Genomic DNA, 57,671 nt, shown 5'->3' with positions numbered 1-57,671 from the left:
CACCATACCTGTAACGAAACCGCTGCCGCCGCCGGTAGGGAAAAATATCCTCCACCCGGCCTTGCTCAATGTGGTGCTGCAGCTGCCGCCAGTAATCCGCGGTAAACAGCTCCAGGTGCCGCTCGTCAAAGGCGTTGCGAATACGGGGTTTGTACAGCAGAAAGGTCTTGAACTCCTCCGGAAACACATCATTTGGGCCTACCGAATACCAGGGCTCGGGGCAGAGCTGATCCTGCAGATTGTCGGTTTTGGGTATGTCGCGAAAGTGGCACTCGGTCATGTAGGCGATTTCGTCATAGTCGTAAAAGATCACCCGGCCGTGGCGGGTCACGCCGAAATTCTTGAACAGCATGTCGCCGGGAAAGATATTGGCGGCGGCCAGTTGTTTCAGGGCGCTGGCGTATTCGTCCAGGGCATTCCTGAGCTGTTCGTCATCGGCCTGCTCCAGGTACATGTTGAGTGGCGTCATGCGCCGCTCGGTATAGAGGTGGTGAATGATCAGCCGGTCTTCCTTGAGGGTGAGCAGAGAGGGCACTTCCCGCTGCAATTCTGCCAGCAATTCGGGGCTGATACGGTGCAGCGGCAGTTCGAAGTTGGTGAACTCCATGGTGTCGGCCATGCGGCCCACCCGGTCGTGCTGCTTCACCAGCCGGTACTTGGCCTTGACGGTGGCCCGGTCTACGGTTTTGGGCGGAGTAAAGTGATCCTTGATCACCTTGAACACCACATCGAACGACGGCAGGGTAAACACGCACATCACCATGCCCTTGATACCTTTCGCCGGCACGAACTGGTCCCGTGAGTGCTGTAAGTGCTGCAAAAAGTCCCGGTAGAAGATGGTCTTGCCGTGCTTTTGCCAGCCGATGGCGTTGTAAATTTCGTAATCCGACTTGTTGGGCAGCAGCGGTCGCAGAAACTGCACCAGCAGCGAGGGTTGCGGGCACCACACCATAAAATAGGCCCGGGCAAAGCCAAACAGAATGGAGGCGTCATCCTGGCTCAGCAGCAGGGTATCCAGCACCAGGCCGTCACTTTCGTGCAGGATGGGCACAATAAAGGGCAGCGGGCCGTCGGCTCGCTCCAGCCGGCCAATCAGGTAGGCGCCCTTGTTGCGGTAGAACAGCGGTCTGAGCAGGGTGAGAGTGAGCGGCGTATCGCCCAGCCCCTGTTCGGCCAGGGTACGCTGTACATGCTTCAAATCCTGCTCCAGCCGCACAAAGGACAGCTCCAGCCCCAGGCGCTCCAGCATTCGTTGCAGGGTGCCGGTCAGCTCACCGGGAGCAATGGCGTATTGCCGGGTGACGGCCGTCAGATCCTGCTCGCCGGGATAAGGTACAAAGGGGTGCACATAAAGGTTTTCGGCGCGAATGCTGCGGTGGCGGGTGGAGCGGCGGTATACCGAGTTGTAGAAAGACTCGGCCATGTCGGCATTGGGATGGGCGATCAGCAGATCGTTAAAGGCCTGTTTGAGCGCCTTCAGCTCCTGGTGGCGCAGCGGTCCCCGGTTGTAGTCGAGCACGGCGCGCACCGTGTTGTTGACGTGATCGTCATAAAGCCAGATGCGCCGGCGCGAGGCCAGTTGCACGCCGTTCCAGTCCCGGGCTTCAAAGCGGCTTTTGGCCCCCTGGGTGATCACCAGAAAATAGCGGTGAAAGGCGTCGAAACCGCGCATCACAATGTGCGCCATTTCCCGTGTGCGGCTGTTCATTTTCATGCTGCTCCCAATCATGACTGGAAAGCATGTTAGTGAAACCAAAGGAAAAAAAGCGAAGGGGAAGAGCGGTTTTTGTGGGCTGTCGCAAGCTGCGGCGGTGTGGAAAGGTAAATGTGTGAAGCAGGGCGAAGCGTGGTCGTTTTTTTGGAGCGCAGGCTGCCAGCCTGCATTAGCGCCCGCAGGGCGCTCAAAGCAGATCGGCGCTTCGCACCAAATTGCGGGCGGGCAGCCCGCGCTCAAGAGAATGTATCTAGGTGGGGCGCAGGCTGTTCAACGCGGATTGGCGCTTCGCACCAAATTGCGGGCTGGCAGCCCGCGCTCCAGGATTACTTCAGCTCGTCGGTGAGCTGTACCGCGCGGCCGATGTAGTTGGCCGGGGTCAGTTGCTTGAGCTCATCCTTGACGGAATCGGGCAGTTCCAGACCGTCGATAAAGGCGCGCATGCCTTCGCCGTCCACCCGCTTGCCCCGGGTCAGCTCTTTCAGCTTCTCGTAGGGCTTTTCAATGCCGTAGCGGCGCATCACGGTTTGTACCGGCTCGGCCAGCACTTCCCAGTTCAGATCCAGATCGGCGGCCAGCGCCTGCGGGTTGGCTTCCAGCTTGCTGATGCCTTTCAGAGTGGCCTGATAGGCGATCAGTGAGTAGCCCACGGCCACACCCAGGTTGCGCAGCACGGTACTGTCGGTCAGATCACGCTGCCAGCGGGATACCGGCAGTTTGGCGGCCAGGTGATTGAAAATGGCGTTGGCCAGGCCCAGGTTGCCCTCGGAATTTTCAAAGTCGATGGGGTTGACCTTGTGGGGCATGGTGCTGGAGCCGATTTCACCGGCCACGGTCTTCTGCTTGAAGTAACCCACTGAGATGTAGCCCCACACGTCCCGGTCGAAGTCGAGCAGAATGGTGTTGAAGCGGGCCAGGGCGTCGAACAGCTCGGCGATGTAGTCGTGGGGTTCAATCTGGGTGGTGTAGGGGTTCCAGGTCAGGCCCAGGCCGGTGACGTACTGCTCGGAGAAGGCGTGCCAGTCCACTTCCGGGTAGGCAGAGATATGGGCGTTGTAGTTGCCCACGGCGCCGTTGATCTTGGCCAGCAGCTCCACGCTCTGAATCTGCTTGAGCTGACGCTCCAGGCGGTAGGCCACGTTGGCCATTTCCTTGCCCAGGGTGGTGGGCGAGGCGGGCTGACCGTGAGTGCGGCTCAGCATGGGCAGATCGCGATACTGGGCGGCCAGACGCTTGACTTCGTCCACCAGCTGCTGGCAATAGGGCACCACCACTTGGTCGCGACCGGCTTTCAGCATCAGGGCGTGGGCGTTGTTGTTGATGTCTTCACTGGTACAGGCAAAGTGAATGAATTCGCTCACCGCAGCCAGCTCGGGCAGGGCCTCGACCTTTTCCTTCAGGAAGTATTCCACGGCCTTGACGTCGTGGTTGGTGGTGCGCTCGATTTCCTTGATGCGCTGGCCGTCGGCCTCGTTGAAGTTGGCCACAATGCTGTCGAGCAGGGCATTGGCTTCATCGGAGAAGGCCGGTACTTCAGCAATGGCGTCCTGGGCGGCCAGAGCCTGCAGCCAGCGAACTTCCACTTCTACGCGAAAACGCAGCAGGCCGAACTCGGAGAAAATGGCGCGCAGCGCCTCGGTTTTGTTGCCGTAACGGCCATCGACCGGGGAAATGGCCGTTAATGCTGACAATTCCATGAACTGAAACTCCTGAAGGTTGGGGGGTAATAATACTCGTTAATTCAAATCAGTTGCGCAACGCAGCCTGGGCCTGAGCCACCAGTCGCTTGCGGGAAAACAAAATATGCCGGCGCTTGCCGCCGAGCTGGCGCCACAGCACGGCGCTGCGAATACCCGCCAGCAGCAGGGCGCGGATCTGATGCTGCACCATGGGTTGTTGCAGGTAACTGGGATTACCGGCGACCTGAATGCGCGGCCCAAGAGGGCTGACAATGTCGCTGTAAATGTCGGCCAGATTGGCCAACACCTGCTCGTCGAGCAGGTCAAAGTGATGCAGCTGGCGTTTGACCTGACTGATGCGCTCACCCAGCATCGACATCAGATCCCGGCGTCTGGAGAGCTTGCGCTCCAGCGCCACCAGACCCACCAGATAGCGGGTCAGTTCGGCGTTTTTCTTGCTGCTGTCGGGATTGAGCTGTTCGATCAGGGTCTGATAGCCCAGCCGCAGGTTGTCGTGGCCGCCGTAAATGTCCGCCGACTGCTCGGCGTCGGTGACCATGATGCTGTTCAGGGTCGAGGACAGCACCGCCTTGTCTTCAATCATGCCCTGGCGGGCCACCTGTTGTACCAGGCTCACCGCCTGGCAGATGCCGGCAAAGGCCAGGGTTTGGTTTTCCAGACTGTGACTCACGCTTGATCCTTGTTGAACCGGGTTTCAATAATGCCGCCGCCGAGGCATACCTCGCCGCTGTAGAACACCGCCGACTGACCCGGAGTCACCGCCGCCTGAGGCTCATCGAACAGCACGCGAATGGTGTCGGCATCCACCGGCTCAATGGTGCAGGGAATGTCGGTCTGGCGATAACGGGTTTTGACGGTGCAGCGCAGGGGCTCGATGATAGGCTGACGATCCACCCAGTGCAGCTGGCGGGCAATCAGGCCGTCGGAATACAGCCGGGGGTGATCCCCCTGGGCTACCACCAGGACATTGCGATCCACTTCCTTGTCGACCACGTACCAGGGCTCGTCGCCGGCGTTTTTCAGGCCGCCAATCCCCAGGCCCTTGCGCTGCCCCAGGGTGTGGTACATCAGCCCCTGATGCTGGCCGATCACTTCACCGTTTACGGTTTCAATATTACCGGGCTGGGCGGGCAGGTAGCGGGCCAGAAAATCGGTAAACTTGCGCTCGCCGATAAAGCAGATGCCGGTGGAGTCCTTCTTCTTGGCGGTGACCAGCTCCAGCTGTTCGGCAATGCGGCGCACCTCGGGCTTTTCCAGCTCACCCACCGGGAACAGGCTTTTGGCCACCTGTTGCGAGCTCAGGGTGTAAAGGAAGTAGCTCTGATCCTTGTTGCCGTCGAGACCGCGCAGCAGCTTGGGCTCGTCGTCAAAGCTGCGGCGTACATAGTGACCGGTGGCAATATAGTCGGCGCCCAGATCTTCGGCGGCGAACTCCAGGAAGGCCTTGAACTTGATTTCCTTGTTACACAGGATATCGGGGTTGGGGGTGCGGCCGGCCTTGTATTCCGCCAGAAAATGCTCGAACACATTGTCCCAGTATTCGGCGGCAAAGTTGATGGTGTGCAGTTCAATGCCGAGCTTGTCGCACACGGCCTGGGCGTCGCGCAGATCTTCCGCGGCGGAGCAGTACTCGTCGGTGTCGTCTTCTTCCCAGTTCTTCATGAACAGGCCTTCCACCTGATAGCCCTGCTGTTGCAGCAGATAGGCCGAGACCGAGGAATCCACACCGCCGGACATGCCGACAATCACTTTAACCTGACTGTTATCGCTCATAACGCCCATTAACTCGATTGCAAAACGGGCGCTATTTTACCAGACAAATGTCGCGAGGGGTAATGGGGAAGGGATGTGGTAAAGCGCACATTCCATGGAGCGCAGGCTGCCAGCCTGCTAATTGGCGCAAAGCGCCAGGATCTTGAGCGCCTGCGGCGCTAATGCGGGCAGGCTGCCCGCGCTCCAGGCCCCATTTATCTCACCAGCCCTTTAGCGCCGACAACGGAAACCGCTCACCGGCGAGATAATCCCGAATGGAGGCCAAAATCAGCGGGCTGCGCAGCTGCTCACCCAGGGCTTCAATTTCAGCCAGCGTCAGCCAGTGGCAGCGAATAATATCACCGTCCGGATCCTGCGGGTTGGTGGGCAACGGCTCGGCCACCTCGGTGCAAAAGGTAAAGCGCACAAAGTGTTTGCCGTTGTCTGGTGCCGTGTACTGATATACGGCCACGGCGTCTTCAAGGGGCAGGGCCAGGCCGGTTTCTTCCAGCAGCTCGCGCCGGGCACCGTCCAGCAGGTTTTCACCTGGTTCCAGGTGGCCGGCAGGCTGGTTGAACATCACTCTGCCCTGCTGCCATTCTTCCACCATTAAAAAACGCTCACCGGCGCGCACGATCACTGCCAGGGTTACCGCATGACTCATACTTTTCTCCATTGTCCGGGTTGCAGGCTGTCTAGGGTCCAGTTACCGATGGCGTAACGGATCAGCCGCAGGGTAGGAAAGCCGATATGGGCAGTCATGCGCCGCACCTGGCGGTTGCGACCTTCGGTAATTTTAATCTCCAGCCAGGTGGTGGGAATATGCTGGCGCTCGCGAATGGGCGGGTTGCGTGGCCAGATATCCGGCTCATCCATGCGTCGCACTCGGGCCGGTAGGGTAGGGCCGTCTTTCAGTTCAACGCCCCGCCGCAGCTGGTCGAGGTCGGCCTCGCTGGGGTCACCTTCCACCTGCACCCAGTAGGTTTTGGCGGTCTTGCGCCCGGGCTGGGTCAGGCGGGCATTAAGAGCGCCGTCGTTGGTCAGCACCAGCAGGCCTTCACTGTCCCGGTCCAGCCGCCCGGCGGCATAGACGCCGGGCACCTTCACATAATCGGCCAGGGTCTCGCGGCCGTCGCCGTCGGTAAACTGGCACAGCACCATATAGGGCTTGTTCAGCAGCAGGGTCACCGGCGGGCCGGCGGGCTTTTTCGGTGCGGGCTTGCGAGGGCGACGGGTCAGGTTGGGTTTCATGGGGTAGCTGCTTTGTTATACAGAATAGGCGGATGACAAAGGTTTGCTGTCTGGCCGTGCACTTCGTCGGACACAGGGAACTGTTTCGCCGGCACGCCGTGAATACGTCCATGTAGGCTCCACTGCGCCATCCATGGCGCAGAGGGCACGGCGAAACAGTGCCCTCAACCCTCCTGGGTTTGACCTCGGAGCCGCCGGTTGTCAAACAGGCACCTCCGAGGCTTCACGAAGCAGCAGCGGGGATTGCCGTAGCCGACCGTCAAATGCCAGGGCCGAAAAGCTGCTCCTGCATTTTCGGCATTCCCGCCATCCCTGGCGGTCAGATGCATTTGCCGAGCGCCCATGGGGCGAGCTTGCTCGCCGTGACGAACCAGTAAAGCCTGACCGAACATCCAGTGAATGTTCGCAGCTGGCTTTACTGGTAAGTGGCATCTACCGAAGCGTGTCGGCGGAGCGCAACCGCGCTGCTGCTTCGCATTACAGTCAGGCGGTGATAATACGCGGCAGGTTGTCGTCCTGGCGCAGGGTCAGCACTTCACAGCCGGTTTCGGTGACCAGAATGGTGTGTTCATACTGGGCCGAGAGGCTGCGGTCCTTGGTGACCACGGTCCAGCCGTCGGCCAGCATCTTGCTGTGGCGCTTGCCCACGTTGATCATGGGTTCAATGGTCAGGCACATGCCCGCCTTCAGCACCTCACCGGTGCCGGCCTTGCCGTAGTGCAGCACCTGGGGCTCCTCGTGGAACTCGGCACCAATACCATGGCCGCAGTATTCCCGCACCACCGAATAGTTGTGAGCCTCGGCGTGCTTCTGAATGGCGGCGCCGATGTCACCCAGGTGCACACCGTCCTTCACCATTTTTATGCCCAGCTCCATGCACTCCTGAGTGATCCGGCACAGGCGCTCGGCCATGATGCTGGGCTTGCCCACGGTAAACATTCTGGAGGTGTCACCGTGGTAGCCATCCTTGATCACGGTAATGTCGATATTGACGATGTCGCCTTCCTTGAGCTTCTTGTCCGACGGAATGCCATGGCAGATCACGTGGTTAACCGAGGTACAGATCGACTTGGGAAAGCCGTGATAGTTCAGCGGTGCCGGAATGGCCTGCTGCTCGTTCACGATATAGTCATGACAGATTCGGTTGAGTTCGTCCGTGGTCACGCCGGCCTTGACGTGAGGCTCGATCATCTCCAGCACCTCGGCGGCCAGGCGACCGGCCACGCGCATTTTTTCGATTTCTTCCGGGGTTTTTATGACTATGCTCATACTCGTCTCTGTGAAATGGCTGGGCGATTAGCGGGCGTACCCGTGAAAGGGCCAAAAGTGTACCCTTGCCGGGCGGCAACTTCCAGCACCGAAATCGGTCCCGGCGCTGGTGCGGCCGGGGCAATTGTGGTATAAAACGCGCCGTGATGGCGGGTTTCAAAAATCCGTGGTCACACCAACATTCACTTTTTTAACACACACACACATCGGCACATGCTCCAGGGTGCCTTCGGGTCGGAGTCATGGGATGTGTGGAGGCCTAACCCAATACATTTTTGAGGAAATCATGGCACAAGTATCTATGCGCGACATGCTGAAAGCCGGCGTTCACTTCGGTCACCAGACCCGTTTCTGGAACCCCAAGATGAAGCCTTACATTTTCGGCGCCAGCAACCGGGTTCACATCATCAACCTGGAAAAGACCGTTCCCCTGTTCAACGATGCGCTGAACTATCTGGGCAACGTGGCTTCCAAGAAGGGTAAAATCCTGTTTGTTGGTACCAAGCGCGCAGCCTCTGAAGCCGTAAAAGAAGCCGCCACCAAGTGCGACCAGTTCTACGTCAACCACCGCTGGCTGGGCGGTATGCTGACCAACTGGAAAACCGTGCGTCAGTCCATCAACCGCCTGAAGGATCTGGAAGCTCAGTCTCAGGACGGTACCTTCGAAAAGCTGACCAAGAAAGAGGCGCTGATGCGTACTCGCGAAATGGAAAAGCTGGAGAAGTCCCTGGGTGGTATCAAGGACATGGGCGGTCTGCCCGACGTACTGTTCGTCATCGACGCCGATCACGAGCACATCGCCATCAAGGAAGCCAACAACCTGGGCATCCCCGTGGTATCTGTAGTTGACACCAACTCCAACCCGGACAGCGTTGACTACATCATCCCCGGCAACGATGACGCCATCCGTGCCGTTCAGCTGTACCTGAACGCCGCTGCCGATGCCGTGAACACTGCCCGTGCCCAAGACCTGGCCGTGCAAGCGGAAGACAACTACGTCGTAGAAGAATAATAAAGACTGAGCTTAGCGCTCACGCCTTTATTAACCGTACGCAAGTTATAGGTTAACAGGGGCCATGTGCCCCTGTTTTCTTTGAAACAAGACCGAGGACATTACGAATGGCTAACATTACCGCCGCCCTGGTAAAAGAACTGCGCGAGCGCACTGGCGCCGGCATGATGGATTGTAAAAAAGCCCTGATCGAAGCCAATGGCGACATCGAGCAGGCCATTGAAGACATGCGCAAGTCCGGCCAGGCCAAAGCTGCCAAGAAAGCCGGCCGCATCGCTGCCGAAGGTATCATCCTGGCTCGCCAGGCCGGCAACACCGCCGTGCTGGTAGAAATGAACAGCGAAACCGACTTCGTTGCCAAGGACGCCGGTTTCCGCGCCCTGGGCGAGCAGATCGCCGATCTGGCCCTGGCCAACAAGATCAACGACGTTGAAGCCCTGAAGGCCGCCGAACTGGCCAACGGTGAAACCGTTGAAACCGCCCTGACCAACCTGATCGCCAAGATCGGTGAAAACATGAGCCTGCGTCGCGTAGTGCTGGTGGAAGGCGACAACCTGACCACCTACCTGCACGGCACCCGCATTGGCGTTATCGCCAACCTGCAGGGTGGCGACGAAGAGCTGGCCAAAGACGTGGCCATGCACGTGGCCGCTTCCACTCCGCAGTTCGTCAAGCCCGAAGACGTGTCTGCCGACGTGGTTGCCAAAGAGCGTGAAATCCAGGTGGACATCGCCGTTAACTCCGGCAAGCCCAAGGAAATCGCCGAGAAGATGGTTGAAGGCCGCATGAAGAAGTTCACCGGCGAAATCTCTCTGACCGGTCAGCCCTTCGTCAAGGATCCGTCCATCTCCGTAGGCGAGCTGCTCAAGCAGAAAGGCGCCGACGCTCTGGGCTTTGTCCGCTTTGAAGTGGGTGAAGGTATCGAGCGTAAGGAAGAAGACTTCGCTGCCGAAGTTCAGGCTCAGATCGCCGCTTCCAAGGGTTAATTCCCGCCTTTTTTAATGCTATTCGGACCGCGACATCTCGTCGCGGTCTTTCTATGACCAGGAATAGAAAGCATGAGTACCAATCCGAAACCCGCATACAGACGCATTCTTCTCAAGCTCAGCGGCGAAGCGCTGCAGGGAGAGGAAGGCTTTGGAATTGACCCCGCCGTACTGGAGCGTATGGCTCAGGAAATCAAGGAACTGGTGGAACTGGGCGTCCAGGTTGGCCTGGTGATTGGCGGCGGCAACCTTTTCCGTGGTGCGGGCCTGGCCAAAGCGGGCATGAACCGCGTGGTGGGCGACCACATGGGTATGTTGGCCACCGTGATGAACGGTCTGGCCATGCGCGATGCTCTGCACCGTGCTTATGTGAATGCCCGTCTGATGTCAGCCATTACCCTTGAAGGCGTGTGCGACAGCTACAACTGGGCCGATGCCATCAGTCTGCTGCGCAAGGGCCGGGTGGTGATCTTCTCCGCCGGTACCGGCAACCCCTTCTTTACCACCGACTCGGCGGCCTGCCTGCGCGGCATCGAAATCGAGGCCGACGTGGTGCTCAAGGCCACCAAGGTGGACGGTGTGTTCAGCGACGATCCGGTCAAGAACCCCGATGCCGAGCTGTATCACCACCTGGGCTACGACGACGTGCTCGACCAGGAGCTCAAGGTGATGGATCTGGCGGCCTTTACCCTGGCGCGGGATCACAACCTGCCCATTCGCGTGTTCAATATGAACAAGCCGGGCGCCCTGCGTCGTGCCGTTATGGGTGAAACCGAAGGCACTCTGATCAGCAACAAGCTCTGATACACTGTGAGAGGTGAGGGGAAAGGCGTGAGGGGAGTCTCCTCATCCCTCACTCCTCACCGAGACAAAACAAGGATAACGACCGTGATAAACGACATCAAAACCGACGCCAAGACCCGCATGGAAAAAAGCGTGGAAGCGCTGAAAACCCAGATGAACAAGGTGCGCACCGGTCGTGCTCACCCCAGCCTGCTCGACACCATTCACGTGGACTACTACGGTGCCTCCACGCCGCTGAACCAGCTGGCCAACATCACTACCGAAGACTCCCGCACCCTGGCCGTCACCGTGTTCGATCGCTCCATGATCCAGGCCGTTGAGAAGGCCATCATGACTTCCGATCTGGGCCTGAACCCGTCCAGCGCCGGTGCCATGATCCGCATTCCGCTGCCGCCGCTCACCGAAGAGCGTCGCAAGGATCTGATCAAGGTGGTACGCAACGAAGCCGAGCAGGGCCGGGTGGCCATTCGCAACATTCGTCGCGACGCCAACAGCAGCCTGAAGGCACTGCTGAAGGAAAAAGAGATCTCCGAAGACGACGATCGTCGCGGCCAGGACGACATTCAGAAACTGACCGATCTCTTTATCAAGCAGGTGGACGACGCCCTCGCCGCCAAAGAAAAAGAGTTAATGGAAATCTGATAGTTACATCAGGTATAGTAGCCAACGCCGTGTAGCTGCCTGCACGGCGTTTGTTTTTGTGCAGGAGTGACTATGCCAGCAACGGCAGCATTTGAAGGTCAGCCGCTGCCCCGTCACGTCGCCATCATCATGGATGGCAACGGGCGCTGGGCCGAGCAACGGGGAAAATTCAGAGTGTCCGGTCACAAGGCCGGGGTGAAATCGGTGCGCGCGGCGGTCAGTTTTGGCTACCGGCTCGGCCTCGATGCCCTGACCCTGTTTGCCTTCTCCAGCGAAAACTGGCGCCGTCCTGAAGACGAAGTCAGTGCCCTGATGAGCCTGTTTATTGCCGTGCTGGGCTCCGAGGTGCGCAAGCTGCACCGCAACAACATTCGGCTGCGCATCATCGGAGATCGCAGCGCCTTCGCCCCGCACCTGCAGCGCAAGATTGACGATGCAGAGCGCCTCACCGCCAGCAATACCGGTTTTACCCTCAATATTGCCGCCAATTATGGTGGCCGCTGGGACATTACCCAGGCGGCGCGGGGACTGGCCGAGCAAGTGGCAAGGGGGGAGCTGGCGCCGGCGGAGATCACCGAGTCGCTGCTCAATGAGCACATTCAGCTTGCCGATTCGACGCCGGTGGATCTGCTGATCCGCACCGGTGGCGAGCAACGCATCAGCAACTTTTTGCTATGGCAGCTGGCCTACGCCGAGTTCTATTTTACCCCCGTGCTCTGGCCCGATTTTGGCGAGGATGCCTTCAGTGATGCCATTGCTGCCTTTGTGGGACGGGAGCGGCGCTTTGGCTGTACCGGCGCCCAGATAAGAGAGCAGCTGGCACAAAAAACCGACGCCTGAGCCGACAATAAATAAAAACGATCAGGGTGAGCACACAGCGCACCCCGAGAAAGAGGACATTTCTTGCTGAAGCTTCGTATTATTACGGCCCTGTGCCTGATCCCTGTGGTGCTGGGGGCCATTTTTTTGCTGCCCCTGCCGTTTTTTGCCCTCTTTGCCACCGCCGTTTACCTGCTGGCCGGCCGGGAGTGGGGGCGTTTTATCGATACCCAAAAATCCAACGTGGTCATGGTCTTTCTGGCCATGGTGCTGGTAGCCCTGATGGCCAGCGTGCCCATTGAGCAAATCTGGGCCGATGGCCTGCACGGTCTTATCGGTGTTGTGCTGGGCGCCGGCGCCCTGTGGTGGCTGTGTGCGCTGCCCCTGGTGCTGCGCTACCCGGCCAGCCGTGCCTTGTGGCAGCACCGGCCCTGGCTCAAGGCGGCCTTTGCCCTGCTCAGCCTGGTGCCGTTCTTCTGGTCGATGCTGGTGCTGCGCAGCTATCAGTACGAGCAGGATGCCCACTACGGTGCTTGGCTGCTGTTGTTCGTCATGGCCCTGGTGTGGGCCGCCGACACCGGCGCCTACTTCGCCGGCAAGACCTTTGGCAAGCACAAGCTGTGCCCCAGCGTCAGCCCGGGCAAGACCCTGGAAGGCATGATCGGCGGTGTGATTGCTGCCTGCGTACTGGCCCTGGTGGTGACTCAGGCGGTGGAGCTGCCTGGAGCACAACGCAATGCGGTGTTGCTGGCCTCGGCCGTCGCGGTGTTGGCCTCGGTGCTGGGCGATCTGGTGGAAAGCATGTTTAAGCGTGAAGCCGGACTCAAGGACTCGGGCAACATACTGCCCGGTCACGGCGGCATCATGGACAGGGTCGACAGTCTGACCGCGGCCCTGCCCATTTTTATTGTGGTATACCAACTGGCGGGGCAGGGCTGAGATGCAACAGCTGACCATACTGGGTGCAACCGGCTCCATCGGCCAAAGTACGCTGGGGGTGGTACGCCGCCACCCTGAGCGCTTCTCGGTATTTGCCCTGACCGCCAGTCGCCAGGTGGCGCGCATGCTCGATGACTGCCTGGAATTTACACCGCGCTATGCGGTCATGGCCGACGCCACGGCGGCGGCCGAGTTGCGCCGCCTGCTGCGTGACGCCGGCAGCTCAACCGAGGTGCTGCAAGGCAGCGAGGCCCTGTGCACGGTGGCCGCCGAACCCGAGGTGGATGCCGTAATGGCCGCCATCGTCGGCGCCGCCGGCCTGCTGCCCACCCTGGCGGCGGTGAAGGCCGGCAAGCGGGTATTGCTGGCCAACAAGGAAGCCCTGGTAATGAGCGGCGAGCTGTTTATTGACGCCGTGCATCACAGCAATGCCCTGTTGCTGCCCGTGGACAGCGAGCACAATGCCATTTTTCAGTGCCTGCCCGAGCCGTTGCAGCGTTCACCCGGTCGCGCCGATCTCGCCGCCGCCGGCATCGGTAAAATTCTGCTCACCGGCTCCGGTGGCCCCTTTCGTTATACCCCGGTCGGCGAGCTGGCCGCGGTCACCCCGGCTCAGGCGGTGAATCATCCCAACTGGTCCATGGGCCCCAAAATCTCCGTCGATTCCGCCACCATGATGAACAAGGGGCTGGAATACATAGAAGCGCGCTGGTTGTTCAACGCCGCCCCGGCACAAATTGAGGTGCTGGTGCACCCTCAGTCGGTGATCCATTCTATGGTGCAGTACTCGGACGGTTCCGTCTTGGCCCAGCTTGGCCAGCCGGATATGATGACTCCTATCGCCCATACTCTGGCCTGGCCCGAGCGTATCGAGTCCGGCGTGGCACCGCTGGACTTCACTCGCCTGGGTGAGCTGAGCTTTATGGCACCCGACATGGCCCGCTATCCGTGCCTGCAGCTGGCCATGGACGCCTGCGCCGCCGGCCAGGGCGCCACCACGGCGCTGAACGCGGCCAACGAGGTGGCGGTGGCGGCCTTTCTGGAAGGCCGGCTCGGCTTTATGGCCATTGCCGACATTAACCGAAAGGTCATGGACCGCCTGGGAGTGAACCGGGCGCAGGCGCTGGAAGACATACTGGCCCTCGACGCCGAAGCGCGCCGGCTGGCCGGGCAACTGATCGGGACACGCGCATGACCGAAATACTGTGGAATCTGGGCGCTTTTATCATCGCCCTTGGCATACTGGTGGCGGTACACGAATACGGCCACTTCTGGGTGGCCCGCCGTAACGGCGTGCGGGTCGAACGCTTTTCCATCGGCTTTGGCAAGCCCATCTGGCGCAAAACCGGCCGCGACGGCACCGAATACGTGGTGGCCATGATCCCCCTGGGGGGCTACGTCAAAATGCTGGATGGCCGGGTCGACGAGGTGCCGCCGGAGCTGGCGGAACAGGCCTTTGACAACAAATCGGTATGGGCGCGCATGGCCATTGTGGTGGCCGGGCCCATGGCCAACTTTTTGTTTGCGGTGTTTGCCTTCTGGCTGATGTTTCTGATTGGCGTGCCGTCGGTCAAGCCGGTGGTCCGCGACGTGGCCGCCGAGTCTCCCGCCGCCGTTGCCGGTGTGCAGCCGGGCATGCAGATCACCGCCATCGACGGCAACGACATTCTGACCTGGGAAGACGTGAACTTTTCCCTTATTGGCAACATCGGTGCCGAGCAAACCACCCTGGTGGTACAAACCGAGCGTGGCCAGCAACAGCAACTGACGGTGCCCCTGGCGCGTTGGCAGTTTGATCCCGACAGCGAGTCGCCCATCACGGCGCTGGGGCTGGTGCCTGAAGGCCCCATCCCCACCCTGACCCTGGAAGAGGTGATTCGGGGCGGTGCCGGCGCCGAGGCCGGCCTGCGGCCTGAAGACACCCTGGTGAGCGCCAATGGTCAAATCCTGAACGACTGGGCGCAGTTTGTGACCCTGGTGCAGTCGTCTCCCGAGCAGCCGATGGAACTTGTGGTGCGTCGTGAGGGTCAGAGCCTCGACCTGATGCTCACACCGGCGCTGCTTGAGACCGATGACAGGGCCATTGGCTATGTGGGGCTGGCACCATCGGTGACCCCGGTGGACGACCGTTATCGCTTTGAGCTGACTTACGGCCCGCTGCGGGCGTTGTGGGAAGGGGCAGAGCGCACCTGGGAGCTTACGGTGCTGACCTTTCAGATGATCGGCAAGTTACTGACCGGAATCGTCTCCCTCGACAACCTGAGCGGTCCCATTTCCATCGCCAAGGGCGCCGGGGCCAGTGCCGGGTTCGGGCTGGTGTATTTTCTGAGTTTTATGGCACTGGTCAGCGTCAACCTGGGCATCATCAACCTGTTGCCGTTGCCGGTGCTCGATGGCGGGCACCTGCTGTTTTACACGGTGGAAGCCATTACCGGCCGGCCGGTGCCGGAGCGCATTCAGGAGCTGGGATACAGAATAGGGGCGGCCCTGCTGATATTGCTGATGGGGCTGGCGCTGTTTAACGACATTGGTCGCCTTTGAGCGACAAGACACAAGGATCAAGTCAGGCTATGGCAAAAACAAGGGCACTCAAGAACACGCTCGCCGCTTCCTGCCTGCTGGGGGCCAGCATGCTGGCCCAGGCACAGAGCGGCATGACCCCCTTTGTGGTAGAAGACATACAGGTGAACGGCCTGCAACGGGTAACCCTGGGCGCGGCACTGCTGAGCCTGCCGGTGCGGGTGGGGGAAGAAGTGGATCAGTCCCGCCTGGCCGAGGCCATTCGCAGCCTGTATGCCTCGGGCAACTTTGAGCAGGTACAATTGCTGCGCGACGGCGACACCCTGGTGGTGCAGGTCACCGAGCGGCCCACCATTGCCGGCATCAGCTTCAGCGGCAACAAGGAAATCAAGGAAGAGCAGCTGCGCGAAAGTCTCGAAGGAGCCGGCGTGCGGGTGGGCGAGCCCCTGGACCGCACCACCCTGAGCGAGCTGGAGCAGGGCCTGGAAGACTTCTACTATGGCGTGGGCAAGTATTCCGCCGACGTCAAGGCGGTGTTGACACCGCTGCCCCGCAACCGGGTCGATCTCAAGTTTGAATTCGTGGAAGGCGAAGCCGCCGAGATCAAGCAGATCAACATTGTCGGCAACCAGGCCTTCAGCGAAGAACAACTGCTGGATCAGCTGGAGCTGTCCGATGACGTGCCCTGGTGGAATATCATGGGCGACCAGCGCTACCAGAAGCAGAAACTGGCCGGCGACATTGAAACCCTGCGCTCCTTCTATCGCGACCGGGGCTACCTGAAAGCCGACGTCACCTCCACTCAGGTGTCCATGTCCCCCGACAAGGAAGGGGTCTACATCACTCTGAACGTGACGGAAGGCGAGCAATACACCGTCTCCGGCGTCAGCCTGCGCGGCAACCTGATCGACAGACAACGCGAGCTGAACGAGCTGGTGCCCGTTCAGCGCGGCGATCTCTACTCCGCCGCCGACGTGGCCCACATGGAAGAGCTGCTGTCGCGCTTCCTCGGCCGCTTCGGCTATGCCTATCCGCGTATCAACACCTTTCCGCAGATCGACGAAGCCACCAACAAGGTGGAGCTGGTGGTCAACATCGAGCCGGGCAACCGGGTCTATGTGCGCCGCATCAACTTCAGCGGCAACGAGATCACCAAGGACGAAGTGCTGCGCCGGGAAATGCGCCAGATGGAAGGCACCTGGCTGTCGAGCGAAAGCGTGGAGCAGTCCCGTACCCGTCTGAACCGTCTGGGCTACTTTGAAAACGTCGAAGTCAACACTCAGCGCCTGCCGGGGCAGGATGACCTGGTGGATCTGGATGTCAAGGTCAAGGAGCAGCCCGCCGGCTCCATCAACTTCGGCGTGGGCTTTGGTACCGATTCGGGCTTCAGCATTCAGGCAGGTGTGGAGCAGGACAACTTCCTCGGCACCGGTAACCGGGTGGGCATCAACTCCCAGATGAACGACTACTCGAAGAACGTGTCGCTCGATTTTACCGATCCCTACTTCACCGTGGACGGGGTCAGCCTGGGCGGACGTGTTTACTACAGGTCATTCGAGTCTGATGACGATCTGGGCTCTGTTGACTATGAAAGCACCACCTATGGTGTGCGTGCCCTGACCGGCTTCCCCATTGATGAAAACAACCGGCTGAACTTCAGCCTGGGCTATGAACACAACACCCTGAGCCAGCCGGACCGGGCCTCGCTGCAACTGCAGGACTTCTGGACCGACAACGGCGCGGATAAAAACGAAAAAGTCAGTTTCGATGACTTTGACATCACCGCCGGCTGGACCCGCAACACCCTGAACCGGGGCGTGTTCCCCACCGCCGGCAGCCGCCAGAGCGTGGGCCTCAAGGCCACGGTACCGGGCTCGGATCTGCAGTACTACAAATTCAGCTTTGATGACGGCCATTATTTTCCGCTGGATCGCAAGCACAACTGGGTGCTGCACGGTAAGTTCCGCGCCGCCTACGCCGATGGCTACGGCAACACCAGCCGCTTGCCCTTCTTTGAAAACTACTACGCCGGTGGCTTCAGTACGCTGCGGGGCTTCAAGAGCAGCTCGGTGGGGCCGCGTGCCGTGTTCCGGGAAGACAATGGTGACCTCACCACCGATGGTAGCGCCATCGGCGGTAACGCCCTGCTGGCGGGCTCGGTGGAGCTGATTGTGCCCACGCCCTTTGCCGGCGAGGATCTGCAGCGTTCCCTGCGCACCAGCCTGTTTATGGATGTCGGCACGGTATGGGACACCGAGTACGATGCGTCCGATTTCGCCGGTTGCGTGAGCGGCTGTTATGACTTCGGCGATCCGGGGGAGTATCGTGCCGCTGCCGGGGTCAGCATGCAGTGGCTGTCGCCGCTCGGCCCGCTGGTGTTCTCCCTGGCCACGCCGGTGACCGAGGTGGAAGGGGACAAGACCGAAGTGTTTAACTTCAACATCGGCCGTACGTTTTAATGGAGCGCAGGCTGCCAGCCTGCAATAGCGCCCGCAGGGCGCTCAAAAGGTTGTCGCTGCGCGACAATGTGCGGGCAAGCTGCCCGCGCTCCAACATTAAGGAGAATTTTAATGAACAAACTGATTAAACTGGCCGGCGCCCTGGCGCTGGTGCTGACCGCCACCTTTGCTCAGGCCCAGGGCAAGATTGCCGTGGTGGACACCGCCGAGGTATTTCAGAAAATGCCTCAGCGTGACGTGGTACGTAACAAGCTGAAAAACGAATTTGCTTCCCGCGTGAAGGAAGTGCAGAAGCTGGAAGAGCAGGGCCGCAGCTTTGTGGAAAAACAGCAAAAAGACATGGCCTTCATGAACGACCAGCAAAAGGCCGAGGCCCAGAAAAAGCTGAACGACATGCAGGCCAGCTTCGTGCAGAAGGCACGGTCACTGGAGCAGGACCGGGCCCGTCGCGAGCAGGAAGAACGTCAGAAAATGCTGTCGCGCATCAAGGGCGCGATAGATGAAATCACCAAGGCGCAAGGGCTGGATCTGGTGATCGAGCGGGGAGCCGTGATCTATGTGTCACCTTCTCTCGACATCACCCAACAGGTGATCAGCCGCGTCAGCAAGTAACAAGAGCAAGCCCATGAGCATCACACTGCAACAACTGGCCCAGGCACTGGGAGCCGAGCTGCACGGAGACCCGGCGCAGCCCATTCACAAGGTCAACACCCTCGACAAGGCCGGTCCCGGCGACGTCGCCTTTCTGACCGACGACAAGTATCGCCACCTTCTTAAAGATACGCAGGCGTCTGCCGTTATTGTCAGGGAGTCGGATCGCGCGGCCTGTCCGCTGGCCTGCCTGGTGATGAGCGACCCCTACCTCGGCTTTGCCCTGGCGGCTCAGGCCCTGGATACCACGCCGGTCCCGGCGCAGGACATTCATCCCAGCGCCGTGGTGGCGGACGATGCCACCTTGGGTGAAGGTGTGGCCATTGGCGCCAATGCGGTGATCGAGTCCGGTGTGGTGCTTGAAAGCGACGTGATCGTCGGCCCGGGTTGTTTTGTGGGCAAAAACACGCGCCTGGGTGCGCGCACCAAACTCTGGGCCAATGTCACCATTTATCACGGCGTGACCTTGGGCAGCGACTGCCTGGTGCAGTCGGGCACGGTGATCGGTGCTGACGGTTTCGGCTATGCCAACAACAAGGGCGAGTGGGTCAAGATCCCCCAGCTCGGTGGCGTGGTCATCGGCAACCGGGTTGAAATCGGCGCCTGTACTACCATAGACAGAGGTGCGCTGGAGGATACCCGCATCGCCGACAACGTCATTATCGACAACCAGTGCCAGATCGCCCACAACGTGGAGATCGGCTACGGCACTGCCATGGCCGGGGGGACCGTCATGGCCGGTAGTCTCAAGGTCGGTAAATATTGTATTATTGGCGGCGCTGCCGTGTTCAACGGCCACATGGAAATCTGTGACGGCGTCACCATTACCGGCATGAGCATGGTGATGCGGCCCATTACCGAGCCCGGCATTTATTCCTCCGGTATTCCGCTGCAACCGAACAAGGAATGGCGTAAAACGGCGGCGCGTGTCATGCGCATCGACGATATGCACAAGCGGCTGAGCCAGCTTGAAAAAAAACTGAACAACAACGACTAAGCACATTTTTGGTAGGGTTAAATTTTGAGTAACGAACTGAATCAGTTGGACATCCAGGAAATCCTGGAACTGTTGCCGCACCGCTATCCTTTCCTGATGGTCGACAAGGTGGCTCACTACGAGATAAGCCCCGAGCGCAAAACCCTGCGCGGCATCAAGAACGTATCGTTCAACGAGCCCATGTTCACCGGTCACTTTCCCAACAAGCCGGTGTTCCCTGGTGTGCTGATCCTGGAAGCCATGGCTCAGGCCACCGGCATTCTGGCATTCAAGATGGTGGGCAAGCCCAAGCCCAACGAGCTGTATTACTTCGCGTCCATCGATAACGCCCGCTTCAAGCGCCCCGTGGTGCCGGGAGACCAGCTGGTACTGGACGTGGTTTATCTGAAAGAGCGCCGTGGCATCGCCAAATTTACCGGTGTTGCCAGCGTCGACGGCGAAGTGGTATGTACCGCCGAACTGATGTGCGCCAAACGCGAGGGTTAAGTGTGAGTGAACAAGGTGCTGTGATCCATGAAACCGCCATCGTCCATCCCGACGCCAAAATCGGCAAGGGCGTGGAGATTGGCCCCTGGACCCTGATCGGTCCTGACGTTGAAATCGGTGACGACTGTCAAATCGCCTCCCATGTGGTGATCAAGGGCCCGACCCGCATCGGCAAGCGTAATCGCATTTTTCAGTTTGCCTCCATTGGTGAAGACTGCCAGGACAAGAAATACGCCGGCGAACGCACCGTGCTGGAAATCGGCGACGACAACATCATTCGTGAATCCTGCACCTTTCACCGGGGGACCTCCCAGGATGAAAGCCTCACCACAGTGGGCAGCCGCAACCTGTTTATGGTGAACGTGCACGTGGCCCACGACTGCCGCATTGGCAGCGACTGCATTTTTGCCAACAACGCCACTCTGGCCGGGCATGTGCACATTGGTGACCATGTCATTTTTGGTGGTCACGCCGCCATTCACCAGTTTGGCCGGGTGGGCAGCCACGCCTTTATCGCCGGCTGTGCCGCGCTCAATAAAGACGTGCCGCCTTATGTCATGGCCGCCGGCCACTACGCCAAGCCCTTTGGCATCAACTCCGAAGGCCTGCGCCGCCGGGGTTTCAGCAAGGAAGCCATTTCCGCCATCAAGCAGGCCTACCGGGAGCTGTTCCGCAGCGGCAAAACCGTGGAAGAGGTGATGCCTGTCCTTGAAAGCCTGGGTGAAAAACAGCCGGAAGTCGCCGTTATGGTCGATTTCCTCAAGGCCAACGAGCGCGGGATTATCCGTGCCTGACGTCCCGCTTCGCATTGGTATTGTCGCCGGTGAAGTCTCCGGCGACACCCTCGGCGCCGGGCTGATCCGTGAGCTGCGCCGTCGTCACCCCGACGCCATTTTTGAAGGCATCGCCGGCCCGCAAATGCAGGCCGAGGGTTGCCGTGCGCTGTTTGAAATGGACGAGCTGGCGGTAATGGGCATAGTGGAAGTGCTGGGCCGGCTGCCGCGCATTCTGAATATTCGCAAGCGCATCATTCAGCACTTCACCGATAATCCGCCCGATGTGTTTATCGGTATCGATGCGCCCGACTTCAACATCGGCGTGGAGCACAGGCTCAAACAGGCGGGCATTGCCACCGTGCATTATGTCAGCCCCTCGGTATGGGCCTGGCGGCAGAACCGCATTCACAAGATCAAGGCCGCCACCGACATGGTGCTGGCCTTCCTGCCCTTTGAAAAAGCCTTTTACGATCGCTTTGACGCGCCCTGCCGCTTTATTGGCCACACCCTGGCCGACCAAATGCCGCTGGTGCCCGACACACAGGGTGCCCGCGAACGCCTGGGCCTGGATCCCGACGGCCGCTATCTGGCCCTGCTGCCGGGCAGCCGCCATGCCGAAGTGACTCTGCTCACGCCCGTATATCTTGAAGCCTGCAAGCAGCTCAAGGTGCGCCACCCGGAGCTGCAGTTTGTGGTGCCTCTGGTCAACGAAAAGCGCCGGCAGGAATTTCTCGATATCAAAAAGCGGGTCGCGCCCGGGCTTGAGGTTACCCTGATCGAAGGCCGTGGCCGCGAGGTGATGACCGCCGCCGATGTTATTTTGCTGGCGTCGGGCACCGCTACCCTGGAGGCCATGCTGGCCAAAAAGCCCATGGTGGTGGGCTACAAGCTCAAGGACTTCAGCTACTGGCTGGCCCAGCGCCTGGTGAAAACCGAGCATGTGTCGCTGCCCAACCTGCTGGCGGATCAGACCCTGGTGGCCGAGCTGATTCAGCACGAATGCACGCCCAGCCATATCGTCGACGAAATTGGCAAGCTGCTCGATAACGACACCAGCGAGCTGGTGCAAAGCTTTGCCCATCTGCACAAACGTATTCGCTGTAATGCCGACGAACAGGCCGCCCTGGCGGTGCTGGAGCTGGCACGAAAATCATGACCGACATTATTTACCCCAGCGGTGTGCTGGTGGCCGGGGTCGACGAAGTGGGGCGGGGGCCCCTGGTCGGCGATGTGGTCACCGCCGCCGTTATTCTTGATCCTAATCACCCCATTCCGGGTCTCGCCGACTCCAAGACCATCAGCGAGAAAAAGCGCGAAAAGCTGGCGCCGCTCATTCGCGAGCATGCGCTGGCCTGGGCCATTGGCCGCTGCAGCGCTGCCGAAATCGATCAGCTGAATATTCTGCAGGCCACCATGCTCGCCATGACCCGGGCGGTGGCGGGGCTGGCGGTGCAGCCCGGCTTTGTGTTTATCGACGGCAACCGCTGCCCGGCCTTGCCCATGCCCGCCGAAGCGGTGGTAAAGGGCGACAGCCGAGTGGCGGAGATCAGCGCCGCCTCCATTCTGGCCAAGGTGGAGCGGGACAACGAGATGCTGGCGCTCGATGCCCTGCATCCGCAATACGGCTTTGCCCGTCACAAGGGTTACCCCACCAAGGAGCACCTGGCGGCACTGGCCGAGCACGGCGCCCTGCCCGAGCACCGCAAAAGCTTTAAACCCGTGGCCCGGGCGCTGGAGGGCGCATGACCCCGAGTTTTATTCATCTGCGTATTCACTCCGACTTTTCCATGGTGGACGGGCTGGCCAAAATTGGTCCCATCACCGGACGAGTGCAGGAGCAGGGCTATCCGGCCCTGGCCCTGACCGACGAGATGAACCTGTGCGGCCTGGTGCGCTTTTACGGCGATGCCCATAAAAAAGGGCTCAAACCCCTGGTGGGCGCCGACTTCTGGGTACAAAGCGAGGAAATGGGCGAGCAGTTGTTCCGGCTTACGCTGCTGGCCATGGACAACACCGGCTACCAGAATATTACCCTGCTGATCTCCAAAGCCTACCTGCGGGGACATATTCAGCACAGACCGGTGATCGACAAAGACTGGCTGGCCGAGCACAGCGAAGGACTGATCCTGCTCTCCGGCGGCCGGGAAGGTGATGTGGGCACTTACCTGCTGAAGGGTAATCAGGCCCTGACCGAGCGCTGTCTGGCGTTTTACCGGCAGCATTTCCCTGATCGCTATTATCTGGAGCTGCTGCGCACCGGCCGGCCCGACGAAGAAACCTATCTGCACATGGCGGTGGAGCTGGCGGCGGCACACCGGCTGCCGGTGGTGGCCACCAACGAAGTGGTATTCCTTAATAAAGACGACTTCGATGCCCACGAAATTCGAGTGGCCATTCACGACGGCTACACCCTGGACGACAAGCGCCGGCCCAAACGCTACAGCCCCGAGCAATACCTGAAAAGCCCGGAAGAAATGGCCGAGCTGTTTGCCGACATTCCCGAAGCGCTGGAAAACAGCGTGGAGATCGCCAAGCGTTGCAACGTGACGGTGCGCCTGGGCGAATACTTTTTGCCGGACTTTCCCACCGGTGACATGAGCATTGAAGACTTTCTGGTCAAGCGCTCGGAAGAAGGGCTGGAAGAGCGGCTGGAATTTCTGTTCCCGGATCCGCAGGTGCGCGCCGACAAGCGCGGGGAATATGACGACCGCCTGAGAATAGAGCTTCAGGTGATCAACCAGATGGGCTTTCCGGGTTACTTCCTGATCGTGATGGAGTTTATTCAGTGGTCCAAGGACAACGGCATTCCCGTGGGCCCGGGCCGGGGCTCCGGTGCCGGCTCCTTGGTGGCCTATGCGCTGAAAATTACCGATCTTGACCCGCTCGAATTTGATCTGCTGTTTGAACGCTTTCTGAACCCCGAGCGGGTGTCCATGCCCGACTTTGACGTCGACTTCTGCATGGACAGACGCGACGAGGTGATCGATCACGTGGCCGAGCTTTACGGTCGCGATGCGGTATCCCAGATCATTACGTTCGGCACCATGGCCGCCAAGGCGGTGGTGCGCGACGTGGGCCGGGTGCTGGGCCATCCCTACGGCTTTGTTGATCGCATATCCAAGCTGATCCCGCCCGATCCCGGCATGACCCTGGCCAAGGCCTTTGAGGTCGAGCCCAAGCTGCCCGAACTGTACGATCAGGACGAAGAAGTGCGGGCGCTGATCGATATGGCCCGCATTCTAGAAGGGGTGACCCGTAACGCCGGCAAGCACGCCGGTGGCGTGGTGATCGCCCCCACCAAAATCACCGACTTTGCGCCCCTGTACTGCGATGCCGAAGGGCATCACCCGGTGACCCAGTTCGACAAGAACGACGTGGAGTCCGCCGGCCTGGTGAAGTTTGACTTTCTCGGCCTGCGTACGCTCACCATCATCGACTGGGCGCTGGGCATGATCAATCCCAGGCTTGAGAAAGAAGGCAAGCCGCCCGTCGACATTGCCGCTATTCCCATTCACGACAAGCCTTCGTTCCAGCTGCTCAAGCGCTATGAAACCACGGCGGTGTTCCAGCTCGAATCCCGGGGCATGAAGGATCTGATCAAGCGGCTGCAGCCGGACTGCTTTGAAGACATGATCGCTCTGGTGGCGCTGTTTCGCCCGGGCCCGCTGCAGTCGGGCATGGTGGACAACTTCATCGACCGCAAGCACGGCCGCGAGGCGGTGTCCTACCCCGACGAACAGTGGCAGCACGACTCCCTCAAGCCCATTCTTGAGCCGACCTACGGCATTATTCTGTATCAGGAACAGGTAATGCAGATAGCTCAGGTGCTGGCGGGCTATTCCCTCGGTGGCGCCGACCTGCTGCGCCGGGCCATGGGTAAAAAGAAACCCGAGGAAATGGCCAAGCAGCGGGCCGGCTTTGAGGCGGGGGCCGTGGCCAACGGCATCGACGGCGAACTGGCGATGAAAATCTTTGACCTGGTGGAGAAATTCGCCGGTTACGGTTTCAACAAGTCGCACTCCGCCGCCTATGCGCTGGTCTCCTACCAGACCCTGTGGCTGAAAACCCACTATCCGGCCGAGTTTATGGCGGCGGTTATGACTGCCGACATGGACAACACCGACAAGGTGGTGACCCTGGTGGACGAATGCCAGCGCATGGGGCTGACCCTGATCCCGCCCGATGTGAACACCGGGCGCTATCGTTTTACCGTGAACGAAGACGGCCATATCGTCTACGGCATTGGGGCCATCAAGGGGGTGGGTGAGGCGCCCATTGAGTCGATACTGGAAGCAAGAGAGCAGGGCGGCCCGTTCCGGGATCTGTTCGACTTCTGCAACCGGGTGGATCTGAAAAAGCTCAACAAGCGGGTGATGGAAAAGCTGATCCTGTCCGGCGCCATGGACCGGCTGGGCCCGCACCGGGCATCGCTGATGGCGACCCTGGAAGAAGCCATGAAGGCCGCCGATCAGCACGCCAAGGCCGAGGCCCTGGGGCAGGGCGACATGTTCGGCGTACTGGTGGAAGAAGATAACGTTGAGCACGCTTTTGCCGACGTGACACCCTGGCCCGACAAGATCTGGCTGGACGGTGAGCGTGATACCCTGGGGCTCTACCTCACCGGTCACCCCATCAACCAGTACGCCAGAGAGTTGCGGCAGTACACCAGCGGCCGGCTTAACGAAGTACAGCCCGGCGGCCGCGACCGCATCAGTACGGTGGCGGGGCTGGTGATTGCATCCAGAGTGATGACCACCAAGCGGGGCAACCGCATGGGCATCCTCACCCTGGACGATAAATCCGGCCGGCTCGACGTGACCCTGTTCTCCGATGCACTGGAACGCTATGAGTCTTTGCTGGAAAAAGATAAAATTCTGGTCATCAGTGGACAGGTCAGCTTTGACGACTTCTCCGGTGGCCTTAAAATGTCGGCCAGGGAAGTACTGGATATCAGCGATGCCCGGGAGCGGTTTGCCCGCGGGCTCGCATTGTACATAGACAAAAGCCGCATCGATCAGGGCTTTTTTACTCAATTGCTGGACATACTCACGCCGGTAAGGGCGGGCGTATGTCCTGTGCGTGTGACCTATAACCGACCCGGCGCAAGAGCCGAGCTCACTCTGGGCACCGAGTGGCGGGTAACCCCCACCGACCAGATGCTGGAATCGCTCAGGGGCTTGCTGGGACCGGACAAGGTCGAACTGATTTTTGACTAGAGGGCAGCCATGAGCCACCATTTTCTGGATTTTGAACAACCCATCGCCGAGCTTCAGGCCCAGATTGAAGAACTTCGTCACGTGGGCGAAGGCGAAGGCCTCGATATTGACCTGGACGAAGAGATCGGCCGCCTGGAAACCAAGCGTGACGAGCTGACCAAAAAGGTCTTTGGCAACCTGGGTCCCTGGCAGATCTCCCAGCTGGCCCGCCATCCGCGCCGCCCCTACACCCAGGACTACCTGGAGCTGATGTTTGGCGAGTTCGACGAGCTGGCCGGCGACCGTGCCTATGCCGACGACAAGGCCATTGTGGGCGGTGTGGCCCGCTTTGAAGGCCGTCCTGTGATGGTGATTGGCCATCAGAAGGGCCGCGAGACCAAGGAAAAGATCAAGCGCAACTTTGGCATGCCCCGTCCGGAAGGCTACCGCAAGGCCCTGCGCCTGATGGAAATGGCCGAGCGTTTCAAAATGCCCATTCTCACCTTTATCGATACCCCCGGAGCCTATCCGGGCGTGGGGGCGGAAGAGCGTGGCCAGAGTGAAGCCATTGCCCGCAACCTCAAGGTGATGTCCGGCCTCAAGACCCCCATTATCTGCACCGTGGTGGGCGAGGGTGGCTCCGGCGGCGCCCTGGCCATTGGCGTGGGTGACCGCGTGAACATGCTGCAGTATTCCACCTATTCGGTGATCTCTCCGGAAGGCTGTGCCTCCATTCTGTGGAAGAGCGCCGACAAGGCCTCCGTGGCTGCCGAGGCCATGGGCATTACCGCCGGTCGCATTCACGAGCTGGGGCTGATCGACAATGTGGTGGAAGAGCCCATGGGTGGCGCCCACAGCAACCCGCTGCTCACCGCCGAGCGCCTGAAGGAACGGCTGATTGCCGATCTGGCCGATCTGGAGCAGCTCGACACCGACACCCTGCTTGAGCAGCGCTACCAGCGCCTGATGAAATACGGCTACTGCTAAGACTGCTGACAAACCTTCGTTTTCTCTGTCGTCACTCCCGCGAAGGCGGGAGTCCAGTGCAATATGTCATGGACCCCCGCCTGCGCGGGGGTGACGAGTCTTCAGAGCGGTTTTGTCATCAAACTAAAGCGCTCTTTCGGGCGCTTTTTCTTTTCCTTGATCATCCCCGTTTTATCTTGGTTCACGCCCGCTGTTTAAAAACTGTTATATTTCGGCTCGAAATGGAACTATTTGCCAGGGATATGTCTTATATGCGTCTTTGCCGCTTGCTGTTGCCCGCCTGCCTTTGTTGCCTGTTGCTGGCCTGGCCGGTGGCGGCCGCCGACTCGCCACTGAAGGATTACTACCAGGACAGCTGGAATACTCGTAACGGCCTGCCGCACAACAGCATCAACAGCATGGCGCAGACCCCCGAAGGTTACCTCTGGTTTGCCACCTGGGAAGGGGTGTCCCGCTACAACGGGCGCGGCTTTCACACCTTTGTGCGCGGAGAGCAAACCGGCCTGCCCGACTCCGGTATTCGCGGCCTGACCCTGGACGGTGACGGCCTGCTGGTGGCCGGTGCCCGGGGTGGCTTCAGCCGTTATCAGCATCCAGGGTGGCAGCCCCGGGCAAGCCTGCCCGCCATGGTCAATCATGTGCTGCGTGACCGGCAGGGCCGGTTATGGTTTGCCACCGAAGGCGACGGCATCTATATGCGTGATGCCGAGGGCCAACAGCATCATTTCTCTTCACCCCAGGGGCTGCCCGGGCTTGCCGTGTATCGGTTATTGCAGACCACGGACGGACGGATCTGGGCGGGTACGTCTCAGGGGCTGGCGGTGATCGGGGCCGGCCAGAAGATCACCGTGAGCGAGCAGATCCCCGCCGTCCCCGTACTGGCGCTGCTGCAAACGCGGAAGGGCCAGTTGCTGGTGGGCTCGGGGCGGGGGCTGTATGGCAGCGACGAGCACGGCGGTTTTGCTCAGCTTCATCCGCAACTGGCTGGTGAGGCCATCAGCAGCCTGCTGCAGGACAGCGCCGGCGACCTGTGGATTGGCACCACCGACCGGGGGCTGGTGCGGCTGGGAAGTTACGGGCTGGAGCGGATGGGCATGGCGCAGGGGCTGCCCGACAACCGGGTATTGTCGTTGCTGCAGGACACCGAAGACAATATCTGGGTGGGCACCAATGGCGGCCTGTTGCGCCTGCGTGATGCGCCCTTTACCAGCTTTACCCAGGAGCAGGGGCTCTCGGGCAACTATGTGCGCACTGTGCTGGCCGATGACAAGGGGCGTATCTGGGTGGGTACCAGCAATGGCCTGAGTCTTATCAATGCCAGCGGTGTACGGCCGCTGCCGGTCAAGCTGCCCGACGGCAAGGCGCCATCCATTCTGAGCCTGGCCCGGCAGGGCAATACCCTCTGGCTGGGTACCTATACCCATGGCCTTGTCGGCCTGAAGCCCGGCCGGGAACCGGTGATTATTGACCGGAAACAGGGCCTCAGCGCCGATGAAGTGCGCGCCATACTGCCGGCCCGGGATGGCAGCCTGTGGGTAGGCACGGCCTCCGGCTTGAGCCGGCTGCATCAGGGCCGCGTGACCACCTATGGCAAGCAAGATGGCCTGCCGGGGGAATTTGTCATGGCCCTGCATCAGGCCAATAATGGTGATATCTGGGTAGGTACCGGAGTGGGGGCGGCCATTATTCGACAAGGAAACCCGGCGCACATTCGGGCCCTTGATCTGCACAGTCAGGAAAATGCCGAATATGCCTTTGGCTTTTATCAGCAGCCGGGCAGCGATGCGGTATGGATTGCCACCGATCGCGGCCTGCTGCGTTACCGCTACCGGGATGACAGTCTGTCCATGGTCGGCCGGCCGCAGGGCTTGCCCATCGAAAAAATGTTTCAGCCGGTGGCCGATCAGCAAGGCGGGCTCTGGCTGACCACCAACCGGGGCATTCTGAGACTGGATTTGCAGCAGGCACACCGGGCAGCAGACGGCGAGCTCGACACCATTCCCTTTGAACTGTTTGGCGAAGGGGATGGCATAGCCAGCAGTCAGGCCAATGGCGGCTCGGGGCCGGCGGCCACTTTGGCCCCCGACGGCAGTGTGTGGATTGCCACCGCCGTGGGGGTAGCGCGAGTGCAGCCAAACCGGCTGGCCAGTCTGGTGCCAAATAACCTGCCGGTGGTGCTGGAAGACATTCGTGTCAACGGCATGGCCGTCATGCCAACGCAGCCCCTGACCCTGCCCGCCGGCAGCGATCGCATACAAATTGAGTTTGCCGGTCTGGGCTATGTGATGCCCGAGCGCATTCGTTACCGTACCCGGCTGGAAGGGTTTGACAAGGAATGGGTGGCGCGCGGCGGGCAGAACCTGGCGGAATACACCAACCTGGCCCCGGGACATTACCGGCTTAAGGTGGCGGCCTCTTACCCCTACAGCTCCTGGAGTCACCGGGAAGCCAGCCTGAGCTTCAGTATTGCGCCGTTTTTCTGGCAGCGTCCTGTATTCTGGGGCCTGGTTGGTGTTGTCGGTCTCTGGCTTATCTGGGCGCTGTTTCAGCTGCGTCTGCGCATGCTGAAACGCAATGCCAGCACCCTTCGGCGACTGGTGGATGAAAAAACGCAGGCCCTGCAACAGCAAACCCAGGCCTTTGAGCGCCAGGCGCGGGAAGACCAGTTAACCGGCTTGGCCAACCGGCGGGCCTTTGATGACTGGCTGGCGACAGCCTATGGCCAGGTTGATCCCGGCGGCAACGGCCTTTGTCTGGCGGTGGTGGACATCGATCACTTCAAGCGCGTGAACGATCAGTGGTCCCACAATGTGGGAGACGAGGCCATCACGGCGGTGGCGCGGGTGCTGAGAGTGCAGGTGCGCGCTCAGGACAAGGTCGCCCGCTGGGGCGGTGAGGAGTTCACCCTGCTGTTTCCCGATACCAGCCTGAAGGACGCCACCCGTATTTGTGAGCGTATTCGCCAGGCGGTGGCCGAACTGGACTGCAGCCCGATTGCCGAAGGCCTGAGCCTGACCATTTCACTGGGGCTGGCCGATGCAGGCGGTGCCGGCAGTACAGACCGGCTGCTGGCGCAGGCGGATCAGGCGCTGTACCGGGCCAAAAACAATGGCCGCAACCGTGTGGAGGTGTGGTCATGACCCCGTATGAGCATCTGCGCCTTTGTCTGAACACACATGCGCCCGAAGGCCCCTTGTATGTGGCCTACAGCGGCGGTCTCGACTCCACCGTGCTGCTGGCGCTGACGGCACGACTGGCCACCGAACAGCAGCGTGAACTGGTTGCCCTGCATGTGCACCATGGCCTGCAGGCGGTGGCCGAAGCCTGGCCGGCGCACTGCCGGCAAGTGGCCGAACGCCTGGGCGTGCCTTTCCGGGTGCTGAGGGTCAAAGTGGACACCGGACCGCGAGTGAGCACGGAGGCTGCCGCCCGAAATGCCCGTTATGCGGCCCTGGCTGCCGAGCTGCCCGCGGGAGCAGCCCTGCTCACCGGTCATCACCTGGACGATCAGGCCGAGACCCTGCTGCTGGCGCTGAAACGCGGCGCCGGCATCAAAGGGCTGGCCGCGATGCCTGCCAGCAAGCCGCTGGGACGAGGCGTGCAGTTGCGGCCCTTGTTGCAGCTATCCCGCAACGAGCTTGAAAGCTTTGCCACCGAGCAAGGCTTAAGCTGGGTGGAAGACCCTTCCAATGCCGACAACCGCTTTGACCGCAACTTTCTGCGTAATGACATTCTGCCCCGCCTGCTGGCCCAGTGGCCGGCCTTTGCCCGCACCGCCAGCCGCAGTGCCGAATTGTGCGCCGAGCAGCTGGAGCTGGCTCAGGCACTGGCAGAGCAGGATTTAAGGGAGCTTGAAACCCCCGCCAACGGCCTCAGCATTGCCGGCCTTGAGCAACTCGGCCCGGCCCGGCGTAACAATGCCCTGCGCCACTGGCTGAGTAAGCGAGGCCTGCACTTGAGCCGCAGTCAGCTGGAGGTGGCCTGGACCGAGCTGGCGCTGGCCCGGGCGGATGCCGATCCTGTGCTTGATATTGGCGGGAAAACCCTGCGGCGTTATCAGCAACATCTTTACGTGCCTGAATTAAAGGAACAGCCGGTTGCGCTTGCGCTTATTGAGCCCGAGCAATGGGAGGATCTGGGCGTGGGCCGGTTACGTATGCGTCGTGATCGGGGTGAAGCGGTTATTCGCGGTGATCTGCCACTGAACGAACTGCATATTGCCTTTGGTGTAACCGGTCTGCGAGCACAGCCGGTCGGCCGCAGCGGCTCACGGCCACTGAAAAAACTCTGGCAGGAATACGGCGTGCCTCCCTGGCAGCGGCCGCGGGTGCCGCTACTGATGCACAAAGACAAGCTGGTTGCCGCCGTGGGTTTGTTTGTGTGCGCCGACTACGCCGCTGAACCCGGCCAGACCGGCTGGCAGCTGGAGTGGGCACCTGGCACGCAGGTTGCCCGGGGCGCTTAAAGAAGTTGGCGTTTCGCACGTTTTTGGAGCGCAGGCTGCTAGCCTGCAATAGCGCCCGTGAGGGCGCTCAAACAAGGTTATCGCTTCACGCCAAGTTGCGGGCAAGCTGCCCGCGCTCCAAGTACTTGCAATCGTCTTTAAAACCTCCACGATCCCGCTGGGCGCTGGGCGCTGGGCGCTGGGCGCTGGGCGTTAGCCCGTCTTTCGCAACTCCACATCCAGCCCCAAAAACAAACACACTTCCTCCAGCCGTGCTTTCGTATCCGTATAACCCAGATCGATCAGCTCCCTTGTATATTCCTGCTCAAACAGCAAAAAGCTCGCCAGACCGGTAGCATCGCCGGCTTCCACCCCAAACAGCCGCAGCAGGGTACGAATATTCCAGGGCAGGCGATTAAAGTGGCGCAGCGTCAGCTCGTCCAGGTTTTTGCTGGGCTTGAGCACCAGATTGTCGATATGGCGCAGCGACAGCTGCTCGCGCCGACGTTCGGGAACCAGCCGAATGGTGCTGTTAATACGCTGCAGCCGCTCAATGTCCGAGGTAAGGGCATCGGTAAAAATGGTGTCCAGCAGGTGGCCGGCAATATCGGAGCTGCTGGGATTGCTGGATAACTGACCCGCCTCTTGCTCGTCATGAGCCAGGCTGATGATGAGTATGCGGCTGGCGCCGAGATGAATGGCTGGGCTCAGGGGGTTGAGCTGGTGAATGGAGCCGTCACCATAAAAATGGTTCTGCAGCCGGCAGGGTTTGAACACAAAGGGCAGGGCGCTGCTGGCCATCAGGTGGGGCGTGGCAATAATGGACGAACGCCCCGAGCGGCCGGCCCGGGCCCAGGGCTGGTGATAGGGGCGGCCCTGAAAAAAAGTGGTGGAATCGCCGGTGTTGTAGTTGGAAGCGGTGACCGCCAGTACTTCCAGCGCGCCGTAGAGCAGGTTGTTATCAATGCGCTGAAAATCGATCAGGGTTTCCAGCAGCCGCTCCAGCGGGCTGTTGTCGAACAGCGGCATGGCCATTTGAGTAGGCTTGCCCAGCATGCCCTTGACCAGGCTTTTCACCGAGTGAGAGGCAATGTTGCCGAGCTGCAGTTGCAATACCTTGTGGGTACGAAGGTGCCGCCACACATATTCCAGCTTGCGAACCCCCAAGTGAAAACAGGAGGCATAACAGGCGAGTGCCGTGGCATTAATGGCACCGGCCGAGGTACCGCACAAAATGGGAAAGGGAATGGCATGCCCTCGCGGATAGCACTCGGCAATGGCCTTGAGCACCCCCACCTGATACGCCGCCCGTGCACCACCGCCGGTCATCACCAAGGCACAGGCATTGCTGGCTTCTCGTTCCATGATGATCCTCCCTTTTGCACTCAGTATAAGTAATTGTTTAAGGAGGAAGAAAGGGGAAACAGTCAGGCATAAAAAAGGCCGGCAATGCCGGCCTTTTTTGCATAGTGTGTGCAGTGTTATTTTAGCCGAGCTGAGCCTGCACCTTGGTCACGATGTCGCTGATGGCCACTTCCTGCTTGTCGCCGCCGCGGCGGTGCTTGTATTCCACCACGCCGTTGTCGAGGCCGCGCTCGCCAATCACAATGCTGTGAGGTACGCCCAGCAGCTCCATGTCGGCGAACATCACGCCAGGGCGCTCCTTGCGGTCATCAAACAGCACCTCAATGCCGGCGGCGGTGAGCTCGGCGTAAAGCTGCTCGGCCACTTCCTGCACCCGGTGAGACTTGTGCATGTTCATGGGAATAATGGTCACCTGGAACGGCGCCAGCGCATCGGGCCAGATAATGCCGCGGTCATCGTGGTTCTGCTCGATGGCAGCGGCCACAATGCGTGACACGCCAATGCCGTAGCAGCCCATTTCCAGCACGGTGGCCTTGCCGCCTTCGTTCAGCACGGTGGCGTTCATCTTCTCGGAGTAGTTGTTGCCCAGCTGGAAGATGTGGCCCACTTCAATGCCGCGCTTGATCTGCAGCACGCCCTTGCCACAGGGGCTGGGATCGCCTTCGCGTACGTTGCGCAGATCGGCCACTTCGGGAAGCGGCAGATCACGACCCCAATTAATGCCGAAATAGTGCTTGTCGTCGATGTTGGCACCGGCACCAAAGTCGCTCATTACCGCTACGGCACGGTCCACTATGACCGGCACCGGCATGTTCAGCGGGCCCAGGGAGCCGGGGCCGGCACCCACGGCAGCACGGACTTCTTCTTCGGTGGCAAAGGTCAGCGGGCTGGCCACCTGGGGCAGCTTCTCGGCCTTTACTTCGTTCAGTTCGTGATCGCCGCGCACCAGCAGCGCCACCAGCGGGGCGTCGATGTCGTCGGCGGCCTTCACCAGCAGGGTTTTCACGGTCTGCTCAATGTGCAGACCGAATTTTTCCACCAGATCCGCAATAGTTTTGGTGTTGGGGGTATCGGTCAGCACCATGTCTTGCGTGGGAGCATCGGCAGCCGCTTTGGGGGCCAGCGCCTCGGCCATTTCGATGTTGGCGGCGTAATCGGACTCGGTAGAGAAGGCGATATCGTCTTCACCGCTTTGGGCCAGCACGTGGAACTCGTGAGAGGCACTGCCGCCAATGGCGCCGGTATCGGCCAGTACGGCACGGAAGTCCAGACCCATGCGCTCAAACACCCGGCTGTAGGCGTCATACATGGCGTCGTAGGTCTGCTGCAGGCTTTCCTGAGTGGTGTGGAAGGAGTAGGCGTCCTTCATCACAAACTCGCGGGAGCGCATCACGCCAAAGCGCGGGCGCACTTCGTCACGGAACTTGGTCTGGATTTGGTACAGGTTCAGGGGAAGCTGTTTGTAAGAGGCCACCTCGTTGCGCACCATGCTGGTGATCACTTCCTCATGGGTGGGGCCCAGCACAAAGGGGCGATCGTGGCGGTCTTTAATGCGCAGCAGCTCGGGGCCGAACTTGTCCCAGCGGCCGGTTTCCTGCCACAGATCGGCGGGCTGTACCACCGGCATCAGCATTTCAATGGCGCCGGCCCGGTTCATTTCTTCCCGCACAATGGCGGCGACCTTGTTCAATACCCGCAGGCCGCTGGGCAGCCAGGTGTACAGGCCCGAGGCCAGCTTGCGGATCATGCCCGCGCGCAGCATCAGCTGGTGGCTGATGACCTCGGCGTCGCTCGGGGTTTCTTTAAGGGTAGAAAGCAGGTATTGGCTGGTACGCATGAACAGAACCTTGTAGCTTGAAATCCGTGAAAGCCCGAATTGTAGCAGGGGGGGGAGGTTGGCAGAAGTGTCTTGTTGTTGGTGAGGGGGGAGGTGTGAGTTTATCTCGCGCTGTGTATTCAGGAAGCAGCAACACTCTGCAATTTCATTCGATCTTCCGCCTTGCCCGGTGCAGAATAAGGTAACTCACTCTGATATTAAGGATTTGTCATGCGTGTTCTCGGTATGGCCCTGATGGCCCTGGCGCTTTCCGGCTGCGCCCAAATGGGGTTAGACAGCAATGTGTCTCCCGCTGGCATCAAGGATTATTACAAGGGCAACAATGTAAAGCTTTACGGTCGCGACGAGCTGAAGGATGTGAACTACGTCAGCCTGGGGACGGTGGAAGGCGAGGCCTGCCAGGTGGAAGCAAACGAGCCGCCGCCAAAAGATGCCAACGCCCGCTCCGACATTCGCCGCCGTGCTGCCGACATGGGCGCCAACGGCATTCTGCTGGATCGCTGTATACGCTTTGCCGACATGCCCGGCTGCCTTGAACAGGTATTGTGCAGCGGACAGGCGTTGAAGGTAAGCGAGTAAGGCGCTGGACGTTACATTGCAGGCCCCGGTTTATTGGGGAATGGTACTCACAGATACTGATATGTCCGGATAAATCCGGGCCTACAACTGGATTTATATGGCAACCATCAACGTTGATCCCATTGGTATTATTCGCTCGCCCTATAAAGAGAAGTTTGCAGTGCCGCGGCAGCCGGGGCTGGTAAGCCGGGCCCGGGCACAGCTTGAAATGCTGCCGCCTTATAATGATCCCAGTGCCCTCAGAGGCCTTGGTGAGTTCAGTCATTTGTGGGTAGTGTTTGTGTTTCACCAGACCATGGAGCAGGGCTGGAAGCCAACCGTGCGGCCGCCCCGCCTGGGTGGCAATGAGCGGGTGGGTGTGTTTTCTACCCGTTCCACTTTTCGGCCCAATCCTATAGGCCTGTCGGTAGTAGAATTGCGCGACATGTGCAAAAGCGGCAACAAGGTGTGGCTGGAGCTGGGGGGCGTGGATCTGGTGGACGGCACCCCAATTCTGGACATTAAGCCTTACCTGCCTTGGGCCGACTCGGTACCAAATGCCCATGGCGGCTTTGCCCCGGCGCCACCGGATTTGGGCATGGAAGTGATATTCTCGCCGGAGGCCGAGCAGGCCTGCTTCCGTTCAACGATTCCCGATCTGAAAGAATTCATCACTGAGGTGCTGGTGCAGGATCCGCGCCCGGCTTACCAGAAAACCGAGCAGAACTGGCGCCAATACGGTGTGCGACTTTATGACTATAACGTGCGGTACGAAGTGCTCGGGCAGTTGACGCGAGTACTCGGGGTTGAGCGGGAAACGTGAGCCGTTTACGAGCAGCAAAAATGCAGGTGGTGTAGAAGTGTCACTGCTCTGGAACAACCCTCATTGTGCTATGGTGATTTTGTTAGAACATGTTTAAAGCATACCGCCGTTAGAGCAGGCCGATGGGCAAGGGATATGCCACTACCGCCCCGGCGGTAGCCTGCTCAAACGCCGGCATGGGGCATTCTTTCCCAGCCTCAGGACGAGCTTTTGCGGAGAAGAATCATGAAAATTGCCATTGCCGGTACCGGCTATGTGGGCCTTTCCAACGCGCTGCTGCTTGCCCAGCACAACCAGGTGGTTGCCCTCGATATCATCCCCGAAAAAGTGGCCCTGCTTCATGATCGGCTGACCCCCATTGAGGATGCCGATATCAGCGACTTTCTGCAAAACCGGCAAATCGACTTTCTCGCCACCCTCGACAAAACCGACGCCTATCAAAACGCCGATTTTGTGATCATTGCCACTCCCACCGACTACGATCCGCAAACCAACCACTTCAACACCCAAAGCGTGGAAGCGGTGGTAAACGATGTAATGGCCATTAACCCCAAGGCGGTGATGATCATCAAATCTACCGTGCCCGTGGGTTACACCCAAAAGCTCAAACTGCAAACCGGCAGTAACAACATTATCTTCTCGCCGGAATTCCTGCGTGAAGGCAAGGCCCTGCACGACAACCTGTACCCTTCCCGCATCATCGTTGGTGAGCAAAGCGAGCGGGCAAAAGTGTTTGCCAACCTGCTGCTGCAGGGTGCAATCAAAAAAGATGTGCCTGTGCTCTACACCAACAGCACAGAGGCCGAAGCAGTAAAGCTGTTCTCCAACACCTACCTCGCCATGCGGGTAGCTTACTTCAACGAGCTGGACAGCTACGCCGAAAGCCACGGCCTGAACAGCCGCCAGATAATTGAAGGGGTAGGGCTTGATCCGCGCATTGGCCACCACTACAACAACCCCAGCTTCGGCTACGGCGGCTACTGCCTGCCCAAAGACACCAAACAGCTATTGGCCAACTACCAGGAAGAGCCCAACAACATTATTCAGGCCATAGTAGACGCCAATACCACCCGCAAGGACTTTATTGCCAACCAGGTAATAGAAAAACTCAACCGCACAGTTGAACAAAGCCGTCATTCCGGGCTCGCCCCTGAATCTCCTGCGGCCAGCGCCAAACCAACAGTAGGCATCTACCGCCTGATAATGAAAGCAGGCTCCGACAACTTCCGTGCCTCCGCCATTCAGGGCGTAATGAAGCGCATAAAAGCCAAGGGCATAGAAGTGATTGTGTATGAGCCGGTGCTTACCGAGCCTGATTTTTTTCACTCGCAGGTGGTAAATAACCTGGAAGAGTTCAAGAAAAGAGCCGATGTTATCGTTGCCAACCGGCCTTCCGGTGCACTGAATGATGTAGCAGACAAGGTGTATACACGCGATTTGTTTGGTAGTGATTGAAGAAGTACATAGTTCCAAGATGCCTCCACCCGGAAATGGATAGGGTGTCTAAATATCTCAATTATTTGTATGAAAGCTAAATGGTTAATCACTGAAGAAGGAGCGCACTTAAGGTGCGGTATACCAGTTTGAAGCTTCTTAGTATTAATAAGGAAGTAAAAAAGTACCTACAAAATACACTTTGGATTATGGGTGGTAAGATAACGAGTCTGGGTGTTGGTTTTGTCGTTACTGTAATTGTTGCCCGCTATCTAGGTCCAGAAGATTTCGGCATTTTTTCTTACGCGCTTTCAATTTCAGCTTTGTTTTCAGCAGTAGGACACATGGGGTTGAGTGGCTTGATTGTTAGGGAAATTATAAAAAAACCTGACGAGCGTGGTGTGACTCTTGGAACAACCTTAGGCCTTAAGTTTATCGGAATGGTACTTAGCTACACGCTATTACTCGTCTATGCGATTATCTATGAAGAGGTTTCAAGTTCAGAGTTTACAGTTCTAGTTATTGCTGGTGCCATCCTGCTTTTTAGGCCTTTCGATATTATTGATTTCTGGTTTCAAGCATTTTTGAAAGCAAAGTATGTAACCTATGCACTACTTTGGGCTTTAGCTGTTTCTTCAGTTTTAAAATTGTTTTTTGTTTTTTCTAGTTTAAGTGTTGTCTACTTTGTTTCAGCCAATCTTATACAAGCAATTGCAATGGCAATCGCTTTTCTTTTTATTTATATGACAAAGTCCGAACTTGAAATTACTAAGTGGAGCTTTAGTTGGTCAAAAGCCAAAGAGTTATTTAGTCAGGGTTGGGTGATCTACTTAGGCTCCATCTTTGCGGTTATCTACCTCAAGGTTGACCAAGTAATGCTTCGCTGGCTTGAGGGTTCTGAAGCTGTAGGGATTTATGCTGCCGCTGCACAGCTCTCTGAGGCTTGGTACTTCGTGCCTACAGCCATAGTATCTTCTTTCTTTCCTAAGTTAATAAAGTTAAGAGAAGAAAATTCTGAGCAATTCAATAAAAGGTTGCAGCAGTTATTTGATCTCTTGTTCATTCTGGCACTTGGCGTTGCAGTTATAATGTCACTTCTATCAGAATGGGTTGTAGGCTTTTTGTTCGGTGTCTACTATGTTGATAGCGCCAGTGTGCTGGTTATTCATATTTGGGCTGCGATTTTTATTTTTATGCGAGCAGCTTTCTCAAAGTGGATTTTGATTGAGAATGTTCTTGTGTTTTCATTGATTACCCAAGGAGCAGGTGCATTGGTCAACGTGGTGCTAAACTACCTGCTCATTCCAAGCTTTGGGGTTCAGGGAGCAGCCTACGCAACGTTAATTTCCTATTCATTTTCGTCTTTTTTTTCATTATTTATTTATACTAAGACGAGGCCGATATTTATAATGATGCTTAAGTCAATTTTTAGTCCTTTAAAATATTCTAAGGTTAAGGTGTTTGGATGAAGAGGTTCGTAAAAAAAATGTTACCCCGCTCTCTAGTCCGTTATCTAAGGGGATCTATAATCCATGTGAAATTTTTTTTTTGACCTTGGCTAATAAAAGCCGTTTTTTTTCAAGCTTATACTGCTTGATAAGTGATGAGTTTTCTAATGAATACCAAGCTGTCCTTAAAGGATGCCAAGCTTATCATGAGTCGTTAAATAACATAGGTGTAACCTGCTCACTGCTGCGAAGAAATACGCATCGCCTTGAGAAAGGCTTGATCATGAAGCCCAGGAGAAGTGTATTTGCTGAGAGCTTTATTAAGGAGACAGTTATTTGCTACAAGGATGCAATAGCTTCAAAAAACCTTGATAAAAGTGAAAAGAAATGGGCAACAGATGTACTTGATGAGTATTTTAAAGTTGTAGGTGATACTAAAGTGATTTTAGACGCGAGGCAGGTATATAAAAAGGTGCGGAATAACATCAATGCCGATTTGAAAAACGAGTCAATAACTCCTGCTGTTGAATCAAGCTTTAAGCCATATCTATATAAAGAATTAAAAAAAATCAAAATAGGTTTTGACGAGTTAGAAAATCTTTTTTTACATCGTCGTTCAGTGCGCTGGTACAAAGAACAACACGTGCCAAAAGAATTAGTACAGAAGGCAGCTAATATTGCTAGCTTGGCACCTTCAGCGTGTAATAGGCAATCATACAGATTTGTTTTTTGCAACAATACTCAAAAAGCAGTCGAAATTGCAAAGTGTGCAGGTGGGACAATGGGTTTTGCCGAAAACCTACCAGCAATAATTACAATAGTAGGTGATTTGTCAGCATACCCCTTTGAGCGTGACAGGCACCTCATCTATATTGACGGTTCTCTCGGTGCTATGCAATTGATGCTGGCATTGGAAACTTTAGGGTTGTCTTCGTGCTCAATAAACTGGCCCGATGTACAGGCGAATGAGCGGAAAATTAGACAAATAATTGAATTAGAAGACTATGAGCGTGTGGTTATGCTGCTTGCAGTCGGCTATGCAGATATTTATGGCGGAATTCCGTTCTCGCAAAAGAAGATTGATGAGCAAATTTTGGTAGATATTAGCTGATGATTATTGAAATTAGACGGGCAGGTTTCATTAACAAAGGCGCGGAACTTATGTTGCACGCAGTTGTACAAAGATTACGTGAGAGATACCCAGAAGCCAAACTGACGATGGCACCTATTTATGGTGGTGCTGATGATACGTTTGATAAAATGCTAAAGCTAAATCTATATCCGAAAGCATGGTTTTGGCGTAAGGGCATTGATTTCACACAATTTATACCAAATCGGTTGCTGAAGGCTTACGGCTTGGTAACAACAAATGAGATTGATATTGTTATTGATGCTGCTGGTTTTTCATATAGTGACCAGTGGGGGCCTGCATCCAGCCGAGAGTTGAGTGCTTCAAGTAAAAAATGGAAAAAAAATGGCACAAAACTAATCATGTTACCACAGGCTTTTGGCCCCTATGAAAAAAGCAATATAATAAAATATGTTAAAATTTGGGCTGAAAATGCAGATTTGATTTTTCCTCGTGAAAAAGATTCATATCGCTATCTTACACAGTTGGTTGGTGAGAAAGAAAAGATAAAACTGTATCCTGATTTTACTAATTTAGTTAAAGGTACATTTCCGCATGGCTATGACCCGACGGACAAGCGTATTGCCATCGTACCTAACTACAGGATGGTTGATAAAACTGATCTAAAAACAAGTCAAGCTTATCTACCTTTTTTGATTAAAGTAGTAAAATATTTAGTTGATAGAGGTCTGCAGCCATTTTTATTAGTACATGAAGGAAAAAATGATCAGATACTAGCAGATAAAGTCTCTTATGCTGTAGGTAGTGTTCCTATTGTTAAGGAAACAGATCCTTTACATATAAAAGGGATCTTGGGAACATGCGATGCTACAATAGGTAGCCGGTTTCACGGCTTGGTCAGTGCACTTTCGCAGGGGGTGCCTTCCTTGGCTACAGGCTGGAGCCATAAATATCAGCGCCTCTTCGAAGATTATGGATTTATTGAAGGACTCATTTCAGTTAATGATGACGATGTAGTTCTATACAAAAAAATTGATCTATTGATTAATCCTGAATCTTCAAAACCCTTGTGTGCATTGCTTGCCAAAAAATCGAATGAATTAAAAGAACTATCAGAAGAAATGTGGGAAAGAGTTTTTTCTGTCATAGACAGTGTTGGCCCACGGTAATGATTTTTTACACATCAGCTCGGCCTAACTGTCTGTCTTTTAGGATTAAGCGCCGTGAGCAGGCCGGTTAAAACATGGTGGCCATTAGGTATATGGCACTCAATACCCTGAACAGTGATACCAGCTTCAAGGCCAGTATCAAACGTAAACAGAATCGGGCAAGTAGAAATGCCGATTACCTGTCGCAAGTCCTGTCAGGACTAGGGCTTTCGTAGTCTTGTCCTGCTTTTAATCTTTTCCTGGATGTGGGTCTATGTTCAAATACACAGTAATAGTACCACACTATAATGACTCAAAAAGATTGTCTCGTTTATTGAAATCAATACCTGTAGAGCGTGGTGATATACAGGTATTAGTTGTTGATGATTGTTCTTCAGAACAAATTGCTTTGTCACATGTTAGAAATTTTTTTTCATCTGTCACATGGCTTTCTACTGAGGTAAATAAAGGTGCCGGTGCAGCTAGAAATGTAGGGCTTATTAATGCTGAAGGTGATTGGCTTGTTTTTGCTGACTCAGATGATGAATTCGTGGGTGATGCTTTTGATGTTTTTGATAGAAGCATTGATGATGAAGTTGATTTGGTTTATTTCTTGGCTGGAGGATATAACGATATCACTGATTCAGAATCTCTTAGGGCTGAGAGGTTTAATGATTTGGTTTTTTGTGTTTTTGATGATGAAAGTGAGGTTGCTCTCAGTAATTTGAAGCAATGGCATGTCGTTCCGTGGGCTAAAATATATAAAAGGAAGCGCGCCGATGGTTTTTTATTCGATGAGGTTTTCGTTGGTAATGATGTGGCGTTTAATGTTTTAGTGGCGCTTTCCTGCGATAATATTAGGGTTGTGCCAGAGATGGTTTATATAGTTACCAAGCGCTCTGACAGTTTAACCACCATAAAAAGCTCAGAGAATTTTATTACTAGGGTGAAAGTTGCGGCGACATTGGCCGATAGAATTGTTGCGACCGGACATACATCTTTGCAATCAGGTACTGGTTTTCTACTCGAGTCAATTGGTTATGGGCCTGTTACTTTATTAAAGACGCTATGCGTTATAAGCAGATCTTCGCTGAGAGTCGAGTTTTCAAAAATTTTACAACTTGGTAGGTGGAAACGTTTTTTTTACTTAAAGCGTCAAAATTAGTTTTTGTTTTTTATATAAGGTCTTTATAATTTCTTCACGTTTTAGTTTTACATAATTATGCCTAGAATATCTGTCCTTATACCATCCTACAAGCCCGAGGCCTATGTAGAACATTGCTTGGAAAGTATAGAGCAGCAAACTTTGTCCAAGTCTTTGTTTACAGTCTATATTGCGCTTAATGGACCAAAAGAAAAGTTTGAGAGTTTTCTTACAGGGTTGCTAGGTAGTTACAGTTTTAATTTTAGGTATTATTACCTTCCTGAGCCCAGTGTTTCTTCTGCGAGGAACTTTCTTATTGATAACTCCGGTGAGGAGTTTTTAACTTTTATTGATGATGATGACTGCATCACACCTAACTATCTTAAAAGTCTGCTTGATGTTTCTGATGATGATGTATTGGGGGTTGGTAATGTTTTTAACTTTAATACTAATCCTTCCGAGAGAAAAGAGAGTTATATTGGTAAGGCATTTTTGAATGTGAATGATGTTGAAAATTTAAACTTTAAAAGTCGTAAGTTTTTTTCATCAGCATGTGGCAAGTTGATTCATCGCAGTATGATTGATGGAGTCAGGTTTGATAATAATCTGGCTGTTGGTGAGGATTCTCTTTTCATGGCTAAAATTTCAAGAAATGTGAGAGCTATACGTAAGGTGAGAACTGATGCTTGCTATTTGGTCTTTGAACGAAAAGGTTCAGCAACGAGAAAAGAAATAAATAAAATAGATGAAATGAATCGAATTATCTACTTGTTGAAGGCTTATTGCAGTATGTTGCTTAAAAAAGATTATGATAAGGTATTTGTTCTTACCAGGGTTGCTGCAACACTTATGCATGGTAGAAGGCTTTTAAGATGGTAGTTTCCATTATCACTCCTGTTTTTAATTGTTCATCCTTCATTGGTGATGCAATAGAATCTGTGATTGAGCAATCTTTTCAGAGTTGGGAAATGATTTTAGTTAATGATTGCTCAACAGATAATTCTTTGGCTATAGCCAGGCTGTATTCGGAAAAAGATGAACGTATTAAAGTGGTTGAGTTGTCTGTAAACTCCGGGGCGGCGGTTGCACGCAATAAGGCTATCTCCATGGCTAAGGGAAGGTATATCGCTTTTCTTGATGCTGATGATCGATGGCTACCCTGTAAGCTTGAAAAACAAGTTAATTTTATGCAGGGAAACAGAGTGCCATTTTCATATGCCGAGTATGAAAGAATTGATGCTGACGGAAATGTATTAGGCCATATAGGTGTTCCGAAAAAGGTGTCTTACAGTGATTTGCTAAAAACTTGTTATATTGGTTGCCTGACTGCAATGTATGATACTGATTGCTTTGGAAAGGTTTATATGCCAGAGATCCGCAAGAGGCAGGATTTTTCACTTTGGTTGAAGTTGCTGAAAGAAGTGGATTATGCGTATGGAATAAACGAGCCACTTGCTCAATACAGAGTTCATGAAGGATCAATTTCATTCAATAAGTTGCATGCCTCAAAGTATACCTGGAAAGTGTATCGGGAGGTAGAGAGTCTCTCATTTTTTAGATCTGCCTACTGTTTTTCTCATTATGCTATTCGCGGTGTGTTAAGGAAAAACTATCCCGTTTTGGCCAGGTTTTTGGGAGTTCTTCATTGAGTTTTTTTTATTTAATTGGCGGGAGCTAATTTCGAGTTGTTGGTCAGGTTGAATGTGTAAGGCTGTTGAGCTGGTGTAGCAGAAAATACAGGGTAGGTTTTTTATTAAGTTTTTTAAAGAGCCAGGATGTTCAGGAGGCTAAATGGAGCAGTCAGTAATGAAGCGTCATGTGCAGTGGCGCACCAGGTTGCTGATGGGCTGGTTCAGCCATTTGGTGGCGGGTTTTGTGCTGGTGGTGCTGTTACCCGGCCTTGTTATTTGGGGCACTGATGGCTGGCTGGAGCCCGATTTATCCGAGCGTAACAGTCAGTTAGGGGTGGCGCTGGTTTATGTGGGCATGTTCTTTACCCTGAGGCAGCTGATGAGTTACCCGGGGGCAAGATCGGCGGTTTATATTTTGCCCACTGTGCTGGTGTGGTATGGCTTTTTGATTGGTGTGTTGTTTACCTTCCGTCTGAATTATTCGGTTTATTATATTTACTGCTCGGTGTTTGCCAATGTGGTGTTCTGCTACTTCAGTTATCTGTTTCTGGTGCGGCATGCGAATAAAAAAATAGCTTATTTACCCATTGGCCAGGCTGCCGAGGTGAGTGAGCTTGATGGCGTTAGCTGGGTAAGACTGGAGTCACCCGGGTTGCATGGCGGCGAGGTGGATGCAGTAGTGGCCGATTTATATGCCGACATTCCTGAAGAGTGGGAGCGTTTTCTGGCCCGCAGCATTCTGGCCGGGGTGCCGGTTTATCATTACAAGCAGGTGATGGAATCGCTGACCGGAAGGGTGAAAATTGAACATATTTCCGAGAATGAGTTTGGCTCTTTGCAGCCGCCGGTTGTTTATTCGTTTGTAAAACGGGTGATTGATATTGCCGCCGTACTGCTTGCTGCTCCGGTTACCGTGCCGGTAATGTTGCTCACTGCGCTGGCGGTAAGGCTGGACAGCCCCGGCCCGGTATTGTTTGCCCAGCAGCGGGTAGGGCAGGGCGGGCGCGATTTTACCATCTACAAGTTCCGCAGCATGTGCCTTGATTCAGAAGCCGGTGGAGCCAGGCTGGCGCAATGTGATGACGGGCGTGTAACCCGGGTGGGCAGGTTTATTCGCAAAACCCGGCTGGATGAGTTTCCGCAGTTTTTTAATGTGCTGAAGGGCGATATGAGCCTGATAGGCCCCCGGCCCGAGCAGCGGGCTTTTGTGGATAAATTTGATGAAGAGATTCCGTTCTATATTTACCGCCACGTGGTAAGGCCGGGGATCACCGGCTGGGCTCAGGTTGAGCAGGGCTATGCCAGCAGTGCCGAAGATACCTGCATTAAAATTCAGCACGATTTTTATTACATAAAGAATTTTTCGTTCTGGTTGGATGTGTTGATTGTATACAAAACTATTCGCATTATTTTTACGGGGTTTGGGGCTAGGTGACAACCCCACCCCGGCCCTCCCCTTGAAAAAGGGAGGGAGTAAAAACCAAGGAGAGCACATGAGCAAGGGACTGGAGGTTTTGCATCACGGGGCGGTAAACGGTGTTACCGGTTCGTGCCATGAATTGCGTGCCGGTGATGCCGGCATTTTTATTGATTGCGGCCTGTTTCAGGGCCTGGAAGGCAAGCGCGAACTGGCCATCGACTTTGATATTGCTCACATCAAGGCGCTGGTGGTTACCCATGTGCATATCGATCACGTGGGCCGACTACCCTATTTGCTGGGGGCGGGGTTTGAAGGGCCTATCTATTGCTCGCAGCCTTCGGCCTTGTTGTTGCCGGCCATGCTGGAAGATGCGCTGAAAATTGGCTTTACCCGGTATGAAAAGCTTATTAACCGGGTGCTCAAGCTGCTGGCATCTCGGTTGCGGCCTTTACCTTACGGCCAGTGGCAGCAGGTGGAAGGCAGTGATATTTCCATTCGGCTGCAGCGGGCCGGGCATATTCTGGGCTCGGCTTATGTGGAGTGTGATGTTCATGATCAGCGCGTGGTGTTCAGTGGAGATCTGGGCGCGCCCCATTCGCCCTTGCTGGTGCCGCCAGCTTCGCCCGAGCGCTGCAATGTGCTGGTGCTGGAAAGCACCTATGGCGATAAAAATCATGAAAGCCGTGAGCATCGCCGCATGCGCCTTAAGGCGGCGGTGGAGCATGCTCTGGAAGACGGCGGCACTTTGCTGATACCGGCCTTTAGCCTGGGCCGTACGCAAGACTTGCTGTATGAGCTGGAAAGTCTGATTGCCGAATTTGGTGGCGAGCAGGCAGCACCCGGCCTGCCGTGGCGTGAGCTTGAGGTGGTGGTGGATTCGCCCCTGGCGGCAAACTTTACTCAGCTTTACCGCCAGCTCAAGCCGTTCTGGAACGACGAGGCCCGGGAGCGGTTGAGTGAGGGGAGGCACCCGTTGTCGTTTGAGCAGTTAACCGTGGTTAATTCCCATCAGGATCATTTAAATGCGGTGGGCTATCTGGCTCGTTCGCGCAAACCCTGTGTGGTGCTGGCGGGCTCGGGCATGTGCGCCGGCGGCCGGGTGGTGAATTATTTGAAGGCGCTGCTGAACGATCCGCGTAACGATGTGCTGTTTGTGGGTTACCAGGCCGAGGGCACGCCGGGGCGGGATATTCTGGAATACGGGCCAAAGGAAGGCTGGGTAGAGCTGGATGGCGAACGCTTAACCATTCGCGCGCGAGTGCACCAGGTAAGTGGTTATTCGGCTCATGCCGGGCAGGAGGATTTGATAAACTTTGCCACCGGCATTAACCCGCCGCCCCGGCAGATACGCTTAATCCACGGCGAAGCTCATGCCAAGGCCGCATTGCAGGCGCGGTTGAAAGAGTTGCTGCCGGAGACGAAGGTGGTAATCCCTGGCGGTTAGTGCTCAGCGTAGGCCCCACTTTAGTGGGGCAATGAGGTTGCATGGGGAATGATTTGTCCGGCTTAAGCCGGGCCTACGGGGTAAAGGCCGCTTGCACTCATCTTCACATCACCCGAAAATTCAGCCAGGCGCTAATCCAAATCGATAATAAGGGATAACTATGACCATTCTGGTAACCGGCGGGGCCGGATACATTGGCTCGCATACGGTGGTGGAGCTGCTGAACGCCGGTAATGATGTGCTGGTGCTGGATAATCTGTCCAATTCTTCGCCCGAGTCGCTGAAGCGGGTTGAGCAGATCACCGGGCGGAAGGTACCTTTTGTGCAGGGTGATATTCGCGATGTGGCGCTGCTGGAAAAACTCTTTGCCGAACATGCCATTGATTGTGTGGTGCACTTCGCCGGGCTGAAGGCAGTGGGTGAGAGCGTGCAAAAACCGCTGGAATATTACGATAACAATGTAAACGGTACTCTGGTGCTGGTAGAAGCCATGCGCAAGGCCGGTGTATTCAGGCTGGTGTTCAGCTCGTCTGCCACGGTTTATGGCGAGCCGCAGCACATGCCTATTACCGAAGACTTTGCCGTGGGCGGCACCACCAATCCTTATGGCACCTCCAAGCTGATGGTGGAGCAGGTGCTGCAGGATGTGAGCAAGTCGGACTCGCGCTGGGCCATTGCTCTGCTGCGTTATTTTAACCCGGTGGGGGCCCACGAGTCGGGCCAGATTGGTGAAGATCCAAACGGCACTCCTAATAACCTGCTGCCTTACATTGCTCAGGTGGCGGTGGGCCGGCTGCAGCAACTGGCGGTGTTTGGCAACGATTACCCCACGCCCGATGGCACCGGTGTGCGCGATTATATTCATGTAGTGGACCTGGCTCTGGGGCACCTGAAGGCGCTTGAGCGTATTGCCGGCCACGATGGCGTAAGCACTTACAACCTGGGTACCGGCCAGGGTTATTCGGTGCTGCAAATGGTCAAGGCCTTTGAGCGGGCCAGCGGCCGTGACGTGCCTTATGCCATTGCCCCCCGCCGCCCCGGCGACATTGCCGAGTGCTGGTCGGATCCTTCCAAAGCCCTGCAGCAGCTGGGCTGGCAGGCTGAGCGTGGTCTTGAGCAGATGATGACCGATGCCTGGCGCTGGCAGTCGCAAAACCCTGAAGGGTACGGGGAATAGGGATGTTTGGAGCGCGGGCAGCTTGCCCGCCTTAGCGCCGCAGACGCTCAGCCGTCATTCCCAAAGGAACGTCATCCCTGCGCAGGCGGGGACGGGATCCATTATTGCCGCTTCGCGCCAAATTGCGGGCTGGCAGCCCGCTTTCCATCCCCCCATTCCCCATTTCCTCACACCCTCCCAATCGTTCGATTTTTCGCCGCACTTCCATAACTTCACTAGAATAAGATTCAGGCGCTTCCATACGGAGCAGTTATGGGTATGCAGGATGCAAACACGCTCAAGGATCCTCTTTTACAGAGCCTGGTGTTTCTCACCCGGTTTTACGGTCAGCCCCATCAGGGCGAGGCGTTGGTTAATGGTTTTCCCCTGGCCGATGGTCTGCTTACCCCTGTTCTGTTCTCCCGCGCCGCCGAGCGTGCCGGCTTTTCTTCCCGCCAGGATGTTTCTCCGCTAACCGATATTTCCGAGCTGCTGCTGCCCTGCATTCTGCTGCTGAAAAACGGCGGCGCCTGCGTGCTGCTGCAAGTCGACGACGAGCGCGGCTGCCGGGTCATGCTGCCCGACACCGGCGAGGGTGAAGAGTGGCTGCTCACGGACCAGCTTGCCAAAAGCTACAGCGGCCGGGTCATTCTGCTCAAGCCCCGTTTTCGCTTTGATGAACGCTCACCCCAGGTGCTGGACCATGAGCACGGCCATTGGTTCTGGAGCACATTACGCCGTTCGTCCACCATTTACCGGGATGTACTGGCAGGCTCGCTGCTGATTAACCTGTTCGCCCTGGTCACACCGCTGTTCACCATGAACGTGTACGACAAAATCGTGCCCAATCTGGCGTTCGATTCTCTCTGGGTGCTGGCCACCGGCGCCGCCGTGGTGTTTGTGTTCGATTTTATTATGCGCCTGCTGCGCAGCCACTTTATCGATGTGGCCGGTAAAAAGGCCGATGTGCTGCTCTCTGCCCGCATTTTTGCCAAGGTGATGGGCATGCGCATGGAGGCCCGGCCGCCGTCTACCGGTGCCTTTGCCCGGCACTTGCAGGAGTTTGAGTCCATTCGTGAATTTCTTACCTCGGCCACGGTGGCGGCCCTGGTCGATATTCCCTTTGCCCTGCTGTTTTTGTTCATTATCTGGCTCTTTGCCGGCCACATGGTGTGGGTGCCCTTTATTGCCATGCTGCTGCTGCTTGCGGTCAGCCTGCTGGTGCAGCGCCCGCTGCGCCACAGTATTGAAGAGGGCTCAAGGCTTGCGTCCCAGAAAAACGCCAATCTGGTGGAAGGCATTGCCGGGCTTGAGACCATCAAGCTGTTTGGCGCTCAGGGGGCCTTTCAGCATCGCTGGGAGCAGGCAGTGAGCCACATGGCCAGCTGGGGCATGAAAACCCGTCGGCTCACCAATGGTGTGTCTACCCTGGCCAATGTGACTCAGCAGGTGACCACCATCAGCCTGATTGTGCTGGGGGTGTATCTCATTGCCGCCGGCGAGTTGTCCATGGGTGGGCTGATTGCCTCGGTCATGCTCGGCAGCCGGGCCATTGCGCCCATGGTGCAGCTGTCGGTGTTGTCTACCCGCTATAACCACGCCCGCTCGGCCATGGATATTCTGGAGAAGGTGATGGCCGCCCCCGATGAGCAGGAAGACGGCCGGCGCTTTATTCATCACCCCGAGTTTGAGGGCGACATTCTGTTCGACCGGGTGAGCTTTCGCTATCCGGGAGCTGAGCAGGATGTGCTGAGCAATGTCAGCCTGCACATCAAGCCCGGTGAAAAGGTGGCCATTATCGGCCGCATCGGCTCGGGTAAAACCACTCTGGAGCGGCTGGTGGCGGGCCTTTACAAGCCCACCCAGGGTGCCATTCGCATAGACGGCATCGATATCAATCAGCTGCAGCCGGCGGTGCTGAGAAGCAACATGGGCTTTGTGCCCCAGGACGTGACCCTTTTTTACGGCTCCATTCGCGACAATATCGTGATCGCCAACCCCCTGGCGGATGAAGACGCCGTGCTCAGGGCGGCCGAGCGCGCCGGCGTCACGCTGTTTTCCCATCAGGATCCCGACGGTCTGGATCGTCAGGTGGGCGAGGGCGGCCGGCTGCTTTCCGGTGGTCAGCGCCAGGCGGTGGCCATTGCCCGGGCGCTGCTGAATGATCCTGTGATGCTGATGATGGATGAACCCACTTCCAATATGGACAACCGCTCCGAGCTGCATGTCCGCCAGCAGCTGAACAAGCTGGGTGAGGGGCGCACTCTGCTGCTGGTCACACATCGTACCTCCATGCTGGATGTGGCCGAGCGTCTCATCGTGCTGGAGCAAGGCCGGGTGATGGTCGATGGCCCCAAGGAGCAGGTGCTGGCGCAGTTGCGGACGGGCAAGGTCACCATGCGGGAGGTGAGCCATGGCTAGGCCGCCCAGCCCGGAGCAGCTCAACTACACCAGCGACACCGCTGCCGCCGTGTTGCTGAACACCCCCAAAGGCGCCCGGGCGCTGTTGTGGTGCATGCTGGCCTTTGTGCTGGCGGCCATTGTGTGGGCCCGCTTTGCCGAGCTGGAAGAAGTGACCTCGGGCAACGGCACCGTGATCCCTTCCAGCCAGTTGCAGGTGGTGTCGAACCTGGAAGGGGGCATAGTGCGCGAGCTGTATGTGCGCGAGGGCCAGCAGGTGGAAAAAGGCCAGCCGCTGCTGCTGATAGACGACACCCGCTTCAAGTCGGACCTGCGTGAGCGGGAGCAGGAAATTGCCGCGCTGCAGGGGGATGTGTTCCGGCTGGAAGCCCAGGTGGCCTCCATACGCGTGCGCGAAGATCCGGAACTCGGCTGGCGCGAACAGGTACAGGTACAGCCGGCAACGCTTGGCTTTCCCGAGGGTTTTGTGGAGCAGTATCCGCAGCAGCCCGCCATTCAGCGCTCGTTGTATAACGAACGGCTCGATTTTGTGAAAAACCAGCTGTCGATTTTTGGTAACCAGATCCAGCAACGCGAGCAGGAAATAGTGGAAACCAACGCCAAGGTGCGCACCCTGAGCCGGGGCGTGGGGCTGGCCGCGCGTGAGGTCAACATGAGCCGGCCCCTGGCCCGGGAAGGCATAGTGCCCCGGGTGGAAATTCTGCGACTGGAGCGTCAGCTCAACGAGCTGCAGGGCGAGCTGGAGTCCACCCAGCTGTTGCTGCCCAAGCTGGAAGCCACCCTCAAGGAAACCGTTTTTAAACGTAAGGAAGTGGCGCTCAGTTTTCGTTCCGAGGCCCAGCAGGAGCTGAACGAGCGCCGCGGCCGGCTGGCGCAGCTACGGGAAGGCGAGGTGGGCCTGCAGGACAGAGTGCGCCGCACCTCCGTGCTGTCGCCGGTAAAGGGCACGGTCAAAACCCTGAGTGTGAATACCGTGGGCGGCGTGGTGCAGCCAGGGGTGAGCCTGGTGGAAATTGTGCCGCTGGAAGACACCCTGCTGGTGGAGGCGCGCATCGAGCCCCGTGATATTGGTTTTTTACGGCCGGGTCTGGAGGCCATGGTCAAGTTCACCGCCTATGATTTCACTATCTATGGCGGCCTAGTGGGCGAGGTGGAGAAGATCAGCGCCGACTCCATTCAGGATGACGAAGGCAACACCTTTTTCCTGGCCACCATCAGAACAAAAGAGAGCTTTTTGGGCAGCGAGCAGGCACCGCTTCGGATTATTCCGGGTATGCAGGCGGGGGTAGACATCATCACCGGCAAGAAAACGGTGCTGGACTACCTGCTTAAACCCATTTTAAGAGCAAAGCAGGGCGCTTTGCGTGAGCGTTGAGTAAAAGAAAGGGAGAAAAACAATGAGAAAATCGGCGATTGCAGTGCTGGTGGGCGCCGCCATGGTGCTACCGGCCCACGGGCAAACACTGGAAGAGGCGGTCACCCAGACCCTGATGACTCACCCCAAGGTCAAGGAAGCCTTTCATCTTTACCAGTCCCGGCAATATGATCACGACGAAGCCTTTGCCGGCTATTTGCCAACCCTGGATGCCAATGCCGGCATTGGCTATGAATACACCGACAGCCCCGGCGTGCGCGACGGCGACCCTCGAGCCGACAAGACCCTGACCCGTAAAGAGGCCGGGTTGTCGCTCAGGCAAATGCTGTTCGACGGCTTTAAAACCCCGAGCAATGTGCACCGTACCCAGGCGGAAGCCGATGCTCAGCGCTATGCACTGCTCTCGGATGCGGAAAACATCGCCCTGCAGGTGGCCGAGGTCTACCTCGATGTGCTGCGCCAGGACGAGATCGTGGAGTTGTCGCGCCGTAATCTGGCCACCCACGAGCAGATCCAGTCCGACATTCAGCGGCGCACCAACTCGGGGGTAGGCTCCACTGCCGATCTCAACCAGATCAACGGCCGGGTGGCGCGGGCCTATTCCAACATGACGGCGGCGGAAAACAACCTGCGGGACGCCCAGAGCCAGTTTATGTCTCTGGTGAACAGCATGCCCGGAGATGTGCGCCAGCCGCAGCCCGATGCCAACTATGTGCCGGCCACCCTGGAAGACGCCCTGGTCATGGCCCAGGACAACCATCCTACCCTGATGTCGGCCTCGTTCGACGTGGAGGCGGCGCACCAGCAGCACAGAGACGCCAAGTCCGGTTTCTATCCCACGGTGAACATTGAGCTCGACAGCAACTGGAACGACGACATCGACGGTGTGCGCGGTCATAACAACGACTTCACCGCCATGGTGCGCATGCGCTACAACCTGTTCAACGGCGGGGCCGATCTGGCGCGCAGCCGCTCGACCTCGGCGCTGGAAATGCAGGCGAAAGACATTCACATGAATGCTCACCGTCAGGTGGAAGAAGGCATGCGGCTGGCCTGGGCGGCCTACGAGTCGCTGGGCCGGCAGAAAGACTTTCTGCAACGCCATGTGGAAGCGAGTTACGACACCGTCGACGCCTACAAGAAGCAGTTTTCCCTCGGTAACCGCACCCTGCTGGATGTGCTCAACACCGAGAACGAGCTGTTTGAGGCGCGCCGCTCCTACATTAACGCCGAGTACGATCAGTTGCTGGCGGAGTACCGCATCATGAACGCATCGGGCCGGCTGCTGGAAGCCCTGCGCTTTACTCAGCCCGTGCAGTGGCAGCAATAACAACAAGGAGAATTTGCGATGAAAACATGGATTTTACTGGCCCTGGTGCTGCCCCTGGCAGGCTGTAGCGTCACTGCCGAGCCGGAGCGGGACACCACCCCCGAATATGATCTCACCGACATGGACCGCGACGGGGTGATCACCGCCCGGGACGACTGTCTCGAGACCACCCTGAATGCCTCGGTCGACAACGACGGCTGTCAGGCCAACCAGAGCGAGGTCTTGCAGCAGGACATTATTGTGCTGTTTGCTCACGACAGCTCGGCGATCACCGCCAAGTATCGTGAAGAGATCACGCGCATGGCCGCCTTTATGGCCGAAAACACCGAGCTGAAGCTGCTGCTGGAAGGTCATGCCAGCCGGGTAGGCACGCCGGAATACAACCTGGCGCTGTCGAAGCGGCGGGCCCAGGCGGTACGCCGTGCCCTGATGCGGGAAGGGGTAGCCGGCGAGCGGCTGGAGATCATCGGCTATGGCGAGAGCAAGCCCATCCTGATGGGCGACGACGAACAGTCGGCCGCTGCCAACCGCCGTGTGGTGGGTGCCCTGACCAACATGCGTGAAGGCGTGAGGATGCGCTGGAACGTATACAGCATGGAGCCGTCTTCTGAGCAATGAAGCCGATTTATCACCGGCTTTGCGGGCTGGCGCTGCTGGGCGTGTTGCTCGGCGTGCCAGCCTGGTCATTGGAAGAGGAAGACAGCCACATGCGTGTGGCCGTGCAAACGGTATATGGTCGCCCGGCGGCCCATCGCCTGCTGGAATGGCGCCGGCTGGTGCGGGAAGGGCAGGCGGCCAACTGGGGTGAGCAGGAGGCCATTACACGGGTAAACCGTTTTTTTAATCAGCTGGTGTTTATTGACGACATCAAATTGTGGGCCAGCGAGGACTACTGGGCCACACCGCTGGAATTTTTGGGCGCCGGTGGCGGCGATTGTGAAGATTTCAGCCTGGCCAAGTATTTTTCCCTGCGCGAGCTGGGGCTGGCCGACGACAAGCTCAGGCTGGTGTATGTAAAAGCCCTTGAGCTGAATCAGTTTCATATGGTGGTGGCGTATTACCCCACACCATCGGCGGTGCCGCTGATCCTAGACAACCTCAAGCCGGCCATATTGCCGGCCACGCAGCGGGGAGATCTGGCACCCATTTACAGTTTTAACGGTCAGCACTTGTGGCTGATGAAGGAAAGAGGCAGGGGCGAGCTGGCCGGCGCGTCTTCGCGTTTGTCGCTATGGAATGAATTGCGCAGCCGGCTGGAAAATACACGGCTGCAGCGGCCGGCAATCAACCTGGATTGAATGGTGACTTTAGAACTCGCAGACCTCCACTCCGGGCCCAAAGGCAGTCATTCCGGGCTTGACCCGGAATCCATTCTGCAGGCAACGGAGTATTTCAATGTGTGGAGTGCACCATGCAATGGACTCCCGCCTTCGCGGGAGTGACGAAAAAGGCCGTCATACCCGCGGAGTGAGCATCCAGGGGCAGACAACGCCGTTCCTGTCCGGGACTGACGAATGAGGAGACAGCGGTTTGTTAAAGGGAATTACATAATATGACTCTGTACCGGCAACTTCTGCTTACCATGCTGCTGCTGTTTGCCCTGCTGTTCGTATCGGCCTATTCGGTGCAGTTCAGCTCTACCCGCAGTTATCTGGCCCAGCAGCAGGAATTTATGGTTATCAACACCGTCACCTCCCTCGGGCTGGCGCTGACTCCCTATCTGGAAAATGACGACGCCGTGGGCGCCGAGTCGGTGATCAACGCCATGTTCGACGGCGGTTACTACCGCAAGGTGGAGCTGCGCCTGTTGGCCAGCAACACGACCATTACCCGGGAAAATACCGCCCCGCCGCAGCGGGTGCCGGCCTGGTTTTCGGATCTTGACCTGTTTGAAGGCGGTCATCATCAGGCGGTGCTGACCTCGGGCTGGCTGCAGTTGGGTCAGCTTTATGTGGAAGGGCACACCGGCCACGCCTATTACCAGCTTTGGCGGGGAATGAGCTGGCTGGCAACCTGGTTTGTGGTGAGTTTTGTACTGGTGTGGATCCTGCTGGTGCTGGCCCTGCGGCACTTGCTCAAGCCCCTGCACAGCATAGAGGAGCAGGCGCGGGAGATTGAGCTGCATCATTTTGGCAAGCGCATTCCACTGCCGGCCACCCGGGAACTCCGGCAGGTGGTGTCGGCCATCAACGGTATGTCGGGCAAGCTGGAACGTCAGTTTGAGGAGCAGGCATTCGAGGCCGAACGGTTGCGCCACCGGGCCTTTATGGACAACACCTCCGGCCTTGGCAACCGTGCCTGGCTGATGGCCCAGAGCCAGGGCTGGCTGGGTGACGGGCGGGGCGGGGCCGTGGTGCTGGTGTCGGCCCGGGTACTGGACTGGCTGTATCGGGAAGAAGGCTTTGAGGCCCGGGATCAGATGACCCGGGTGATCGGTAAAAACCTGCGCCAGTTGTGCCGGGATCATGGCGAGCATGTACTCGCGCGCATTTCGGCCACCGAGTATGCCATGCTGGTGAGCGAGTCGGATCCTGCATCGCTCAAACAGCTGGGAGAAGCCATTAACCGGCAGATTGCCGAGCTGGTCAAGGATCCGGACGACGACCGGGAAATGTCGATGGTGGGCATTGCCCTGGTGCAACCCGGTGATGAAATTGGCCGTCTGCTGACTCGGGCCGATCACGCCCTCAACCGGGCCCACATGGACGAAACCGGTGTCGTGGTGGAGGCGCATCAGCAGCGTGAACGGCTGGGCCGGCTGCAATGGAAGCAGTTGCTGGAACAGGCACTGGAAGAGGATGGCTTTGAGCTGAGTGCCCAGGCGGTAATGGGGTTTCAGGGGGAGCGTTATCATGAAGAAGTGTTTGTAAGCATTCGTCGTGAAGGCATTGCTTATGGGGCCGATAATTTTCTGCCGGTAGCCGAGCAGTTTGGTCTGGGCGAGCGGCTGGACCTGCATGTGGTCGCCCGGGCCCTGCGCATGCTGGAAAGCCGAAACGAACTGAAACTGGCGGTGAACTTGACGCGCCAGAGCTGCCATCAGGAAGGGTTCTGGCGCAAACTGTCCCAGATCCTGGAACGGTACGAACCGGTGCGGGATCGCCTCTTGCTGGAGCTGCCGGAAAGCGCCTTTGCCGTTGGCTGGGAGCGGTTAATTGCGCCGCTGTCCGGGCTGAAGGTGGACTGGGGGGTGGATCATTTCGGCCGGCATTTCGACTTGCTGGTGCATCTGGGCAAACTCAGGCCCAAATACGTCAAGCTGGATCAGGGCTACACCAGCCAGGTGCAGCAGCCCGACTATAACGACGCCTTTCTCGCCGCCGTGTGCCGTGCTGCCCACAGTATGGGGGCGTTAACCATCGCTTCACGGGTGGAAACCGGCGATCAGGTGGAGCGCCTTAAAACCCTGCATATCGACGCCTACCAGGGTTACGTCAGTCCCCCCGGCCGCCTCTGCTGACACTCGCCACGCGCCCGGCGTTAGGCGCTTAAAACACCCACTTTTTCGAAAGATAAACTCATGTTTTGTCTTTTTGGTGGCTGAATTTTGTGCAGGATCCGTTAAGCATTCAACCCTAGTCTTAAGGTAAACAAAAGGCAGTGAAAGGGATGCAGACATGGATACCACACGAATAGATAACACGGTTCAGGTAGTCAGCCTGAAGGGTCAAGCCTTTATTATTGCAAAAGATGGAACGGTTACACTGGTCAGCGCCGGTCAGATATTGCCGCCGGGCACGCTGCTGCTGACCGATGAAAACTCCGGCATCGTATATGACGATGCCCCCGAAAATGCCATGGCCGCACAGCCGGTGTCCGACGAAGCCGCCGCCGAAGAAGCCGAAGCCATTCAGGCCGCCATTCTGGCCGGCCTTGATCCCACCAAGCTGTTTGCGGCACCTGCCGCCGGTGCTCCGGCTGCCGGTCCGGCCGCCGCCGACGGTAGTGGTAATGCCGGTTTCGTGGTGGTGGATCGCACCGGTGATTCACTGCTTGCCGAAGCGGGCTTTGATACAGCTTTCTCTCCACTCTCGTTTACTGGCGGGGTGGATGAACTTCCTCGAGTGTTGGAAGAAAACAGTATTCCCGAGCTTGATATTGATTACGATAGCCCATTAACCGGGCCGGATCCCGTGCCTGAATTTCCGGACCTGGCTGATGGGGGTTTTGCTTGGGTTGACGAAGGTGCTCTGCCTGAGGGCAGCCGGTTTGGCTCTGATAATGAAAGTGCTACCGGCGCACTGGTGATTGATACGGGTAATGATGCGCTGGTGCTGGTTGAAGTGCAGGATGCCGAGGGAAACTGGGTTGACGTAACTGGTGGCGGTACAGTTACTACTCAATATGGCACTCTGGTTGTTGATGAAAACTACAACTGGACTTACACCCTCAACGATGCGCAAAGCCACGAAAATGACAGTGCGGTATTTGATGATGATCGCTTGCCTGAGTCCATACCTGTTCGCATTACCGATGACGATGGTGAGCAGGCCGAAGGTGTTATCAATATAGAAGTGCTTGATGACGGCCCGGATGCCATAAACGACAGTGCCAGCACACCGGAAGATACTCCCGTTGAAGTGGACGTCATCAGTAACGACGTTCAGGGGGCCGACAGCGCCAGTGTGACCGGTGTAACCTTGC

46 protein-coding genes and 1 pseudogene (2 of these 47 cut by a window edge) are annotated in these 57,671 nt (G+C 57.1%); 38 read left to right on the top strand and 9 right to left on the bottom strand.

Translation table 11 applies throughout. From position 1 onward, the window contains the following. The 7 genes and pseudogenes from aceK to map form a co-directional block, all read right to left on the bottom strand. A protein-coding gene (gene aceK / locus Q9290_RS05065) for a bifunctional isocitrate dehydrogenase kinase/phosphatase (protein ID WP_306078544.1) crosses the window boundary here: on the bottom strand, positions 1–1,714 show its 5' portion. Its footprint begins 17 nt before the window's first position; the window shows 1,714 of its 1,731 coding nt (coding positions 1–1,714); it begins with the start codon at positions 1,712–1,714; its stop codon lies off the left edge, out of view. Positions 1,715–2,040: 326 nt separating this feature from the next. Next, entirely contained in the window at positions 2,041–3,411 is a 1,371-nt protein-coding gene (gene purB, locus Q9290_RS05060) for an adenylosuccinate lyase (RefSeq protein WP_306078543.1), read from the bottom strand. Positions 3,412–3,460: 49 nt separating this feature from the next. Continuing rightward, the gene (hflD, locus tag Q9290_RS05055) at positions 3,461–4,084 is read right to left on the bottom strand and encodes a high frequency lysogenization protein HflD (RefSeq protein WP_306078542.1); all 624 of its coding nucleotides are present in this window, start codon (positions 4,082–4,084) and stop codon (positions 3,461–3,463) included. Next, on the bottom strand, positions 4,081–5,187 hold the full coding sequence (gene mnmA, locus Q9290_RS05050; protein WP_306078541.1) for a tRNA 2-thiouridine(34) synthase MnmA: 1,107 nt from the start codon (positions 5,185–5,187) through the stop codon (positions 4,081–4,083). The genes hflD and mnmA overlap by 4 nt, the downstream gene beginning before the upstream one ends. Positions 5,188–5,386: 199 nt before the next feature. Beyond that, positions 5,387–5,830: an NUDIX hydrolase gene (locus tag Q9290_RS05045; RefSeq protein WP_306078540.1), complete on the bottom strand. Its 444-nt coding sequence runs from the start codon at positions 5,828–5,830 to the stop codon at positions 5,387–5,389. 5 nt (positions 5,831–5,835) lie between these two features. Beyond that, positions 5,836–6,417: pseudogene (locus Q9290_RS05040) on the bottom strand (pseudouridine synthase); the annotation flags it as partial. A gap of 483 nt (positions 6,418–6,900) precedes the next feature. Further along, positions 6,901–7,686, bottom strand: a complete 786-nt coding sequence (gene map / locus Q9290_RS05035; RefSeq protein WP_306078539.1) for a type I methionyl aminopeptidase — start codon at positions 7,684–7,686, stop codon at positions 6,901–6,903. Positions 7,687–7,972: 286 nt separating this feature from the next. On the opposite strand from map, the gene rpsB reads away from it, so the two are divergent. From rpsB to tilS, 19 genes are all read left to right on the top strand, one after another. After that, a complete protein-coding gene (rpsB, locus tag Q9290_RS05030; RefSeq protein WP_306078538.1) occupies positions 7,973–8,698 on the top strand; it encodes a 30S ribosomal protein S2 in 726 nt (241 codons plus the stop codon). A 107-nt stretch (positions 8,699–8,805) separates the two neighbouring features. Next, entirely contained in the window at positions 8,806–9,684 is an 879-nt protein-coding gene (gene tsf, locus Q9290_RS05025) for a translation elongation factor Ts (RefSeq protein WP_306078537.1), read from the top strand. Positions 9,685–9,756: 72 nt separating this feature from the next. Continuing rightward, on the top strand, positions 9,757–10,488 hold the full coding sequence (gene pyrH, locus Q9290_RS05020) for a UMP kinase (protein ID WP_306078536.1): 732 nt from the start codon (positions 9,757–9,759) through the stop codon (positions 10,486–10,488). Positions 10,489–10,572: 84 nt separating this feature from the next. Beyond that, the gene (gene frr / locus Q9290_RS05015; protein WP_306078535.1) at positions 10,573–11,130 is read left to right on the top strand and encodes a ribosome recycling factor; all 558 of its coding nucleotides are present in this window, start codon (positions 10,573–10,575) and stop codon (positions 11,128–11,130) included. Between the two features lie 72 nt (positions 11,131–11,202). Continuing rightward, on the top strand, positions 11,203–11,970 hold the full coding sequence (gene uppS / locus Q9290_RS05010; RefSeq protein ID WP_306078534.1) for a polyprenyl diphosphate synthase: 768 nt from the start codon (positions 11,203–11,205) through the stop codon (positions 11,968–11,970). Positions 11,971–12,033: 63 nt separating this feature from the next. Next, positions 12,034–12,888 carry a phosphatidate cytidylyltransferase gene (locus tag Q9290_RS05005; RefSeq protein WP_306078533.1) on the top strand — a complete coding sequence of 285 codons (855 nt, stop codon included), beginning with the start codon at positions 12,034–12,036 and terminating at the stop codon, positions 12,886–12,888. Between the two features lies 1 nt (position 12,889). Then, positions 12,890–14,083 carry a 1-deoxy-D-xylulose-5-phosphate reductoisomerase gene (gene ispC, locus Q9290_RS05000; protein WP_306078532.1) on the top strand — a complete coding sequence of 398 codons (1,194 nt, stop codon included), beginning with the start codon at positions 12,890–12,892 and terminating at the stop codon, positions 14,081–14,083. After that, positions 14,080–15,429 (top strand): sigma E protease regulator RseP, encoded by a 1,350-nt coding sequence (gene rseP / locus Q9290_RS04995; protein WP_306078531.1) that lies wholly within the window; start codon positions 14,080–14,082, stop codon positions 15,427–15,429. Before ispC ends, rseP begins: the two co-directional genes overlap by 4 nt. Before the next feature lie 29 nt (positions 15,430–15,458). Further along, positions 15,459–17,867: an outer membrane protein assembly factor BamA gene (bamA, locus tag Q9290_RS04990; RefSeq protein ID WP_306078530.1), complete on the top strand. Its 2,409-nt coding sequence runs from the start codon at positions 15,459–15,461 to the stop codon at positions 17,865–17,867. Positions 17,868–17,978: 111 nt separating this feature from the next. Further along, positions 17,979–18,479 carry an OmpH/Skp family outer membrane protein gene (locus Q9290_RS04985; RefSeq protein ID WP_306078529.1) on the top strand — a complete coding sequence of 167 codons (501 nt, stop codon included), beginning with the start codon at positions 17,979–17,981 and terminating at the stop codon, positions 18,477–18,479. Positions 18,480–18,492: 13 nt separating this feature from the next. Further along, a complete protein-coding gene (lpxD, locus tag Q9290_RS04980) occupies positions 18,493–19,515 on the top strand; it encodes a UDP-3-O-(3-hydroxymyristoyl)glucosamine N-acyltransferase (protein WP_306078528.1) in 1,023 nt (340 codons plus the stop codon). Between the two features lie 24 nt (positions 19,516–19,539). After that, complete coding sequence (gene fabZ / locus Q9290_RS04975) at positions 19,540–20,001, top strand: 3-hydroxyacyl-ACP dehydratase FabZ (RefSeq protein WP_014293049.1); 462 nt, start codon at positions 19,540–19,542, stop codon at positions 19,999–20,001. Positions 20,002–20,003: 2 nt separating this feature from the next. Continuing rightward, positions 20,004–20,795, top strand: coding sequence for an acyl-ACP--UDP-N-acetylglucosamine O-acyltransferase (lpxA, locus tag Q9290_RS04970; RefSeq protein ID WP_306078527.1), 792 nt, complete (start codon positions 20,004–20,006; stop codon positions 20,793–20,795). Next, positions 20,788–21,933, top strand: a complete 1,146-nt coding sequence (gene lpxB, locus Q9290_RS04965) for a lipid-A-disaccharide synthase (RefSeq protein WP_306078526.1) — start codon at positions 20,788–20,790, stop codon at positions 21,931–21,933. Before lpxA ends, lpxB begins: the two co-directional genes overlap by 8 nt. Then, a complete protein-coding gene (gene rnhB / locus Q9290_RS04960; RefSeq protein WP_306078525.1) occupies positions 21,930–22,523 on the top strand; it encodes a ribonuclease HII in 594 nt (197 codons plus the stop codon). Before lpxB ends, rnhB begins: the two co-directional genes overlap by 4 nt. Further along, a complete protein-coding gene (dnaE, locus tag Q9290_RS04955; protein ID WP_306078524.1) occupies positions 22,520–25,993 on the top strand; it encodes a DNA polymerase III subunit alpha in 3,474 nt (1,157 codons plus the stop codon). The genes rnhB and dnaE overlap by 4 nt, the downstream gene beginning before the upstream one ends. A 9-nt stretch (positions 25,994–26,002) precedes the next feature. After that, on the top strand, positions 26,003–26,959 hold the full coding sequence (gene accA, locus Q9290_RS04950) for an acetyl-CoA carboxylase carboxyl transferase subunit alpha (protein WP_306078523.1): 957 nt from the start codon (positions 26,003–26,005) through the stop codon (positions 26,957–26,959). Between the two features lie 251 nt (positions 26,960–27,210). Next, positions 27,211–30,099, top strand: coding sequence for a ligand-binding sensor domain-containing diguanylate cyclase (locus Q9290_RS04945; RefSeq protein WP_306078522.1), 2,889 nt, complete (start codon positions 27,211–27,213; stop codon positions 30,097–30,099). Further along, positions 30,096–31,424: a tRNA lysidine(34) synthetase TilS gene (tilS, locus tag Q9290_RS04940; protein ID WP_306078521.1), complete on the top strand. Its 1,329-nt coding sequence runs from the start codon at positions 30,096–30,098 to the stop codon at positions 31,422–31,424. Before Q9290_RS04945 ends, tilS begins: the two co-directional genes overlap by 4 nt. A gap of 192 nt (positions 31,425–31,616) precedes the next feature. Here tilS and Q9290_RS04935 read toward each other — a convergent pair whose 3' ends face one another. Both Q9290_RS04935 and Q9290_RS04930 read right to left on the bottom strand, forming a co-directional pair. Continuing rightward, positions 31,617–32,768 carry a patatin-like phospholipase family protein gene (locus tag Q9290_RS04935; protein WP_306078520.1) on the bottom strand — a complete coding sequence of 384 codons (1,152 nt, stop codon included), beginning with the start codon at positions 32,766–32,768 and terminating at the stop codon, positions 31,617–31,619. Between the two features lie 121 nt (positions 32,769–32,889). Next, positions 32,890–34,605 carry a proline--tRNA ligase gene (locus Q9290_RS04930; RefSeq protein WP_306078519.1) on the bottom strand — a complete coding sequence of 572 codons (1,716 nt, stop codon included), beginning with the start codon at positions 34,603–34,605 and terminating at the stop codon, positions 32,890–32,892. A 210-nt stretch (positions 34,606–34,815) separates the two neighbouring features. Here Q9290_RS04930 and rcsF point away from each other — a divergent pair, with 210 nt between their 5' ends. The 19 genes from rcsF to Q9290_RS04835 form a co-directional block, all read left to right on the top strand. After that, positions 34,816–35,184 (top strand): Rcs stress response system protein RcsF, encoded by a 369-nt coding sequence (gene rcsF / locus Q9290_RS04925; protein ID WP_306078518.1) that lies wholly within the window; start codon positions 34,816–34,818, stop codon positions 35,182–35,184. Between the two features lie 97 nt (positions 35,185–35,281). Next, positions 35,282–35,986, top strand: a complete 705-nt coding sequence (gene tsaA / locus Q9290_RS04920) for a tRNA (N6-threonylcarbamoyladenosine(37)-N6)-methyltransferase TrmO (protein WP_306078517.1) — start codon at positions 35,282–35,284, stop codon at positions 35,984–35,986. Between the two features lie 225 nt (positions 35,987–36,211). Further along, the gene (locus tag Q9290_RS04915) at positions 36,212–37,441 is read left to right on the top strand and encodes a nucleotide sugar dehydrogenase (RefSeq protein ID WP_306078516.1); all 1,230 of its coding nucleotides are present in this window, start codon (positions 36,212–36,214) and stop codon (positions 37,439–37,441) included. Positions 37,442–37,554: 113 nt separating this feature from the next. Next, positions 37,555–38,889 (top strand): flippase, encoded by a 1,335-nt coding sequence (locus tag Q9290_RS04910; RefSeq protein WP_306078515.1) that lies wholly within the window; start codon positions 37,555–37,557, stop codon positions 38,887–38,889. Beyond that, positions 38,882–39,979 (top strand): nitroreductase family protein, encoded by a 1,098-nt coding sequence (locus Q9290_RS04905; RefSeq protein ID WP_306078514.1) that lies wholly within the window; start codon positions 38,882–38,884, stop codon positions 39,977–39,979. The genes Q9290_RS04910 and Q9290_RS04905 overlap by 8 nt, the downstream gene beginning before the upstream one ends. Then, entirely contained in the window at positions 39,979–41,127 is a 1,149-nt protein-coding gene (locus tag Q9290_RS04900) for a polysaccharide pyruvyl transferase family protein (protein ID WP_306078513.1), read from the top strand. The genes Q9290_RS04905 and Q9290_RS04900 overlap by 1 nt, the downstream gene beginning before the upstream one ends. Before the next feature lie 253 nt (positions 41,128–41,380). Further along, positions 41,381–42,271 carry a glycosyltransferase family 2 protein gene (locus Q9290_RS04895; RefSeq protein WP_306078512.1) on the top strand — a complete coding sequence of 297 codons (891 nt, stop codon included), beginning with the start codon at positions 41,381–41,383 and terminating at the stop codon, positions 42,269–42,271. Positions 42,272–42,328: 57 nt separating this feature from the next. Further along, positions 42,329–43,129: a glycosyltransferase family 2 protein gene (locus Q9290_RS04890; RefSeq protein WP_306078511.1), complete on the top strand. Its 801-nt coding sequence runs from the start codon at positions 42,329–42,331 to the stop codon at positions 43,127–43,129. Beyond that, complete coding sequence (locus Q9290_RS04885; protein ID WP_306078510.1) at positions 43,123–43,899, top strand: glycosyltransferase family 2 protein; 777 nt, start codon at positions 43,123–43,125, stop codon at positions 43,897–43,899. The genes Q9290_RS04890 and Q9290_RS04885 overlap by 7 nt, the downstream gene beginning before the upstream one ends. Positions 43,900–44,092: 193 nt before the next feature. Next, positions 44,093–45,316, top strand: a complete 1,224-nt coding sequence (locus Q9290_RS04880; RefSeq protein WP_306078509.1) for a sugar transferase — start codon at positions 44,093–44,095, stop codon at positions 45,314–45,316. A 58-nt stretch (positions 45,317–45,374) separates the two neighbouring features. Beyond that, positions 45,375–46,745: an MBL fold metallo-hydrolase gene (locus tag Q9290_RS04875; RefSeq protein WP_306078508.1), complete on the top strand. Its 1,371-nt coding sequence runs from the start codon at positions 45,375–45,377 to the stop codon at positions 46,743–46,745. 160 nt (positions 46,746–46,905) lie between these two features. Then, a complete protein-coding gene (gene galE / locus Q9290_RS04870) occupies positions 46,906–47,922 on the top strand; it encodes a UDP-glucose 4-epimerase GalE (RefSeq protein WP_306078507.1) in 1,017 nt (338 codons plus the stop codon). 258 nt (positions 47,923–48,180) lie between these two features. Continuing rightward, positions 48,181–50,322 carry a type I secretion system permease/ATPase gene (locus tag Q9290_RS04865; protein WP_306078506.1) on the top strand — a complete coding sequence of 714 codons (2,142 nt, stop codon included), beginning with the start codon at positions 48,181–48,183 and terminating at the stop codon, positions 50,320–50,322. Beyond that, complete coding sequence (locus tag Q9290_RS04860) at positions 50,315–51,697, top strand: HlyD family type I secretion periplasmic adaptor subunit (RefSeq protein WP_306078505.1); 1,383 nt, start codon at positions 50,315–50,317, stop codon at positions 51,695–51,697. The genes Q9290_RS04865 and Q9290_RS04860 overlap by 8 nt, the downstream gene beginning before the upstream one ends. A 22-nt stretch (positions 51,698–51,719) precedes the next feature. Further along, entirely contained in the window at positions 51,720–53,027 is a 1,308-nt protein-coding gene (locus tag Q9290_RS04855; protein WP_306078504.1) for a TolC family outer membrane protein, read from the top strand. Between the two features lie 18 nt (positions 53,028–53,045). Beyond that, positions 53,046–53,645 carry an OmpA family protein gene (locus Q9290_RS04850; protein WP_306078503.1) on the top strand — a complete coding sequence of 200 codons (600 nt, stop codon included), beginning with the start codon at positions 53,046–53,048 and terminating at the stop codon, positions 53,643–53,645. Beyond that, positions 53,642–54,325 carry a transglutaminase-like cysteine peptidase gene (locus Q9290_RS04845; protein ID WP_306078502.1) on the top strand — a complete coding sequence of 228 codons (684 nt, stop codon included), beginning with the start codon at positions 53,642–53,644 and terminating at the stop codon, positions 54,323–54,325. Before Q9290_RS04850 ends, Q9290_RS04845 begins: the two co-directional genes overlap by 4 nt. Before the next feature lie 254 nt (positions 54,326–54,579). Then, positions 54,580–56,487: a bifunctional diguanylate cyclase/phosphodiesterase gene (locus Q9290_RS04840; protein WP_306078501.1), complete on the top strand. Its 1,908-nt coding sequence runs from the start codon at positions 54,580–54,582 to the stop codon at positions 56,485–56,487. Positions 56,488–56,644: 157 nt separating this feature from the next. Then, positions 56,645–57,671: the 5' portion of a retention module-containing protein gene (locus tag Q9290_RS04835; protein WP_306078500.1), read on the top strand. It continues 3,302 nt past the right edge of the window; 1,027 of the gene's 4,329 nt are visible here — the first part of the coding sequence; its start codon is at positions 56,645–56,647; the stop codon falls past the right edge of the window.

Origin of the sequence: Oceanimonas aquatica, from assembly GCF_030732065.1 — a bacterium.
Classification (GTDB): Bacteria; Pseudomonadota; Gammaproteobacteria; order Enterobacterales; family Aeromonadaceae; genus Oceanimonas.
Note: the sequence above shows the minus strand (reverse complement) of the source record. Positions and strands in the feature narration are given on the sequence as shown.

Coding starts and splice junctions, on each gene's coding strand:
- tilS (WP_306078521.1), top strand. CDS start 30,096: ATGACCCCGTATGAGCATCTGCGCCTTTGTCTGAACACACATGCGCCC.
- Q9290_RS04885 (WP_306078510.1), top strand. CDS start 43,123: ATGGTAGTTTCCATTATCACTCCTGTTTTTAATTGTTCATCCTTCATT.
- Q9290_RS04930 (WP_306078519.1), bottom strand. CDS start 34,605: ATGCGTACCAGCCAATACCTGCTTTCTACCCTTAAAGAAACCCCGAGC.
- Q9290_RS05045 (WP_306078540.1), bottom strand. CDS start 5,830: ATGAGTCATGCGGTAACCCTGGCAGTGATCGTGCGCGCCGGTGAGCGT.
- Q9290_RS04935 (WP_306078520.1), bottom strand. CDS start 32,768: ATGGAACGAGAAGCCAGCAATGCCTGTGCCTTGGTGATGACCGGCGGT.
- Q9290_RS04850 (WP_306078503.1), top strand. CDS start 53,046: ATGAAAACATGGATTTTACTGGCCCTGGTGCTGCCCCTGGCAGGCTGT.
- Q9290_RS04875 (WP_306078508.1), top strand. CDS start 45,375: ATGAGCAAGGGACTGGAGGTTTTGCATCACGGGGCGGTAAACGGTGTT.
- rpsB (WP_306078538.1), top strand. CDS start 7,973: ATGGCACAAGTATCTATGCGCGACATGCTGAAAGCCGGCGTTCACTTC.
- uppS (WP_306078534.1), top strand. CDS start 11,203: ATGCCAGCAACGGCAGCATTTGAAGGTCAGCCGCTGCCCCGTCACGTC.
- Q9290_RS04895 (WP_306078512.1), top strand. CDS start 41,381: ATGTTCAAATACACAGTAATAGTACCACACTATAATGACTCAAAAAGA.
- dnaE (WP_306078524.1), top strand. CDS start 22,520: ATGACCCCGAGTTTTATTCATCTGCGTATTCACTCCGACTTTTCCATG.
- tsaA (WP_306078517.1), top strand. CDS start 35,282: ATGGCAACCATCAACGTTGATCCCATTGGTATTATTCGCTCGCCCTAT.
- map (WP_306078539.1), bottom strand. CDS start 7,686: ATGAGCATAGTCATAAAAACCCCGGAAGAAATCGAAAAAATGCGCGTG.
- Q9290_RS04890 (WP_306078511.1), top strand. CDS start 42,329: ATGCCTAGAATATCTGTCCTTATACCATCCTACAAGCCCGAGGCCTAT.
- Q9290_RS04985 (WP_306078529.1), top strand. CDS start 17,979: ATGAACAAACTGATTAAACTGGCCGGCGCCCTGGCGCTGGTGCTGACC.
- Q9290_RS04900 (WP_306078513.1), top strand. CDS start 39,979: ATGATTATTGAAATTAGACGGGCAGGTTTCATTAACAAAGGCGCGGAA.
- accA (WP_306078523.1), top strand. CDS start 26,003: ATGAGCCACCATTTTCTGGATTTTGAACAACCCATCGCCGAGCTTCAG.
- galE (WP_306078507.1), top strand. CDS start 46,906: ATGACCATTCTGGTAACCGGCGGGGCCGGATACATTGGCTCGCATACG.
- lpxD (WP_306078528.1), top strand. CDS start 18,493: ATGAGCATCACACTGCAACAACTGGCCCAGGCACTGGGAGCCGAGCTG.
- Q9290_RS04845 (WP_306078502.1), top strand. CDS start 53,642: ATGAAGCCGATTTATCACCGGCTTTGCGGGCTGGCGCTGCTGGGCGTG.
- mnmA (WP_306078541.1), bottom strand. CDS start 5,187: ATGAGCGATAACAGTCAGGTTAAAGTGATTGTCGGCATGTCCGGCGGT.
- rseP (WP_306078531.1), top strand. CDS start 14,080: ATGACCGAAATACTGTGGAATCTGGGCGCTTTTATCATCGCCCTTGGC.
- purB (WP_306078543.1), bottom strand. CDS start 3,411: ATGGAATTGTCAGCATTAACGGCCATTTCCCCGGTCGATGGCCGTTAC.
- pyrH (WP_306078536.1), top strand. CDS start 9,757: ATGAGTACCAATCCGAAACCCGCATACAGACGCATTCTTCTCAAGCTC.
- Q9290_RS04945 (WP_306078522.1), top strand. CDS start 27,211: ATGCGTCTTTGCCGCTTGCTGTTGCCCGCCTGCCTTTGTTGCCTGTTG.
- tsf (WP_306078537.1), top strand. CDS start 8,806: ATGGCTAACATTACCGCCGCCCTGGTAAAAGAACTGCGCGAGCGCACT.
- rcsF (WP_306078518.1), top strand. CDS start 34,816: ATGCGTGTTCTCGGTATGGCCCTGATGGCCCTGGCGCTTTCCGGCTGC.
- Q9290_RS04915 (WP_306078516.1), top strand. CDS start 36,212: ATGAAAATTGCCATTGCCGGTACCGGCTATGTGGGCCTTTCCAACGCG.
- Q9290_RS04880 (WP_306078509.1), top strand. CDS start 44,093: ATGGGCTGGTTCAGCCATTTGGTGGCGGGTTTTGTGCTGGTGGTGCTG.
- rnhB (WP_306078525.1), top strand. CDS start 21,930: ATGACCGACATTATTTACCCCAGCGGTGTGCTGGTGGCCGGGGTCGAC.
- ispC (WP_306078532.1), top strand. CDS start 12,890: ATGCAACAGCTGACCATACTGGGTGCAACCGGCTCCATCGGCCAAAGT.
- Q9290_RS04840 (WP_306078501.1), top strand. CDS start 54,580: ATGACTCTGTACCGGCAACTTCTGCTTACCATGCTGCTGCTGTTTGCC.
- Q9290_RS04855 (WP_306078504.1), top strand. CDS start 51,720: ATGAGAAAATCGGCGATTGCAGTGCTGGTGGGCGCCGCCATGGTGCTA.
- Q9290_RS04865 (WP_306078506.1), top strand. CDS start 48,181: ATGCAGGATGCAAACACGCTCAAGGATCCTCTTTTACAGAGCCTGGTG.
- bamA (WP_306078530.1), top strand. CDS start 15,459: ATGGCAAAAACAAGGGCACTCAAGAACACGCTCGCCGCTTCCTGCCTG.
- Q9290_RS04860 (WP_306078505.1), top strand. CDS start 50,315: ATGGCTAGGCCGCCCAGCCCGGAGCAGCTCAACTACACCAGCGACACC.